Consider the following 57,671-nt stretch of genomic DNA (forward strand, 5'->3'; position numbering starts at 1 on the left):
CAAATATACAAGAAGGGCGTTCTCTTTTTTGTGGAGACTATGAATTATTCAGGATAGAAAAAGTGCAGTACACCACGAAGATGCACTGCACTTTTCTCCACATATTGTGCGGGCTTTAACATTTACAGTTTGTATCCTTTGTTTTCCCGGTTTATGGCTTACCCAGTCGGTTGGCTTCCTTTTTCAACCGCTCGGCTTGTTCATTGAGCAGCCTTGCACGTTCCAACGCTTCCGCCTGCTTCCTGCTGCGGAATTCAAAATCCGTCACCGAATCAGTCAGGTTTTGGATGAAAGCGTTATCCCGTTCCCTACTAAAATTCGTTTCCAGCAAATCAAGGCAGCCCCCGTCCGCTTCCCCTTTCATCAGAATGTAGCGGTATTTCATATCGTTGTCCTGCAACTGCTGCATTCGTCCAGCCAAACGGACATTCAGGAACAAAGAAACGAAACAGACAACCAGCCCTGCCAAAAAAACAAAAAGTTTCGGGCGTAACAAACCGCTTATCCTCCGGGACAACGATGCAGGTTCGGTTTCCGCTTTTTCTGTTGTGTGTTCCTTATGGTAAGAATCCAACACATCCAGCATTTCTTTCAGACAACGATAGGTAGCCGTTACAAATTTTCTCACTTCTCCTATGGATTGCTGCTGCTCCTGTTCCGTATTCTTTATGTCGGCAAGTTGGCTTTGGATAGCCTGCAATTCCTTTTCGGGAACAGCCGGATTATTGTGCAGTTCCGACAATGCCTGTTCGATTGCGTTCAGCCTTTCGATAGTTTCTTCCCGACTGGCTGGCGTTACCTGTGCTTCCTGCTTCTCTTTCAATTCCGTAACCATTGAGAGAAGCCCCTCTAAAATCAAATTTTCCTCCATGTATTTACAATTTAAGTTGTTTTTTCTTTTTCTTCTTCTTTCTCAAATTAAAATTAGGTTCTTCATCCACTGGGGGAGAAGAAGCGGAAAATAGACCGGGCGAACCAGTTATCAACGGACTGTCAGCCTTTCCCTGCGTTGGCAATGGCTCCCGAACGGATGTAAAAGCTGCCTGCCGCTGATTTCCGATTGTATTCAGTCCTGCATCCCCGAAACACTTATCCAGTTTGGAGAAACTGAAATTACGGTCTATCTCCGAACCCTTGAACGTGTATTCGCCTTTGGAAAAGGAAACACCTTGTATCTCGCTTGTCTGCCCCTTGTACTTGAACCGGACAGTAATACCCTTTTCCGCTAACCGCTCCTGTAACTGCCGCCAGTTCTTGGACTTCCCGATTTCGTTCTTTACAGCCGTGTAAATCTCGTATTTCGACTTGTCCGGCTCTTTCAATCGGTGCTGCTTCACCTGCTCTTTTCCACCAGCAAAATAAAGCCCGTGTTTGGTTTTCAGCTTCTTGCAGACCTGCTCGTTACGGTACATGTCGTTCCTGTCCGAAATGGTCTTGCCGTTGTTGCCTATACGGTTGAATACGATATGTACATGTGGGTGTTCCCGGTCTTTATGGCGCACGATGATATACTGCGTATCGGTGATTTTCATTTCACGCATATACTCCTGCGCAAGCCGTACCATCTTCTCGTCTGTCAATTTGGGTGCATCCACTGCCGAATAACTTAACGCAATATGTCCGACAGGCTTCTTCAAATCGGGATTCATCCCGGTCTGCATACAGAAGCTGCGGATTATATCGCCCCGGCTTTCAGTCAGAACCCCGTCCGCATGAAGCAAAACCGCCTGCTCCTTACCAAGCACATAGTTCACACAGCCCTTAAAACCGCTTCCCTTTTTTATTTTTCCAATCATCCGACAAGTGGTTTATGATTTCAATAATCCTGTTTTTGAGCTTCACCAGTTCCACCGCCACCAGTGCGAAACCTCCGGCATTCGCCCGATGCGCCAACTGGTTGATGTTGTTGGCTTCCCCTGCCAGTTTGCGGATGGTGTCCGCATCCTGCCTGTTCAACCGGGGTATGACCTCTGCCGAAACAACCGCCTGCCTTACATACTCACTGACACGCAACCCGGCTTCCCCGGCTCGCTTCCTGATGGCGTAATACTGCAACTCGGTCAGTTTTGTACTGACAACCCGTTGCTGCTTCTCTATCCGTTTCTTTGCCGGACGTCCCCCCGGCTTGTCCTTTATATTCGTCATGGTTTTTTACGTTTGAATGGTGTCTTAAAAATTGCGACCAACGGGAGAAATTTTCTTTGCGGTGAGCAAAGAAAGGTGGTTTCGGTTTACCGAAACATAACCTTGCTCTCCAAATAAACCGCCAGCCGTTGATAGTCCTGCCGGATTAAATGCCCCTGCCTCTCTTTTGTCTTGGGGCGGCACGTTGTCCGGTTTCCTGCTTCGTTTCCTGCACTTGGCTGGCTTCGTTTTTCTGTTCCTGCTTCCTGCCGCACAGATAATCGTTCAAGTCCGAATATCCCCTGTAATTGTGCGAGAAGTCACGCACACGGTAGGAGTATTCCAATTCGATAGCCCGTGTCGCTTCATATCCAGCCTTGTCATTGTCAAGCATACAGTGGATGCGTTCATACGGGTACAGCACGTCAATGGCTTTCGGCACGTTGACAGTCGAATTAAGAATGACATAGTCCTGTCTGTCAAGGTCGGGCATGGTCGGGCAGTTCTTCATCCGGAGCGTGAGGAAAGAAAGATAGTCCATAAACCCCTCGAATACCAGACACTTCTCTCTCGGCTCTCCCTGCTGCCGTATATGGGTGATGTCTTTCGGGGCAATGCAGCCTTTGAAAAAGGAATTGCGAACATCGTAACCTCCTGCCATGTTCGGGAAACCGATAGCAAAGAACGGTCTGCCGTTATTGGTAAAATGGAGTTCCTTACATTCTCTTTTTGCCAGTTCGACATTGATACCCCGTCCCTGCAAATAACGGAGCAATGCCGGATGGGTAAGGTCACGGACTTCCAAATGCTGGAAGCTCGGTTCTGTCCTACGCTGGGGAAAAGAAAAACTGACCGGACGGACGTGCGGTGTCTGTTCCGCTATCCGGTTTAAAAGGTATGGCAAGCTGTCTGAACAATAGAGTTCCTTTGCCAGTGCGATGATGTTGCCGCCCTTGCCTGCGCCAAAGTCATACCAAAGGTTGCGGTCAGTGTTCACCTTGAAAGACGGTTCGTGTTCCTCCCTTAACGGTGATTTGTACCATAAACCGTTACCCTGCTGCTTGACAGGAGAGTAACCTAAACTGTGCAGATAGTCTGCGATGGGTATTTGTTTCACATCTTCGATGTTCATAACATTTTCTTTTTGGGGATTAAAAAATAGTTGAAAAGTGCGCCAGTCCTGTTTAGTCCGTTATATATACACCCGTACCATACTAAACCTGCCTGTTCCGATACTGGGAAATAGTAAGTCCGTTCCTCTTGTATATACACCCGGACTAAACCAAACTGACTTTTAATAATGGAAATCGGGATTATAGCGGTAGCCCTTGCCCTCTTTCACAATCATGCGCTTGTTCACAAGAAACTTGTTAAGCGACACAAGAACATTGCGTCCACGCTCGTAACCGATACTCGCATAACCCTGTTTCAATGCCGCTATGACATTGGAATAGCCTTGTACCACCTGCTTGCCGAAACCGTTCTCCAACGCTTCCCGGTGTTGCTGTTCAGTCAGTTCCGTAAGCGAAAAGTTCCTGTCCTGCTTAGGTTGTTGGAATACATAATCATCCACGATTTCGGGTAAAGCGTTGTCATTGATACGGAATGCGAACGGGTCAAATTCCCGGTCACGTATGTGCATCGCCTTTACCTCGCTTATGTTGCCGTCCTGCTGGCTTTTCGTGATTTGCAGGACGGTTTCAGCCTTGTTGTTCAGTTCCGTACCGATATGCCCCCTTGTGTTGTCATCCCCCTTGTTCAAATGCAGCACGGTGTGGATATGCAGGTTATACCCACTTGACCAGCGCATCAAGAGGTTGATTAGGTCGGTTGATTCGCTGGGGCTGTTGATGTCGTACATCAAGTCACGGATTCCGTCAATGATGAGCAACCCCACATCGGGCATATTTTCAAGCATATAGCCGATAATCTGTTTCCGCTTGTCGGGGGTCTGCTCTCTTAGCACGATGAAAACAAAATCGTCCCTGTCCTTGTCGGTAGGCAGTCCGGCAAGTCGCAAAATACGCTCCATGACCTTATGGCAATGGTATTTGCTCTGCTCGGTATCTACATAGAGGATTTTCCGTTTGTTCGGTGGCAGGTATGCCGAATACTTCAGTACCTCGTCATTCTTCAACGCTGCCGCAACAATGGCGGAAATATTGAATGTCTTTTTGCTCTTGGCTTTACCCGTGGATGCGCTGAAATTACCCAGCGTGCCAATGGTAGAGCCGTTCACCCAGAGTATTTCGGGCGGCACTTCGTAAGTGTCCGTCACCTTTAAATGAATGGTTTTCCAAAGGGCTGCGAAATCCTCTTTCTGCATGGTAACACCCTGCCCGGCTTCTTCTTTCCTCTTATTTTCCATAGTTACGGATTTTCCGGTTTGCGCTCTTGGCGATGGCGAGTGCCGCCTCGTCCTTGTCGTTCACCCTTTTTGCAAGGTTTTCCGCCCACGTGAGAAGCTCTTTCCGTGAGAAAAGTAATTTGTTCCCGTATTTGCGGAACGGCACTTCCTTTTTTGCGGTCAGCTTGTAGAGCCGTGCCTTTGAAATCAGAAAACCGTGTCGTTCCAGCACCTCTACCGCCACATCGGGCGTGAGGTTGTCGGGTTCGTTCCTCGGCTGGGTGAATCCTGCCAATGACTGGGAAACGGTTTCGCTCACGATAGCCCGGAGTTCTTCGGGCGTTGTCAGAATAATGTTCGTCATATTTTCTTCCTTTTTTAGTTATTACTTGGCTACCGTCATAGCCGTTGCAACCGGTTGATGCCGCAAAGGAAGAATAAAAGAAACCGATTATTCAATTACTAATCACTTGACACAGACCGGACAACTTGGGACAATGCAGGACATCCGGCAAGATTGGAGCGGGATAAAAAAAGGGACAAACGATGTATTGGTGATTTTGTCCTTCCAACACACCGTTTGTCCTATGTATGTTAAGTGATTATGCGAATGCCGCTATTTCACATCCTTTAACCTTTCAAGTTGGGAAACGACTTCTTTTATTACGAAATATTTGTTTCCCGACAGCCCTATGTCCGAACGGGATATGAAACCGAGTTCCTCCCACCGGGCTACGGTCTGCCTGCTCACGCCCGCCATTTTCGCCAATGTCTTTTGGTCTATCAGTTCCCTGCCCTCGAATACGGGGTACTTGTATTTACGGGTGGCATGGCTGAACCTTATTTTCTCTATCGCCTTGTCCACGTCTTTAACAGTAGGGGGAATATATGATTTCACTTGCAGTACGGCTTCTTCTATTTCGTAGCCTGCGTATTCGGGATTCTGCGCCAGTTCCTCGTAAATGGCACTGAAACATTCAAGGTGTCTAATCTTCACCGTCTTGGTTTTCTTGTTCGGCATGGCTCAATCGAATTTGGTTAATAACTGCGCATTCCTTATCCGCTCCTCCTGCTCGAAACTGGCGAGGTAGTTCTCCGTGATGGCAAGGCTTGAATGCCCCAAACTCTCGGATATGTAAGCGATGTTCGTTCCGCTGCGTTTTAAGACAGTCGCATAGGAATGCCGGGCGGAATAGGTCGTGAAACGGGGGACACCGACAGCTTGGGCTATTTTAGCCAAAGCGATGTTGCAACGGTGCGTTACCCGTCTGACAATATTGGAAATGACAAATTCGTCCTCCGTTTCTCTGGCGTACTTGAACAGGAAAGTATCGGGTTTCCCATCGTCAGGGTTTCCCCACCGTTTTATAATATCCCGCATTTCGGGAGTGAGTACCGCCCTTATTTCCCGTATATGGTTGGACGTGTGCGATGTCTTGGAGCGTACAAAGCAGATTTCACCGTCCACGATGTTCCCATACCGCAAGAAAAGCATATCCCTGAAATTGATACCGTTGCACAGGTAGGAGAAAAACCAAAAATCCCGGTACTTCTCAACGGTCTTGCTGCCCTTGTATGTCACGACTTTTTTTATCTGTTCCATCGTCAAGGCTAACTTTCGGCTGTTGCCGCTCGGAATCTCGTACTTCCCCCTGCCGAACGGGTATTGGGCTTCTTTTAAAATCCCGTTGCGTCTTGCGTCATTCACCACGCATTTAAGGGCTTTCATATAGAAATTTATGGTGGTGACGGTCTTGCCCTCGTTCCGCAGGAACTTGTCAAGGCGTGACAGCCAGTCCGCAGAAACCGCAGAGAACGGCACGCTGCCGCCTGCGAACCGTTCTATGCTTTTCAACGTGCTGCGGTAGTTATAATAGGAATTTACCTGCCCGTTGAGTTTGAATGCGTCTATTTTCCCCTGTATGGCTGTGTTAAGGGTTGTACCCGTACACCTGCCCAACCTCATGCTGAGCGCATCGAAACAGAAGTCCCCACGTTCCGCAAGGGCTTCCACTTGGCTTTTTATGATGGAGAAACTGTTTTCCACGCTTGCCCGTATCTCAATCAGTCTGCGGCTCTTGCTTTCGGCAAGGATTTCCCAGTCCTCTTTGGACAATTCCTTTCCGGTGGAATAATATTTCTGCTTGCGGTTGTGTATCACTTGTATCTTGACAGGGAACAGACCGCTTTTCTTCGCCCTACGTGCATCCAGTACCGATAGTACGGATATGCCATCTTTTGAATACTTGAACATAGGCTGCCTTGTTTATTGTTATACGTCTATTTTGTACATACGATTTGCATACAAAAATAGAGATTATCGGAAAAAACAGCAAATCAAAAGCCAAATCATTTTCCTAATAATCTCTAAATATCAGTTATTTATATACAAACTCAAACAATATAAAAATGGTAAAAATATAGGGTATTATTACGTTTGGTAATGACGTCAATGGTAAGTTCCGTCATTTGGCCAATCTTCTCTTCAAGGGTCATCCTCTTAAGCAGTGCCTCCACCTTTTTCTCAATATTCTCGTCTCTTGAAATAGCGGGCACTACCGTGGTTTGCGCCATAGCAGTTGACACCAGCCCGGAGAGGGCTACAGATAAGATCAATTTTGGACTCATGGTTTTGTTTTTTATTTAAATAATATCGGGACAAATTCCGTCAGATAAATACGCCATTTCTTATCGTAAGATAGTTTTATCTTACTTATTTCTGGCCTGCCATGCTTCGGCAATAGTCACGGATATAGTTTATAATCAGGAAACAAGCCGGTTCAAGCATTGTGCCGTGATTGAATCCCTGCAGTTCGTACAAAGCAGCCTTCTTGTTTCCGATATTCTTTAGCACCGAAGCAAGCAATGCATTTTCTTCCCAACGATCCGCCATTTCCAAGTTACGATCACCGGTAATCAGTATTACAGGAGGGGTATCTTTGCGTACACGGTTCACAGGAGCATACTCATCAATAACAGGAATACCATTCGGCAATCCCCGTTCTTTGCGAATAGTGAAATGAGTTACAGTCTGCCCGCTAAGAGGAAGATAAGCGGCTACTTTATCGGCATCCGCACCATAAGCTTCCATATACTTTTTATCCATAGCCAGCATTAATGAAAGATAACCTCCTGCCGAATGACCGGAAACAAATATCTTATCTCTACTACCACCGAATTTTTCTATATGGCTGAATGTCCACGCCACAGCCGCTGCAGCATCTTCAATATAAGCAGGATTTTTGGCTTTGGGACTCAAACGATAATTCACCGCTACTACAGCAAAGCCTCTATCCATCAATTCTTGTGGAATATGCTTACCGCCACCTTCCAACCCGCCACCATGAAACCATACAATGGTAGGGAAGTCTTTCTTGTCCACCGGATAGTAGACATCCAGTTTACAACGTTCTTTTCGATAAGCATCCGTTTCCTCACCGGAAACATAAGAAAGGTCTTTATCCGTTTTATACACTCCCTGCGCATGCAGGGCAAATATACAGAATAATAGCAACAGGAGAGTCACTTTCCTTTTCATGGTATCTTCATTTAAAGTTTTGCAACTGCAATATTAGGCAAATTATCTCAGAAAGTTACTCTTCAGATACTGAAATATAGCATTTATTCGTTACATTTGTACCTTTCTTAAAACTTCAAACTTTATGGCACATCGTCTGAATACTAACAAACAGTTTATGGTAGGCAACGGCATCCTGGCTTTTGCTGTTATTTTCGTAGTCGTCATCTTCGTTTACATGAGTCTGCGTCTGGATAAAAAGAAAGATGAAGACCGGAATTTCATTGAAACATATACCATTACATTAACGAAAGGATTTGTAGGAGATTCCTTATCACTAATGATTAATGACAGCGTACTGGTGAACAAAAAAATAACAGAAGAACCATTCAGCATTGATGTGAAACGTTTTGCTGAACAGAGCGCACTGTTTATTGTGGATAATAAAACCGAAAAACTTTCCTTGTTCGAACTAAGCGAAAGAGGGGGAACCTATCGTTTTGAGAAAGAAAATGAGGAAGTAAAACAGTTGTCACAGAAATAGGAAAACTATACCCACTGTATTACTAAGTCTCACCGGCCTCTCATCCACTCCCCACCTTCTCCCTGTTCTATAGCAAGGAGGAGGTAAGGAGTAAGTAAGGAGTAGGTAGGGAGTAGGTAAGACGATCCTATATTTCTGTGCGGTATTGTTTCAGCTCTTTCCGCAATGCCTGGGCTTTTCCTTCCGTCAGTTCGTCGAGAAGTGCCCAGAAACACTCTCCATGGTTCATTTCGCGAGTATGAGACAATTCATGTAAGAGCACATAGTCTATCAAGTGCTTCGGAAGTAAGACCAGATAGAAAGAAAGATTTATGTTACGCCGCGCCGAGCAGCTGCCCCAACGTCCACTGCTGGAATTGATCTTCACACTTTGATAAGGCAGGTTATGCTTTTGCGAAAGCATATACAGACGGGGTGGAAGAATAATCTTCGCATTACGCCGCAAGGCTTCTTCAATGACTTTACGCAACCATGCCTGTAATCCTTCATCCGAGAAATCGGCTCCCGGAGGACAAATGATCTGCATCTCGCCCAGTTCGGAACGCGAAAGAAAACGTTCACGCTGTCCGCTTACAAGATTTAGCTTGAAGAACTCCGTATCTATCCGGAAGTTCAAGTCTATCAAAGGACGGGTACGCTTTTTACGGGCTATCCGCAAACGGGGACGCAACTGTTCTATTGCACTCTTCACCTCTTTCATCGTAGTTCCGGGCGGAACGGTTACATAGACGGCATCTTCCCGCGTACGGAAAGTCAGGCGCCGGGCACGGGTATTCACCTTAATAAGGAAACGCCCAAGTTCATTATCTTCCAATACATTTTCCAAAACAATAAAATCTCCCAATGAATAAACAGACAAATGAACGAAATATCATCCGAATATACAAGTGATCGGGCAACCAAAAACGGACAAGTGTCCGAAAATGAACACATGCTTCAAAAGAATACACTCTATGTATCAGCACTTTATAGGTTTGGCATGAATATTGACTTATATAACATGACTGGACGTTCACTAAAAAGTTTCTGAAAAAAGAGAAAGAAACATGCAACTTTTTTTAAGTAACTCACGTCTAATAGGTAAACAGAAATAATATATATGAATAATTATAAAACTAAAAAAGTTATGAGAAAGTTAGCAAGTCTTATCACATGTATCTGTTTAATCTTCAGTACAACAGCGTGTTCACAAAGCAAGAACTACAGTTCCGGTAACTGGAGCAATAAGAAAGTAGTAGCCAGCAATAATTATGTAACCAAGGACATCAAGGTAGACAACTTCAAGAAAATCAGTGTAGCCGGCAGTCCGGATGTTACGTTTACCCAAAAATCGGGACGTCCTGGAGTAGAAGTCTACACTTCGGACAACATTATAGACTTACTGGATATCAAGGTAAAGGATAACACCTTATATATCGGTTTCAAGAAGAACGTCAATGTATCTTATAAAAAATTGGATGTACGCGTATCCGCTGAAATGTTGAATGGCATTTCGGTTGCAGGTTCAGGTGATATTTTCCTAAAGAATGGTCTTCAGACCGATGATAACCTGACAATCAATGTTGCAGGTTCGGGAGACATCAAAGGTAGTGGCATTAAATGTAATGATATGAAGGTATCCGTAGCCGGTTCAGGCGATATCAATGTAAATAACATCACTTGCAACAATCTGAAAGTTTCTGTTGCCGGATCGGGTGACATGGTATTGAAGAATGTAACTGCCGCAGGCACGGAAGCAAGCATTGCCGGATCAGGTTCGGCTACCATTACCGGAACTACTCAAACCGCTTCTTACAGTGTAGCAGGTTCGGGTGACCTCTTCACAGAAAGCTATGAAGCCCAGCGCGTTTCCGCCAGTGTATCAGGTTCGGGCAATATTAAATGTTTTGCTACCGAATTCCTGAAAGTACGCACCAGCGGTAGCGGCAAGGTAGGTTACAAAGGCAATCCTGAATTGGATTACCCGAAGAAGAGCTTGTACAAACTTTAAAATTCTCTCTTACAACTACTATAGGAAAAAGTTTTTTCTAACACACTAAACGCAAGGGTTTCCGTGAGGAAGCCCTTCGTTGTTTTTGTACGACCGTGATGAGCTTGCAAATAAAAGGGACGCTGCATCTCGCGGCGTCCCATCTATCTTAGTTAGTTTTTATAAGAATTTGAGAGAATTGAAACTTCACAGCCTCAATTTGTTGTTTTAATAAAGCACACTAACTATATTTATGTTTAAAGCAAATGAAAATGTTATTTTAAAAGCAAATGAAAACGTTACTTTTTCAGTTCCACCTTCTTGTCTACCCGTTGCAGACTATCCAGAATCTGTTGTTCATGGGTAATCGTCACGTCTCCCGAGAGAGCTACCGAAGGTGCGGTAATTTGTTTGCCTATCGTATCGACTGCGGCCACTTCTTTTATATCACTATAGAATGAATGTTGCATCACATTCCCTAATGAAAGTACCACTGCCACTACTGCGGCGGCCTTGAACAGTGGAACGAAACGTGCGGTAAGCGTCAGGCGTTTCGCCTTTACCACCGGAGTCTCCACTTCTGCAAGCACACGGGCATCGAAATCTGCTCCCAATCCCACTTCCTGTTGCAGTTGCTGATATACGAACAAGTCTTTGTAACGAAGCAAATGCTCTGGAACGTCGCTTCCATTAAAAAAAGCACGCAACTGCGCTTCTTCCTCAAGGGAAGTCTCACACTGCCAGTAACGTTCCAAAAGTTGTTCTATATATTTACAGTCCATAACCATCTATATCTAAATACCGTTGTTTCACTTTTTGCCTCGCCCTGAAGAGGTTCACTTTTACCTGTTCCTCCGTCAAATGCAGGACGACCGCAATTTCTTTATAACTCTTACCCTCTATATCCCGAAGCTGCATAATCAGCCTTTGTTTATCGGGAAGCTCATTGACCAGACGATGGATAAGGGTCATTTGCTCTTTATCCACCAGATGATCATAAGGGTTGGATGCTCCGGAGGCCTGATCCATTTCAGGTGTCAGTTCCACGGTCTGAGCGTCTTTTCTTTCGCTACGGTCTATCGCCAGGTTCTTTGCCACTGTCAAGCAATAGGCCTCGATAGAACCGAATTGCGTCCACTCATCACGTTTGTTCCAGACTCTTATCAGTGTTTCCTGCACAACGTCTTCTGCCTCTGCTCTGTCGAAAGTAATCCGGAGAGCCAACCGAAAGAGCTTGTCTTTCAGAGGAAGAATGTCATTCCGAAAACTGATTTCTTGCATCTCTATTAATAATGACGGTTAAGTATATGGAAAGTTACAGCTGCTCACTACTTTTTTTGAATTATTTTTTGATGCGGGTTCCGCTATTCTCGTTAATTGCTGACACTAAGGTAATTACCACTTCTGTTACTCCCGCATTCAAAGCTTCAAAAGAATTCTCCAGCTTGGGTATCATGCCTCCTTGAATAACACCGTCCGCTACGTATTGTTTGAATTGAGCAGGAGTGATCTGGGGTATCACGCTATCGTCATCGTTCTCGTCACGAAGCACCCCCTTCTTCTCAAAACAGAACACCAATGTCACATCAAACAAAGCAGCAAGGGCTTTTGCAGTCTCTCCTGCAATCGTATCGGCATTCGTATTCAGCAGGTTGCCTGCACCGTCGTGCGTCAGCGGAGCCATTACGGGAACTACTCCTTTATGGATCAAATCACCCAAAAACTCTGCATTCACTTGCTTTACATCACCCACAAAGCCATAGTCAACGTCTTTCACCGGGCGTTTCACGGAACGGATAACATCCATATCCGCGCCTGTCAATCCCAGTGCATTGACACCACGCGCCTGAAGTCCGGCTACAATATTCTTGTTCACCAGTCCGCCGTACACCATCGTCACTACTTTCAGTGTTTCGGCATCCGTGATACGACGCCCGTTTACCATCTGGCTTTCAATGCCCAGTTGGGCAGCCAATTTTGTGGCCGAACGGCCACCTCCGTGTACCAAGACTTTGTAGCCCTCAATAGCTGCAAAGTCATCCAACAACTTATGGAGGGTAGCTTCTTCCTCCACGATTTTGCCACCCACCTTTATTACTGTTAGTTTTTCTCTCATATTCTTATTCCAAATAAGTATATCCGTACAGACCGGAACGATAATTGGAAAGGAATTCTTTACCTTCCTCCAATGAAATGCGTCCCTCTTTTACTGATTGAGTCACCCAAGTCTCCAGTGTACGCACCAGTTTCTTAGGACTATATTGAACATAGTCAAGCACTTCCGCTACAGTTTCGCCATCAATCACCTGTTCGATGGTATATCCTTTCTCATTAACAGATACATGCACAGCATTCGTATCACCGAAAAGATTATGCATATCACCCAGAATCTCCTGATAGGCACCTACCAGGAACACACCCATATAATAAGGTTCCTTACTCTTTAAAGAATGAGTGGGCAGATAGTGTGCCACATTCTTAGTCGAGATAAAGTTAGCGATCTTTCCATCCGAATCACAAGTGATGTCCTGCAAAGTTGCCGCACGGTCAGGACGTTCGTCCAGGCGCTGAATGGGCATAATTGGGAATATCTGGTCAATAGCCCAAGAATCCGGCAAGGACTGGAACAGTGAGAAGTTACAGAAATATTTATCCGCCAACAATTTCGGCAGTCCGCGAAGTTCATCGGGAGCATGCTTCAACCCGCCTGCAATCTGGTTCACCTCGCGCATAACAGACCAGTAAAGACGCTCAATCTGTGCACGTGTTTTCAAATCCACGATTCCATGACTGAACAAGTCGAGCGCTTCTTCACGGATTTGCTGTGCATCGTGCCAGGCTTCCAGCATTCTATTTTGATTCAATGTGTCCCAAATACCATAAAGTTCCTGCACCAATTCATGGTCTTCCTCAGTTACTTCCTCCTCATCATCCCATTCGGGCAAAGTGGTGGTTTCCAGCACTTCAAAAATAAGTACGGAATGATGGGCAGTCAGTGCACGCCCACTTTCCGTAATAATATTGGGATGGGGAATATCATTCTTATCACTGGCATCTACTAAAGTGGAAATAGAATCATTCACATATTCCTGAATGGAATAATTGACGCTGCTTTCGCTGCTGGACGAGCGTGTTCCATCGTAATCTACGCCCAAACCTCCACCGATATCAACGAATTCGACTTTGAACCCCATAGCGTGAAGCTGCACATAGAATTGGGATGCTTCGCGCAAGGCTGTCTTAATGCGACGAATTTTTGTAACCTGGCTTCCGATATGGAAATGTATCAATTTTAGACAATCTTTCAGTCCTTTTGACTCCAAAAAGTCGAGTGCTTCGAGCAGTTCACTGGAACTGAGTCCAAATTTGCTTGCATCACCGCCAGAATCTTCCCACTTGCCACTTCCTGAAGAAGCCAACTTAATACGAATGCCGATATTAGGCATAACATTCAACTGCTTCGCCATCTTGGCTATCAGCTTTAGCTCGTTCATTTTTTCTACTACAAGAAAGATACGCTTTCCCATCTTCTGGGCAAGCAAAGCCAACTCTATATAGCTCTCATCCTTATAGCCGTTGCAGATAATCAACGAGTCAGAATCTGAGTTTATCGCAATCACAGCATGAAGTTCAGGCTTCGACCCGGCTTCCAGCCCGAGATTGAATTTCTTTCCATGGCTGATAATCTCCTCAACCACAGGGCGCATCTGATTAACCTTAATAGGATAGATGATAAAGTTCTGCGCTTTATAGCCGTATTCCTCAGCGGCCTGTCTAAAACACGAAGAAGTCTTCTCAATCCGATTGTCCAGAATATCGGGAAAACGTATCAGCATAGGAGCCGCTACGTCTCGCAATTGCAACTCATCCACCAATTCTTTCAAATCGACGCCGACACCGTTTTTACGAGGTGTCACCACTACATGACCTTTGTCATTGATACCAAAGTACGAAGTGCCCCAACCTGTAATGTTATAAAGCTCTTCTGAATCTTCAATACGCCATTTTCTCATTTTTTGTAACTCAGATGTTTGTTTTTTGATTTTAATAGGGCGACAAAAATACGATAATTCTCGATATTTATTGCGTTTTCCTCCTAAAATTGCACATTTACAAGCGGTTAAATGCCCAGCAAGCTACGTAACTGCTGCACAGAATCCGCAATTTGCCGACGGCTTTCCAATTGTCCGGCATCGAAACGGTATTTTGCCTTACCATAGTGCGGCGCACGTTTTTCCAAAGCTTCTATAATGAAGGCCCGCAATTCTTCGTCCGTTTTTCCTTGCAGAATGGGACGTTGCTGCGTAGCCACTCGCAATCGACGGAACAGAACGTCAGGATGAACATCCAGAAAAACAGTCTGTCCGTTATCGTTCATGTACTCCATATTATCGAAGAAGCAAGGAGTACCGCCTCCGGTCGAGATAATGACGTTTTCAAACTCAGCCACTTCATGCAGCATGGTTCGCTCCAGTTCACGAAAAGAGGCCTCCCCCCGCTCTATGAACAATTCACGTATGGATTTGTGAAAACGTTCTTCGATATACCAGTCCAAATCGATGAACGGTATATTCAGTTCGCGGGCAAAAGCCTTTCCTAAAGTTGTTTTACCGGCTCCCATGTAACCGGTTAAAAAAATACGTATCATAAGCGCTTACCTTTGCGTACAAAGGTAAGCAATTCTATTCTGAGAGATTTACTATCAGATAAAAATTTTAATGCGTTCGCTCAAATCATTAAATTCTTTCTCGCCCGGTTCGGCAACAGGAGTACCGAAAGGCATCTGTGCAATCAGTTGCCAAGTCTCGGGAAGATGCCATGTGCTGCGTACATCTTCGTCAATCAACGGGTTATAGTGTTGCAGGGAAGCACCCAAGCCTTTGTCTTCAAGCATAGTCCAGATGGCCAACTGGTGCATGGCAGAAGTCTGTTGGGACCACGTCGGGAAATTATCTTGATAGGTAGGGAATTGTTTTTGCAGTCCTTCCACAATGGAACGGTCTTCAAAGAAGAGTATCGTGCCATATCCGCAAGAAAACGAAGTATCAATCTTCTTTTCCGACTGGCGATACTGTTCTTCGGACAAGCGTTCTTCCAACTGATCCTTCACAATTCTCCATAATTTCTGGTGTTCATCACCCAGTAGCAGCACAACTCGTGTGGTCTGCGAATTAAATGCCGAAGGCACATATTTTACTGCTGTACGGATGATATGTACAATTTCCTCGTCCAGAACTGGAGAGTCGTTACTGATAGAATAATAACTGCGCCGATGCTCCAATGCTTCGGCAAATGTCCGTTCTCTGATCATATTTAATCCTTTCTTTTGATATTTATCATTTTTATCTTATATAAGGAAACAAATGAAAGGAGCAAGTTGTTCAAGACTTTCGTAAATAGAATGATAACTTGTAATCAGTATTTATTTAATCAGGTATTTCCTATCTCATTTGATAGTCTCCTTTGTTAAAACTAACAATTTTCTTTATCCTATACTCATTACTATATTCATTTAAAGAATATAGCCAACTCAGATACATCTCTTGAGGCATTTTTCGATACCCTAACTCATGTATCTTTGTATAGAGTTTGTCCATCTCTTGTTTAAGTTCTAGTTTTCCTTCTTTTTGATAAAATCGGCTCAAAACATGCGCTTTCAACAACCAGGCATTTATATAATTAGGGTAGTAAGCCAATGCTGTATCACAACATTGCATTACAAAGCTTCCATTCCGCATGCCATATTTATGTAAATAGCCCTGTGCCAAATCTGTGAGACACAACGCTACAGACTGCCTAACAGAAAGAGTATCCATATAAATACCATTTCTTATGGCATCCAGATGAATATATCCGGAAGCCGTCAACCATGCATCTGTTGGAAAATCAGCACAAGTCAGTTCTATGTTATACCAACCGGCACGCTGATTTCTGGCCTTTATATACATGTGATTCGGTGCTAAAGCCAACCAACATTCTTCACCCAACCTATCCATTATCATTTTATAAAGCAAAGGCATCGAATGGCAATTACCTCTTTTTGTTTGCATCATACGGGACACAAACATATTGCTCCAATCTTCCCTTCCACTATAATCATCAAAATTATATTCAAAAGGTAAATGACCAACAACAGTATCTCCCATTTGCATAGGAATGGTATCCGTCATAAAAACAAAAACCGCACATTGAGCCATAGCAGAACGCTCATCCCCCTTTCCATCATAACGGACATCACCAGAGAGAAGAATTCTCTTACAAAACTCAGCATACATGTCAATCTGTCTATCAAAAGCTTCTTTATTCAGATTTCCATTATAATAAGCATTTTCCACTGCATACACTGCTTTCTGCAGATCAAGAGAATCCCTACCATTCAGCATATTTGCAAGCCTTAATTGTTCTCTGTAATAAGCGGCTTGCGAATAAGCAGACAAAGAAATCATTGTAATAAACAAAAAAGAGATAATACTTCTAATTACTCCCATAGGTACACTTTATATATGAGTATATTACATTCACTTCACTACAACATCCCCTTTCTGACAATCAACAAACTATCGGAACTCACAATTTGAAACTCTATACCATAAGAATCATAATGGCCTATCGGAAATTTATCATAATCTAAGAAACCTGGCAAGGTATCACGATAGTCCAATAACATGTTCTTATTAACATATTTATTCCCAATATTTTCTTCTCCATAATAAACGAAGATGTAATCATTGACATAGGTATAGCCTTTAATCTTTTCTTTCAGATAATAAGGAACAACGAACATTGTTACATAAGTTTTTCCATCTTTATTATAAAAGTAAAGAGTAAAAGCCTCTTTTGTTAAGGGAATACCTAAATCCATCCCTTCAACATACTGTATAAATTTATCAACACCCCGTCCTATTTCTCCTATAAAAGGAGAAGTAGCAGTATTAACAATTGTATCCATGTTTATGTTTCTGATTTAGGTTCTCCCTATTAGCACAGCTATATAATATCAATATTATTGCTGTGAAAAGCATATATTTATAACTCATACTTTTAGCGCTTGGGTACTATAAAACGAAGTTCATAATTTATGTATGGTTTTCAACCAATCAATAGCAACCTTTTTCTTTGACTTCTATATCGCCAGTCTGACTATTGTACATCAAAAACCAAAATGGGGGATCAATAATAAGAAAAGGTGGATGTTCTTTATATGAGAATCGCTTTTTTGATTTCACTGCTAATATTATATTTGGAGGAATATCACCCTCCAACCAATAAAAGTATTCATTGTATTTATAAAAGCCTATTGATTCTTTCGCAGGAATATTCCAAAACATCATTTGAATAGAATAATTCAAGCTATCTATTTTTTCAAAGTCAAGATGAAAATTTCGCCATTTATTATCACAATTCATCCAACAAGCACCCTCTTCATCAAATAAGATGCCGTTCAAGTTTCTAATAAAAACACTATCGACACGTAACTCAGATGACAAAAAAGTATGAGTTTTTTGCGTCATATCAGGAGGAGGAATCACCTTACGGTCTTGCGCTTGGCCTATACTTACAGCAAAAACAAGTATTAAGCCAAAAATAATTTCCTTACTTACCATAATTACTTCTTATTGATTTTGGTCCATAATTTATATATGATTTACTACCAATCAATAGCAATCTTTTTCATTGACTTCAATATTACCAGTCTGACTATTGTATATCAAAAATCCAAAAGGTGGATCTATAACTTCGTACATATATTCTTTATATGAAAATCGTTTTTTCGATTTCGTTTTTAATATAATATTGGGAGGAACATCACCATAAAACCAATAAAAGTATTCATTGCGTTTTAAAAAGCCTATTGAGTTTCTAGCCGGAGTATCCCCCAAGCTTACAGTAATAAAATTATCTGAACCAGCTTTCTTTTCAAAAGAGATATAAAAATGTCTCCATGATTTACTACTATTTGGGCTAGAGAGTATTGAATTCATACGCTCCCATTTTTTATCAAATAACATACTATCCAAACGTTCAATAAAAGCACTATCAATCTGCAATTCAAGCGACATAAAGGTACGGGTAATCGGTTCCCAATCGGGAGGAGCAATCACTTTATTTTCTTGTGCACGGCTTGTGCTTATGCTTACTGAAAAAACAAGAATAAATCCTAAAATAGCTACTTTACTTCCCATAGTCACTTCTTATTGAGTTTGGTCCATAATTTATATATGACTTACTGCGCGGTAAATAAATCCTAAATGTCGGATTACTTAATCCCCTCTTTTGACGATCACCTACAACCCAAGCAGAAGCACCGACATCTCCCCACTCTCCAGCTTTACCATATTGGGGATGATTAAAAGAGCCTGACGGATATGGCGTGTTATCAGGATGGATGTGATTTTGCTCTCTGATGGTGTATCCTGCATATAACTGCCCAGAATATAAACGATTTATTCCATGTTCCTTTCCCTCATAATGGGACGTTGTAAGAAAATTCAATCCTTTATCTCCCACAATACCTGTTTTGGCTTGAGACCATTCTACCGTTGTATTAGCAGCCATAAACTCAAATAAACCAGTTCCGTTCTTATCCCCTCTGACTTTATAAACATCATACGATTCAACACTATTACCGTCAGAGGAAAAAGAAATGCTCCTTTGTGACTCAATAGTCCCATACCCAAAACTAATACTGTTATAAGCCATATTCCCATCAGCATCTGTTGTATAAGTTCGCTGATAATTTCCATCCGCATCCTTAGCAACCATATAAAAAGCGTCTTGTGTCGTATCTTTTATTCTTTTGACAATTTCTCCCTGTTGATTGATTTCCCATACATCTCTCCCATTAGGATCTACAAACCTCACCGGATTATTCATACAATACGCATACGGCGTTATCGAATAATATTTCTCAGCATGCGGATCTATCGATATACTTTGCAACTCAGGCCTCAACTCTATCAAAGTATCCCTTTCCATCACAAAGCCGACAACCTCCTTAGTCTTTGTATCATAAAGAACATCCCCTATCTCCACAACCACCTCCTGATCATGAAACTCCTTATTCTCGCTAAATGTAAACACATCAGCCTGATACCCCAAACGGGCAAAAGGATTGCCTTCCGATTTCTGAGCCTGTAAAGACAAAGTCACCAGTCCTGCCCCCATTGCAACAAGTAATACCTTCTTCATAGCATTTATTGTTTTTACATGATTATTTCACCATCTTCCGGAGTCTCAGTTGAGAATCCGACTTTTCCTTTTCTTTCAGACCTGCTACATGCTTCAACCAGTTCCGATAGATTTCAATTGGCATTTCTTCATACCCACTATCGTCTATCTCTTTATATAACTGATGCATACGAACATAATGCCGATAAGCATCAGGAGACATTTCCTTCAACATCTCAGGAGTACGAGCATTCATCAGGCGAGCTATTTCCATTGTTAATTTCGTCTGATAATCAGCTTCAATAATTTTTGCATCTATATTATTCGGAGCATATCGTTCACTTTGTTCTGCACATTTTATAATAAAAGAATCATAACCATATTTTACACGATAATACCTCCCCAACTGCGCCATCAACATCGCCACCGTTTCTTTCTTGCTAACAGGTGCCAAGTATAGTTCGTTACGAATTGCCTCGCTCTTGATATAGCTACCGTTCATATAATGGTAATCACTTAATACAGAACGACAAGTCAGTTCCAGATTATGCCATGCCCCCTTATCATTTTTTATTTTAATGAACATGTGCTTGGGGGCATACGAAAGATAAGCCTCTGCACCCATTCTCTCAGCCATCACTAGATAAAGCAAAGGCATAGAATAACATTGCCCCATATTGCTGTGAAGCATAGATGATACAAAATGACTGGTATAATCCCTTTGAGAATCATAATCATCCAGATTATACTTCAAAGGATAATGCACAATTGTTTTCTCACTACCGGGTTGATTAATAGACAAAGTATCAGTCAACAAACTAAAAATAGCCATATTCTTAGCTAGCTCATCATCAGAGTCTAGTTTCAAGTCATTCAATCTCCACTGACAATACTGCACCCTTTCGCCAATCTCGTTTTGAAAGTCAGAATACTTCATCGTGTTGCCCAAATAGGCATTCTCTATCAGAAACACGGCACGTTCAAGATTCAACGGAATGGAGTCAGAAAGCATGGCAGACAATTCTTTATATGCTTCAAAAAAACATTCAGTTCCGGGCTCTCCCTCCCAAGAAGGAAATCCCTTATAAATAAGGTGACTGAGAGTAAGCCTTCTTCGCTCCGCCTCTTCAAAGTAAGCAATGTCTTCACTAATCATCTGCATTACAGACTGATTTTGAACATTTACAGAAGGTAATGAAATACTTCGGGGTGGAGAAGTGTTTTTCGGAGCAGAAGAATCTCCCCCTACTGCAACACGGGGAAACGTCCACGGCTGAGGTGTAGACACTACGGGAGATTGCGCCTGTAGACGAAGACAGCAGTTGCTAAAAACGAACAGCAACAGAATAAGCTCTTTCATAGGCACAACAGATTAATACTTAGATTTTGGGAAAGATAAGAATAATTCAGTCAAAAACAAAGTATTTATCCTTTTTTCTATATGCAATTTTCTTTCTCCACTTCCCTAATGAGCCAAGCTACATCTTAACATTAAAAATTAAGCAAGCTTATTTTGTACTGCCTCCAGTTTGCATTACCTTTGCCCCCAATTATGGGAAAGGAGAAATTTTACGTTGTATGGTCAGGCGTCAATCCGGGCGTTTATACTTCCTGGACGGACTGCCAGTTACAAACCAAAGGCTACGAAGGAGCGAAATACAAGTCGTTCGAGACACGCGAAGAAGCGGAAAAAGCCTTTGCATCTTCTCCGTATGAGTATATCAAACGCTCCTCTCCGGCTGCTCCCGCCCAGAAGAAAGATATGAATGCCCCTCTCCCTTCATCTGTCGTAGAGAATAGCCTTGCCGTAGATGCCGCCTGTAGCGGCAATCCCGGAGCGATGGAATACCGGGGCGTACACGTGGCAAGTCGGCAGGAAGTATTCCACTTCGGCCCGGTGTATGGTACGAACAACATCGGCGAGTTCCTCGCCATCGTCCACGGACTTGCTTTACTGAAACAGAAAGGGTTCGATATGCCCATCTACAGCGACAGCGTGAATGCCATCAACTGGATAAGACAAAAAAAATGCAAGACAAAACTGCCACGTGAACCCAAAACGGAAGAACTCTTCAAATTGATAGAGCGCGCCGAAAAGTGGCTGCGCGAAAACACCTACACCACCCGCATCCTGAAATGGGAAACCAAACAGTGGGGAGAAATACCTGCTGACTTCGGACGAAAATAATCCGATTCCGCCCGTGAAACGCACGAACTACCCAAACAGTATTTTCAAACTTTCTACTACACCCTACACCCGGTGCGCAATTCTCTTATTTACTGCCCATTACGGGTGTATAAAAAACGGTACGGGTGTACAAGGGTTATTTACTCCTTATACACCCGCACTGTAAAAACAAGCATAATCCGCTTATTGCCAGTCGTTAAGTTGCGATTGTCTGATTATGTTAAAATCGGCTCAATCCACCTTACCTTTATACTCCGTTCCGTTTACCGTAACCTTTCCGGTGGTTTCGCGGATGTCAAGACCGGTCCCGACACTACCAAACGTATCACTACTATACTTGAATACAACGCCTTGGTTCGGCTTATTCTTTTCCGCATCAATATAGATAGCGGGATAGTCTTGAGAATCTGTATCATCTACCTTAACACTAAAGACACAACTATTCTTCAACTCAAAAGTAGTCTTATAGTCATAAGCGCTCTTACTTCTGTTACCGGCAGTAATGGCTGCGGAAGGGGCTTGGTTTCCTTCACTCCAAGTAATAGCGCCTGCCTCCATTGTATTTTTATCATACTGAGAGTTGACGGCCAGATTGAACGTGCAACCATCAAATGTCGACGTGCCGCCGCGCAGGAAAACGCCTTGCCAGCCTCCGGTGAAGGTGCATTGCGTAGCCGTTACCGTAACAGGAATATTCACCAGCAAGGCTGTTTCATCAGCTGTGAAGGTAGAATTGCTAAGAGTAATCATATTATTGGAACCAACCTCTGTCGTAGCATTGGTATTCACACAGAAGTATTTGCCCACCATTGTGGAATTTTCAATATCAATGAGCGCAGAACTGCATCTTTTATCAATGAATACACCTCTTCCTCCTGTCTTGGCCGCTTTATAGTCGACGTTTTTCATTGTAAATTTAGCACCATCACCGTATAGAGATATTCCTGAGGTTTTATCGGTCACTTTCCCTTTATAGGTTTCATCACCGGTCAGTACGAGTTCGCCACCCCCATAAATGCGAGTGTAATAGTCTCCACCCAACGTAAACTCATGCGTGCCTAAGATTACCTCCATTTTTGCCCCAACCGGAATGTACAATCTGCTGTTGATAGTTACATCTGCTTCCAGCGTAAGTTTATTGACTACAGCATCCGTTGCTATTTCGATATTACCTTTAGTAACGACCAACTCTTTTATTACAGCACCCGCTTTTACTACAAAGGTGTTTTCGCCTGTGCTGGCAGTTACTTTCTCCCAGTCTCCGCTGATTTCTACATGGTCAATGTCCTCAACGGTCAGGGTTCCTTTGGAGCCTGTCGGTACATTGATTTTCACTGCTTCTGCACCGCCTGACACTCCTTTCACAGTGAAGCTGGTGGTGCTTACACTGCTGATGTTAATGGTAACAGGAGCGCTGCTGGTGCTGCTGGCCGGAATCTCAATATTGTCATTTGCTTTCACTGTATTAACCGTGATGCTCTTAGCACCATCTTTCATCGCCTGGACGGCATCTTCCGCGTTCTCCACTACCTTGCTGAACGTGATACCACCGGTGCTGGCATCAATCTTGATGTCGTTGATGTCGGGCATTTCCTTTATCGTACCGGCTGTCACTACAAAGCCACTCGTTGTTTTAAATGCTTGGATAGAACCTGTGCCAATCTGCAGCGTAGCGGTAATACCGTCTGCGTAAGTGGCGGCGGGTACGGGAATATCCAGCACCAGCGGGTCGGTGTTCACGGTGGTGAACGACACTGTCACCTCGTTTGCTGTGCTCGACAAAGTTCCCAGCGAGGCATTGCCCGAATCATCTATCGTCAGTTCAGCCGAACCGGCGATGCCTGTGGCAGCCAGCGCCAGTGAGCCGGATACTCCAGTTTCCAATCCGGTCAGCTTGATACGCATCATTCCACTCAGCAGCTGAACGAAGTCCACGCTCGTTTTGCCGGAGTTCAGCTTGCCGAACATCGGCGCGTTGCTATTAGGATAGGTGTACGTCGCAGGGAAGGTTAGGGTCATTGTACCGGAAGCGTATTTATCAGCCGGATAAACTGCATACTGCAAATTAGATACCGCACCCGTCACCATGCCGGCAAAGGTTCCTGTCGTGCCGGTTCCGCTTTTCAGGGTAAACGTTCCCTTGCTGGAGTAAACTTTGTCCACTGAAGTAGTGCCGCCAAAAGCATAAAAGGCATCACTGGTTGTCCAGTTCACATGGTAGTTGCCGTCTACGGACGTTCGTGTGTTTGCCCCCGTCGTTGCAGTCAGTGTAAGGCCGTCGGCAGACGTTCCGCTCTCCATCATTTCCTCGTTGGAGCAAGCTGTTATCAGGGCCGCCGCGCACAGCAGGGCACTGATGTTAAATAAATTTCTCATGATTAGTTTCTTTTTAATAGTTTGTAATTACTAAAGAGGATTATTCCCAATAGCCATCCTCATGCCCCCACCCTGGTAATGTCGTATCGGCATTGTCACCGCCGCTACCTGCAAAGCCATACTCCACTGCCACCGTCAATACTTCGACTGCCGGTGATTCGTACTTTTCTCGTTTTTGATTATCCATGTTGTGAATAAAATTGTTTTGTGGTCCTCCTCAGTTCCATGCAGGGCCCATTACAAACACGAAGCGCAGAACTGATCGTTTCACTTCGTTTGCTGAGAGGCCCTGAGAAGCCCTGATAACACGAAATGACATATCAGCCCCACGCTATAGCGCGGAAGCCGTCTGAATGCCATTCTTGTGTTATGCGAAAAATTTCTCAGGTTTCTCAGCAAACAAGAATGAAGCAAGACGCTTCTAATAAATTTTAACAACTATTATGGTAGGCACTCCTACACGCTGTCAAAGGTAGAAGTTGTTTTTGAAAGAAGCAAGCGAAAAGTGAAAAAAGATGAAGAGCCTCTCTCCAGAGAGTGTGTCTCCCCCCGGCGTCCAGGAGGAAACGAGCGTTCCCACGAAAAGAAACGATAGTTCCCATTAAGGGAAACAAGCGTTTCCATAAGGAGAAACGACAGTTCCCATTAAAGGAAACGCTCGTTCCCAAGTGCAGGAAACTCCAGTTTCCAAGTGCAGGAACGCAAGTTCCCCAGCACCAGATAGCAGCAAAACACTGTATTCCAATAAGATGTTAGTTTATATTATAAAGAGAAAGAAGCAGTCCTAATGCCGGTGCAAGCAAACCAATTGCCTACACCTGCCTACACCGTTACCTACACCACATAACATACTATGAATAAAATCCTTACCCCCTTAAGTGTAGGTAGTGTAGGTAAAACTGGCAAAAACTCATTGTTGTTCTCAACTTTCTGTTTAAGACAGAGACTGCATATCATTCAAGCGTTTATAATATCCGTCTTTTTCCAGCAGTTCTTCATGCTTACCTCTTTCCACGATTTCTCCTTCATAGAGCACACAAATTTCATCTGCATTCTTAATTGTAGAAAGACGGTGGGCAATAGCAATTGTGGTACGCGTTTTCATCAGACGTTCCAAAGCCTCCTGCACCAGACGTTCAGATTCTGTATCAAGAGCAGAAGTAGCTTCATCAAGAATAAGGATAGGCGGATTCTTCAAGATGGCACGGGCTATGCTGACACGTTGGCGTTGTCCTCCGGAAAGTTTGCCACCACGGTCACCGATACTTGTATCGTACCCGTGTTCTGTTTCCATGATGAAGTCGTGAGCATTTGCAATCTTCGCTGCCTCAACAACCTGCTCCATGGTAGCATTTTCTACACCGAAAGCGATATTATTGAAGAATGTATCATTAAACAGGATAGCCTCCTGATTTACATTCCCTATCAAACCACGCAAATCATGAATTCGGAAATCTTTAATATTAACGCCATCAATCCTGATTTCACCGAAGTGTATATCGTGATAACGTGGCAACAAATCAACTAAGGTAGACTTACCTGAACCAGACTGACCTACCAATGCAATGGTCTGTCCCTTAGGCACAACCAGATTTATATGTTTCAGAACTTCCCTCTTTCCATCATAGCTGAAAGAAACATCTTTAAACTCAATCTCATGATTCATTCCATGCAAAGGCTTCGGGTTTGCAGGTTCTTTAATAGGATTCTCTGCTTTCAGAATCTTATCCACACGCTCCATAGAAGCCAAACCTTTCGGGATGTTATATCCTGCTTTCGCAAATTCTTTCAACGGGTTGATGATACTATAAAGGATAACCATGTAGAAGATGAATGTAGGAGCTTCCAGCGAAGAGTGATCATTACCCAAAATTAATATACCACCAAACCACAGTACCAATACGATAAGAAGTGTTCCCAAGAACTCACTCATCGGGTGAGCCAAAGCCTGACGGATAGCTACCCTATTAGTCGCATCACGCAACTCATTACTGCACTTGGTAAAACGGTCCACCATCTTATCCTCAGCAATAAAGGCTTTGATGATTCGTAAACCTCCCAGAGTCTCTTCCAGTTGCGACATTGTATCACTCCATTTGCCCTGAGCTTCCAAAGACTGACGTTTCAGTTTTTTGCCGACTTTCCCCATCAACCAACCCATTCCGGGAAGCACCACTACAGTAAACAAGGTCAGCTGCCAACTGGTGATAATAAGTGTCGAGAAATAAAGTAGAATCAGAATAGGATTCTTCAGCAACAGGTCCAGCGAACTGGTAATAGAGTTTTCAATCTCACCCACGTCACCACTCATACGGGCAATGATATCTCCTTTCCGCTCCTGCGAGAAAAAGCCAAGCGGCAAATGCATTACTTTGGAATAAACCATGATACGGATATCGCGAACAACTCCTGTACGCAAAGGAATCATGATGGCGGAAGAACCGAAGTAACAAGAGGTTTTCAGCATAGTCATAAAGGCTAGGAAAAGCCCCATGAACAGAAGCGTCATTGTTGGTCCGTGCGTTTCAATCAATCGGGTGACAAAGTAATAGAAGTTATTAATCGCCACATCTTTCAAGCTGTCACTTCCCCACTCCATATAGTGGTAAACCTGTGAACCATCACCCGTCTTAAACAGGATATTCAGAATTGGAATCAATAACGTAAATGAAAAAACGTTGAAAACAGCCGATAAAACATTGAGCAGGACTGCCCATCCTATATACTTTTTATAAGGCGACACAAAACGTCGCATCAGTTGCAGAAATTCCCTCATTGCTTGGTATTAATGAATTAGGGGCACAAAGATACAAGAAATATCTTTAAGAAGAAGAAGATAAAATTAATATTAACGAGATTTATCTATGCAACCCTCAATTAATGGACACTGTGAGTCATTTATATGAATTACAGAATGATTTCGAAAAAATATATTGTACCTTTGCGCCCAGATATCAATATACGCTTTATTATGACAAAGATTGATAAGTCCATACTGACATTTGGAGTTACTATTTTTCTTAAATTCATATTATTCGACATTCTGTGGTGTATTCCCACAACGTTTGCCTCTCTTTCTACAGTTGAATGTTATACAACCAAACTGATAGCCACGTTTATATTACTTATCCCCTATGCCTTTTTCCGAATGTGGAAAACGGAAACTTTCATCATGCTTTTACTAGACTTTCTGTTGATAGCTAACCTTATGTATTTCAGGACCTACTATACAGCTATACCATTGAACAGTTATGGACTATCAGGAAACTTAGCCGATTTCACAGGTAGCGTGATTGACTCTCTCCGGTGGTATGATTCACTTTTCCCATTATCCACCCTTATAGCAGCTATAATTCACCTACGCACCAAAACATCACATCTGAAACGCCCGGTTCGGGCTCTTCCTTATGTAGGAATACTTGTAGTTATTATCTGTATTTTTGGAACAGTAACCCTTATGAAAGGCGGATTCTCAAAGGCTTACGGAAAGTATCGTGATAAAGCCTATTTATGTTCAAGCGGCCCTTCTATTTATACGATTTTCGGTAGTCTATGTTATGACTTGATAGGACCACAACAACAGTTGACTCCCGAATTGGAAGCCAAAATACAAGAATGGTTAAGTGCAAAGCCGAAACATGAAGCCGCATTAATCAGCGATAGTACCAATCGTCGCACCAATTGTATCGTTATTTTCGCAGAATCATTAGAAAGCTGGGTGTTAGAAAAAGAAGTGGAGGGACAGGAGATCACCCCCTATATGAATAAACTATTGAAAGACTCTACCACTCTCTATGCTCCACACGTACTGACTCAGGTAAAAGGCGGACGTTCCATTGATGCACAGCTCATGCTTTGCACCGGATTACTGCCCATCAATAGCGGTACTTACAGCAGCCAATATCCCAATCATATTTATCCGTCATTACAGAAAGCCATGCGCGAAAAGAATCATTCACGCAACTACCTGTTAACCATTGATAAATTGTCAACCTGGAATCAAGGCCCCATAGCCCAAAGTTTCGGCATAGATACCATCATCGCTTATCATGACTTTAAATTGACTGAAGCTTTCGGCACACACAAACGCACCGGAGACGGTTCGTTCTTTGCACAATGCCAAGAAAAAATAGAAAAGGGGGAGATATGGAAAAAAGGAGAAAATGCATATATGCAACTCATTACTTATTCCGGCCATGCTCCATTCATATTACCGAAACAATTGAGAGAAGTTTCATTCTCTTCCGGCATTCCGGAAAAAATGGGTGACTATATGACGACTGCCCGTTATACAGATAAAGCAATCGGCAAATTCGTAGAATATCTGAAAACTCTTCCGCAATATAAAGAAACACTGATTGTAATAACGGGCGACCACGAAGGTCTGGCATATTATCGAACGGAATTATGCGAAAGCCCCGGCGGCAAAGATATTGTATCCGACAAACCTTTTACTCCTTTCATCGTTGTCAATTCTCCTGTAAGCATGCGCTATGATAAGGTCATGGGACAAATAGACATGTATCCCACCCTGCTGAACCTGCTCCAGCTTGACGATTACTACTGGACCGGACTTGGAGAAAGCATTCTCAATCCCAACAAGAAAGGTTTTGCCATAGGTTCACAGATGAATGTGGAAGGAGAAGGCTATACACCGGAGGAGGTGGACTTAGCAAAAGAAGCTTATGATATATCGGATGAGATGATACGATTCAACTACTTCAAAAAATAAATATCTGTATTTAAATATCTTTTTTAAGCCATATTCATCAACTATACCCACAAATACCTTACCTTTGTACACGTGACTAATATATGATTTGGATTATTCATAAAGCAACTATGCAAATATCTTATTTCCAAACTTATAAATTCTGTCACCAACTAAGAACCATCGCATTAAGACAAGTATTTTCACATAAAAAATATGATTCGAAGCTTAAAACATTATTTCGAAAAGAAAAATGAGTTCTATACTGAAAATTTGGAACCCAGTTATACAAATTGGAACATCTTAAAATGTAAAGATCTATATCTGAGTAAAGTATCAGATCTCCAAAGAGAACAATCATCTCAGTTACTTACTGAGAAAACAATTTTCCACGCTTACTGGCATGGAACCTTTGGCCTCAAGCAAGCTTTCTCAATTAAGAGTCTGTTGTGTACACAAAATATGGAAAGTATAGAAATATGGCTATGGTTAGACTCTGAAAATGGGTATGCACAAATAGAAAGTAATCCACACCTACAAGAACTAAAAGGCCATATAAAAATATTGTCCTGGAACGTTGAAAATGAAATTAGCAATACTCCCTTTTGCAAAATTAAGACATATATCAATGCACCCAAGAATCTTGCAGCCAAAGGTGACGATTTCCGGATTATCTCTCTCTACAAATATGGAGGTCTATATTTCGATCTTGATGTTATGTTTTTAAAAGACTTTACCCCTCTACTAAAAGGTCATGAGTTTGTCTATGCATGGGAATACCAATCATATGCCAACAGTGCCATTCTATATTTACGTAAGAATAGCTATATAACTAATTACTTAGCAAAGAAATTACAAAGAAGAAAGGCAGCAATGCCTTGGGTACTATTCGATTACAAAGATAAGAAATTAGAAAATTTGAGAAATTACCCTTGTACTTTCTTTGATCCTCTCTGGGGAGGATATTGTGATGGAATGCCTTTTAAAGAATTTGCTGACTTTTTCAAGGAATTCGGCGAAGGTTATGATAAAGACCCCAATATCAATAGTTATAAAAACTTCTTTCCGGGGGCATTCGCATATCATTGGCACAATAAGTGGGATGCTGAAGAGGTTGAGAACTCATATTTTGGCCTATTTAATCATGAATTTAACAATATATTGAGTAGCAATGAAGTTCAATCTATTCAAAAAAAATAAAGATCAATACACTCTCTATTCGCTACTAAACAGGAAATGGGCATATATTTCATATATACCTGAAGTATATTACCATAAAAAAGACAAAGTTTATATGCGTACTCATCAAAACAAGAGAGAGGCATTAATCATTGGAGAAATATTTTATTCTTTGGGTTATAATGTTAAAGTCGCACGCTGCAATGCCCCCAAAGAGTGTGACGACCGTCACTATGATATTATTTTTGGTTTAGATCCCAACTTTGTAACAATGAGTCAGAAAAATCCTCAAGCCCTAAAAATATATTATGCAACAGGCGCTTACTGGAAACACCAATACTCAATAGTAAAAAACAGAATCGATTCATTCAACAAAAAGCATGGAACACACTTGCCATACTCCCGTTCAGTAGATGCACACAATAGCTGTGAAATAGCAGATATTATTTTCCAGATAGGAAGTTCGTTTACCATCCAGACATACCCCCCGGAATTACAAAATAAAATCAAGATAATTAACCAATCCAGCAACTTTAGTCAGGAATGCAATTTGCAACATAAACTTCAAAGTGTTTCCATAAAAGACTTCCTATGGTTTGGCTCCAGCGGTAGTATATTAAAAGGATTAGATTTAGTTTTAGGTTTTTTTATCAGCCATCCACAATACAACTTACACGTAATCGGCTCTCTTGACGAAGGGTTTATAGACATCTATCAAAAACAAATAGACGAGTGCCGGAACATCACATTATATGGTTTTCTTGACACCAATTCTGAGTTGTTCATGAACTTAGCCTATCTCTGTGCATTCAATATCTTTCCATCCGGCAGCGAAGGATGTCCCGGTTCCGTTATAACTATGATGCAAATGGGAGTTATTCCCATTACTTCTCGATGGGGAGCAATAGACAACATCGAGCATTATGGCTATCTGTTACCGGAATTATCTGTTGAAGCAATAGGTAAGGGAGTAGAATGGGCCAGCATGTTACCCCAGGACAAATTTCACAAATTAATAAGGGAAAATATATATTATTCAACTCAAACGTGGAATCTTGAACAATTTGAAAATGAATTTCGCTCTACACTGAAAGAAACAATAAAAACAAAAGAAAGAAAGAACAAATAGAAAGCGATATATGCCATATCACTACAAGGAAAGATACATTAATACATCTTTTAACACATAGACAAGGGATCGTATCCTATAAAATTCGTATCATTGTATAAATATTACTATACTCTTTCTTAATTCAATGCAGAAGAAATTTATAAAGCTATTAAAAAAGCTACGTCGACGTTATATTGAACGCCACGATTTGCCACAACCTCGTCCCCTTAACAAAGAGATGGACCCTGATATTATATCAAGCCATATTAGGGAAAAATTATTATCACCAGAACCTTGCATGCTCTCAAGATTTGGTGCTGTAGAAATAGGATGTGTAGTCAATTACTTAGGCATCTATCATCAAAAAAGAAAAATTATCAAATACATCAAAGGGGAGGCATTTCCCTGGTGGTGGGAAGAAGAAACAATGTACCCGATGAGGAATAATGCCGGATTCTTTTCAGCAACCCCTGAACTATTAAAGCGTTTTTCGGAAATGATGATTGAAGATATGCCTCTCATTGACATACTTGCTTCCTGGAGATTTGAAGAAGAATATTTCTCTAAAGAATTACAGAATGCGTATAAAATAGATTTTGAGCCTTATAACCCTTTTTGGAGTGATGTACCATGGACTGCTGCCTTAGAAAATAAAAAGGTATTGGTAGTACATCCTTTTGCAGAAACGATACAAAAGCAATACCTTCGAAAAGAACTAATTCACAAAGACCCGAGAGTTCTGCCTACTTTCGACTTGCAAACAATCAAAGCCATTCAAACTATTGGCAATCAAGGCGACGGTAGATTCGAAACATGGTTTGACGCTCTCGAATTCATGAAAAACGAAATTGACAAAATGGATTATGATGTCTGTTTGTTGGGATGTGGAGCGTATGGAATGCCGTTGGCCGCACACGTGAAGCGTTCCGGGAAAAAGGCTGTACACTTAGGAGGCAGTTTGCAACTATTATTCGGGATTAGAGGTGCCAGATGGGAAAACAGTAATTATAACGCAACTTATAATTATTCAAAACTAATGAATGAATTTTGGGTAAAGCCCTCCGCAACAGAAACTCCCTCTAAAGCCCAACAGGTAGAAGAAGGATGTTATTGGTAATGCGACAATGACAAATATGGAACAACCTCATATTTTATATGATTCTCAAATCTTCGATCTACAAAAATTCGGTGGAATCTCACGATATTTTTGTGAAATCATATCCAAACTGGGTATGGCATATGACATTTCTGTTCGCTTTACCGAAAATCATTATTTAGCGCAAGCCAAACTTGCCAGGCACCGTATCCATGCTCCACATTTCTTTTTCAAACATTATAAAAAGCGGCTTTTGCTTGAAAACCAAAAGTTAACAAACAGGTTACTTCAAACGTCATCTCCTTATCTTTTTCACCCGACCTACTACAATCCTTCTTTCCTTGAGCATATTGGTGACCACCCCTATGTAATAACAGTGCATGACATGATTCATGAACTGTTTCCCGAATATTTCCATGATGCTAAAGAGGTCATGGCGCAGAAAAAAGAAGTGATTACAAAAGCCAGCCGGATTATTGCAATTAGTGAAAATACAAAGAAAGATATCGTTAATATATTAAATATTGATCCTCAAAAAATTGACGTTATCTATCATGGAACAAGTATAAAGTCCCATCATGGGAAAGATGAATTGTCACTCCCTAATCGCTATATTTTATTTGTAGGAGACCGAACTCTTTACAAAAATTTCCAACGTTTATTAGAAGCTCTTGCAATCATCCACAAAACAGACCAAGATTTATATTTGCTTTGTACAGGGCATCCATTCAACTGGGAAGAAAAGAAGTTGATAGATAAATTGAATATCACAGACAAGATCATACAAATTTCAATAAACGATAGAAACCTGAATGAATTATACGGCAGGGCACTCCTCTTTGTATTTCCATCACTATACGAAGGCTTTGGCATCCCAGTCCTGGAAGCTTATGCCTGTAAATGTCCTGTAGTCTTAAGTAACACCAGCTGTTTCCCCGAAATAGCCGGCAATGCCGGTGCCTACTTTGATCCTTACTCTATAGAATCAATGGTTCAAACACTGACAGAAATCATAGGTGATAGCGAAAAACGTGCTTCTTTAGTAGCAGCAGGAATAGAGCGGTTACAATTATACTCCTGGGAAAAAGCAACCCGAGAAACAGAGAAAGTATATCAAAAAGTCTTAAATGAAACTCTAAATCCAAAAACGTCCATTAAATGAGAACTCCGACTATCAGTATCATCACAGTCAACTTCAATAACAATGAAGGACTTAAGAAAACATTGCGCAGCATCGAAGTGCAATCATACACCAGCTATGAACATATCATCATAGATGCTGATTCCAATGATGGAAGCCAGGAAACCATCAAGAAATATTCAGAAAAAAATACCCACCTGACTTACTGGGTTTCTGAGAAAGACAAAGGAATCTATGATGGAATGAATAAAGGAATCAGGCAAGCCAAAGGAGAATATCTTTATTTCCTAAATTCAGGAGACTGCTTACAAGGAAACATTCTCAAAGATATTCCATTTGATGGGACAAAATATATCTATGGAGACATGGTCTTAGTAAACGATCATGAACAGAGAAAAGAAGCGGGACCTGATTATCCCGACTTAGTTTTCTTTTTTTATAATGCGTTAGCACATCAAGCGTGCTTTATTCATCATTCTCTTTTTATCAATAAATTATATGACACCCAATATAAAATAATTGCAGATTGGGGACATAGTTTCCAGTCTATCATCATGGAAAGGTGCAGCTACAAACACATCCCCCTAACTATCGCTGAGTGTGATGCTACAGGAATCAGTTCCAACTACATCGATGTACAAACTGAACGATTAAAGTGGCTCCAGGAAAACCTCTCACCGCAGCTTTATTCTACATACATTGATATATTGGAATATAAAAAGTCGGATTTCAAGACCATTATTCCAACCATGAACCATACAAAGAAATTTCAAAAAAGAGCATATAGGTTAGTTCGCTATTTATTGAAACTAAATACTCTTTTTTCCTCCCGGCACGATCATACAGAAGATGTATACAACAGTATATTATATCGTCCTTTTTTAAACAAATAATAATAAGAGCCATGAAGATTTCTATCATTATTCCTGCATACAATGCGGAAAAGCAAATCAGAAAATGTGTGTTATCAGCATTACAACAAGATATCTCGCACAATGAATACGAAATCATCGTAATCAATGATGGCTCCACAGACCAGACAGCTGGTATTATACAAGAATTATCTAGGGAGTACCCTACTATAAAAAGTATCACGACTACCAACCAAGGGGTAAGTGCGGCAAGAAATCTCGGCATGGATATCGCTCAAGGAGAAATTATATTATTTGCCGATGCTGACGATTATTTCTGCACAAACTCAATAGCAAAAATCTATGAAGCAATATTAAAGAACGACTTAGACATTCTTCTATTCGACTATAATCATTGGGGGAATCAAAATAAACTTTTGAAAGGTTTTGATTATGAAGCACGTAAGTTTTGCCCACGGGGCATCGTCTCTGGCAAGTCATTCATAAAAACCGGTTATATGCCCGCTGCAGTCTGGATGCTTGCCTATCGTAGAGAATATATGCTGAAAATGAATTTCAAATTCATCAATATACGACATGAAGATGAAGAATTTATTCCCCGCGTATTCTACTTTGCAGAAAAAATCATGCATCTGCCATTGATCTGCTATAATTATGTACAAAATGAATCTTCATTCATGCAAAACTATAAAGAGTATGGTCTTTTCGATAAAATAAAGGCAATGGACAATCTCAATCAGTTCACCCAAAAATACGTGAAAGAAGAAGACGTAGCCTTTACCTTGAGCGAGCATATATCTTTAAGGCTAATGGAAAATCTAAATAATAGTTTTGCCATCAAAAGCAAAGCTCAGGGAAAAATGGTAAAGCAAATGAAAAAGGCAGGATTAACCCCACTCGTACATACGAAGAGAGAAGGTCGTTATGCCTTCTTATATAAGTATTTTCCAGTATTATTTATCGCTTATTATCGCCACAAATATTTAAAGCGCCATCATTCCAAGTAGCAATATGAAGAAGATAATCCTCGTCGCATGAAAAAAAATATATCTATAATCTACATTTTTTCTGCTATAATACGTACCTTTGCATACTTATATAGACTATAATAACCTAAAGAACTATGATAGATATTGTTTGTAGCATAGACGAAAACTACATTGAATATTGTGGTGTAATGTTAGCAAGCCTGTTCGTACATACTCCAGATGAGAAATTCCGCGTACACATCATTTGTAGCAGTAAGGTCGAAAAGGCTGGAAAAAAAAGGCTGAAAGTTTTTTGCGAAAAACATCAAGCTGAAGTTTATTTTTATGACGTAGACTATTCACTCATTAAGGATTTCCCTATTAGGAAACAGGATCACCTGTCTCTCGCCGCCTACTTAAGGCTTTTCATGTCAGAGCTTATACCCAGTAATATAAACAAAATTCTATATCTGGATTGTGACTTGATCGTTGTCGACTCTATTAAAGAATTATGGGAGAAAAATATCGATAATATTGCCGTAGCTGCCGTTGAAGAAAGGTCACCATTCGATACCGAATCACCTGTCACACTGAAATATCCCGTTGAGTACTCTTACTTCAACTCGGGAGTAATGTTGATAAATCTTCAGAAATGGAGAGAGAAAAAATTTGTAGAGGCATGCAAAAGCTATATCGCATCCAATTATGAAAATATAAAATTGCACGACCAGGATGTTTTGAACGCATTGCTTTATAAAGAAAAACAATTTATTTCTATTCGCTGGAATCTGATGGATTTCTTTTTATATGCAAGCCCTGAGGTACAACCGGAGAGGAAAAAAGATTGGGATGATGCTTTAAAATCTCCTGCTATTATCCATTTCACAGGAAAACGCAAACCATGGATGTACAACTGCGACAGTCCTTTCCGTGATCAATACATCCGGTTTGCCAAACAACAAGGATGGCATGTTATTAATAATAAGAATGCCATTCACTATTTCTTCCGTAAGATTCTATATAAAGTAATCAACAAGAAGAAAACTATAAAAATCAAATAACTGAACTAACAACATTCTAAAAGTGTTCATTGATTTATTCACCAAGAATAAATCATTGTATCAAAATATAGTATATCTTTGTAAAATCGCAACCTAAACAATGATTTTAAGTTAATGCTAATGCCTCTTTTAAACAAAATAGCTAATGTTCTCGAAGAAGTCCCGCAGACCTTCAGACGTACATCCAATCCAAAGCTCATTATGACATTATTGGTCAAAAATGAAGAAGATATATTGGAAGAAAATCTGTGTTTCCATAAGGCTATGGGAGTAGACGGGTTTATCATTACTGATAATAACTCCACAGACGGTACAATTGAAATCATCCAAAAATATCAGAAGGAAGGATGGATAAAAGAAGCTATCATAGAAAAAGCAACTAATTATAATCAAAAAGTATGGGTAGACCGCATGATCAAGATTGCCAAAAAGCAACTTCATGCAGACTGGGTCATCAATGCTGATGCCGATGAGTTATGGTACTCTCCTACCGGCAGTCTAAAGACTGAATTAGCCACCACCAGAGCTAATGTACTAAAATGTTCCATGAGATATATGTATCCGGAAGCAGGTAAACAGTTTTGGAAATGGAATCAAGCTATCATTCCAATTATTAACCCGCTAAAGTACAATTTTTATAATCTTTCGCGCTATTCTCTTTATATACCACAAAGAGGAAAAGTTCTTCATCGCACCACCTCGTACCTTCAGATTTCCACAGGAAATCACAAGGTGCTCATGTTCCCTAAACGCCTTAGAAAAAGTAATATTTGCATTTACCACTATTCCATTCGTGGTAAAGAACGTTTTCTTGAGAAAATGATTAACGGTGGCAAACAACTGGAACAAAATCCCCACAGACATATAGGCATGCATTGGCGCTATTTCTATCAGTTGTATAAGAATCAGCAATTAGAAATAGAATATGATAAGATCATCGGAGCAAACTCTTATGATCAGTTGCAACGCGACGGATATATCAAAACTGACAATACTATTCCCGATTTCTTCAAACAACACTTCAACAAATAGTGTAATGAAACATGCTTATCTAATCATCGTCCACAACGAATATCCGGTGTTAGAAACGCTTTTATCCATGATTGATGACGAGCGAAATGATATTTATCTACATATCGACCGCCGCTCAACAGAACTGTATAAAAGAGCCTGTCTTCTATGTACACAGAAAGCCCGATTATTTCTATTACCTACCCGCAATAAAGTATACTGGGGAGACATCAGCCAAGTAGAAACAGAATATCTGTTACTTGAAACTGCCGCCAAGCATAGCACTTATGACTACTACCACTTGCTTTCAGGTGTAGACCTGCCTATACAAACACAAGATTATATCCATTCTTTCTTTCAAGCCAATTCTGGTAAGGAATTTGTCAGTTATTGGTTGGGAGATAAACACCAGAAAGATTTGAATCGTAAAATCTCCCGATACTACTTTTTCACAAAGAGCCTCAAGCGTAGCAACAGTAAATGGCACATCATAACTGCACCATGCCACAACCTTGCACTCATTGTACAAAAACTTATTCGATTTCACAGAAAACAAGAAGTCGAATTTAAAAAGGGTCCCAATTGGTTCAGTATTACTCAAGGCTTCTGTCAGCATCTGATAGAAAAGAAATCCTTTGTACTTCAACGCTTCAAATACACGTTGTGTCCCGATGAAATTTTTCTTCAAACCATATTATGGAATTCTCCTTTTAAAGAGAACATATACAAAGCTAATGAAGATGATGCAGGAAACATGCGACTGATTGACTGGAACAGAGGAAACCCTTATACATGGCAATCTCAGGACTATAATGAACTAATCGCTTCAGACAGATTATTTGCCCGTAAATTCAGTTCCAAAGAAAAAGAACTGATTGAGCAAATAAAAACCACATATGCTAACAAATAAAAAGAAATAGATTTTTCAAAAAAGGAAGTGACATTCCCTCTAAACCTATATCTTTGTACCAGTAATCAGTTATAATACAGAAGCATGAACTCTACAAATCCAGATATCAACCCCGTTAAATCCTTTTTCAAATCAGTGGAGAAGAAGCTTTTGAAGCACAGTAAACACTTATACTTCAAAACTGTAATTTCTCAGAAGTCCGGTGCAAAAAATATTATAAAGAAATACAAAGAAGCAAGTACCGGAAAAAGTCCGATTGACAAGACATGCCCCATCTGGACATGCTGGTGGCAAGGAGAAGCGAACATGCCTGATATCGTTAAAGTCTGTTACGCCTCTGCAAAACATCATGCAGGTCAACATCCTGTCATATTAATCACAGAGCAAAACTATCAGGAATACGCTACAATGCCGGATTATATCTTGCAAAAAGTGAAAAACCACGAAATAAGTCTCACCCATTTCAGTGACATGCTAAGGATTAATCTGCTTAAAGAACATGGAGGAATATGGGCTGACAGCACCCTACTTTTTACCAGAGATGTAGACTCAATAATGAATCCCGATACCGATTTCTACACTTGCCATCATACGGCAAAAAACACCAATGTGGCAAACGGCAAGTGGACAGTCTTTTTTATAGCATGTGGTAAAGACAATATTCTACCCGCTTTCCTACTGGACATGTTCTATAGTTATTGGAAGAATCATCAACAAATCGTCACTTACTTATTCTTCGATTATCTCGTTAGCATAGCCTATGAAAATATCCCAGCTATTACGGAAATGGTCGACAGCGTCCCTCTGCAAAGAATCAGCAACCTGTCCAAATGCCTCAACATGCCATTTAATGAAAAATCTATGGAGGAATTTAGTGCAAACTATGGTTTCCACAAATTAACCTATAAGAAGCAATTCAATATGCTCACCCCCGAAGGGAAAGAAACAATCTATGCCCACCTACTACATAATTCTACCCATGGGATAGATGCAGACCAAACATAGAAACTACCTTCAAAAGTCAGACATCAAGAAGCCTTAGAAGAAAAAGACGAAGAAGATTTATGAGCTTTCTCTATCAACTGCAAACACTTTTTCTTGTCAAAGCCACGAGATTTGGCATATTCATCCGCTAACACAGCAAACATCTCATCAGTACCAGGTAGTCTTTCAAAATTCTTGCACCCTTCTTCCAAAGATACCTTACCAAAGCGCATCCGGTTCAAATCAATGATCTCTACGGAGACGCCCTCCGGCTTTTCTGCAAATAAGATATTCCCTGCCGAATAATCCTTATGCAAAATTCCATGTTCATGCAAAACAGCAGTGGTACGGGCTATGGCGCGAAGTATTTTTTCCTGTTCCTCAAAAGGACGTTGTGGAAGATCCCGGTAAGTATAAGGGCATTCCGACCTTAACGATACAAAATAACTCTTTCCGAACAAGAACCAACTGGAAACCGAGCAGAAACCAATGGGTGCGGGCGATCCTATATTAAACTGCCGCAACATGGCCGCATAGCGAAATGAACGCCGTGCCTTAGATTCCCGGAAAAAATTATAAATAATCCGATTCAGCAGGTGAGGTATCTGGAAAGATTTAACCACCACTTTCTGCCCTGCTATATCAAACTCCCTCAATTCATTTCTTCCTTTATAAATAACAGTACCCCGATCTTCAAAAATAACCGGAAGCACTTTCACAAAGTCACTCATATTTGAATAATCAGGAGCTACAGCCATGCACCGTGGACGAAAAAAACGCTCAATACGATTGATCCACCTGGACCAGGAACGTACAGAACGCAACTTTCCTCCTAACTCCCGTTCAAAAAATTCAGCATGACGCTTGTTAAGCACTTTCGTAACATGTGGCTTCAACGAACGGTCTACAATTCTTTTGGACCCGGCACGTACGCGATAATACAATTCTATCTGAGGCAAACGGACCACTTTGCCACCATCTTTCAGTACAGATATCCAGAATTCCCAATCCTCACGTGCAATGATCTCTTCGCAGTACCCACCTACTCTTTCCCATTCTGTTTTTCTGTAGAGTGCACAGGTATCAATCATATTCTTACGTGCCAACAGCTTCAAAGAGAAGGGTGGTAACTTCCATTCACCACTACGGTCGCCTATAAATTCGGCTCGCGGACAGACCACTTTAACATCCGGGTCTCGTTCCAATTCTACTACAGCATGGCTTATGAATGTCGGACTGATCCGGTTATCCGCGTCTACCGGCAATATGTATTCGCCATGAGACAATGATATAGCATTATTACGGGCAACACACGGACCACTATTCGACTGGGTATGTACACTTACCCGTGTATCTTTTTCCGCATACTCTTTGGCAATGTCCAAAGAATTATCTGTCGAGCCGTCATCCATCAGTATTACTTCAAAATTAGGATAATCTGAAGCAAGCACCGAATCCAAAGTCTCGTGCAGATACTTTGCCATATTATAAATAGGTATAATAATAGAAACCAATCGATACTCCATAATATTTTCAAATTTTATCCAGTCCTTTGGTATACTTTAACCAGTAATACTTCAATGGATTTTTATACTTTAATTGCTTCCACGGACGGCTACCATGCGGACGATGCCACACCGGAAGCGTAGTAAACAGATAGTTTTTGAATCCCTCTTTCAATGATTGATGGGAAATTGTTACATCGTGCCAATTCTTTTCAAGACTCAGCTGATGAAAATCAAACGAACGGAGGAAATTCAACGTCAGTAACGAGCAACAGAAGCTGCAATGTTTCTTTTCGGGAAACACCTGATTCTCTCGCCCTTTTGCAAACAAATAAGGATAGTTTATATCACCTTTCTCATCTACGGTGACAGCAGCAGCAATTCCACAATCTTTTCTTTCCAAAGCGCCATCGAACAAAGATTGCAAAGTATCTTTCTTTACCACCACATCAGATTCCACAATTACCAATCCGGCTTCTTCCGCAATAGCACGTTCTTGTGACATTTGCAGAATCAGAAGATAGTTAGGCGAAGGGTGGCTTGTGACATCCGCAAGGTTTACCAATTCGAAACCCAGTCTCCCGGATGCTTCCCGCAACCTGGCCGTATTCTCCTCCGTACTGAAATCATTGTAAACGGTATATGTAAAAGGAGTCTTCACGTCAGATGCCATAATAGCATCTACCGTCTGTAAAGTCAACTCAATGGAATCCTTTACAGGCGTAATGATATGGATACACTTCATTCCTTATAACTGTTTTATCTTTATTCTACAAATCCTAATATTTGTACAAGTTGACAAAGTTATGTATTATTTAGCACACAGCCAAACAGTTTACCGCTTTTATGACTAACTTTGCCTGCAACAAATATAGAAAAAAAATACAGAAATGAAAGTCATTGTCGACAATAAAATACCTTTTATAAAGGAAGCTATCGAAAAGATAGCGGATGAAGTAATATATGTCCCCGGAAAGGACTTCACAGCTTCCTTAGTGAAAGATGCAGACGCGTTGATCATTCGCACACGCACCCATTGCAACCGGAAATTATTAGAAGGGAGTCGGGTTCGGTTCATTGCCACAGCCACAATCGGCTTCGATCATATAGACACAGAATATTGTCATCAGGCAGGCATCGTATGGAAGAATGCACCAGGCTGTAACTCCGCATCCGTAGCCCAATACCTGCAATCCACACTTTTGCTAACAGAACTCCTGAAAGGAAAGAAGCTATCCGAAATGGCTATAGGCATTGTCGGAGTAGGTAACGTAGGCAGTAAAGTAGCGGAGGTGGCTCGTGAACTGGGCATGCGAGTATTACTGAATGACTTGCCACGAGAAGATGAAGAAGGAAGTGCCGGCTTCAGTTCCCTACAATTCCTTGCCGAAAAGTGCGACGTCCTCACATTCCACGTACCTTTATATAAGGAAGGGAAATATAAGACTCTCCATCTGGCAGACCAGTCATTCTTCCGCTCACTGAAGCGCTCCCCCATCATCATCAACACTTCCCGAGGGGAAGTTATTGAAACGAATGCTTTATTGGAGGCTCTCAAAAACGGATTAATCTCAGATGCCGTCATTGATGTATGGGAAAACGAACCGGATATTAATCTCACCTTATTAAATAAGGTATTCATCGGGACGCCGCATATTGCCGGATATTCAGCAGATGGAAAAGCAAACGCCACCCGCATGTCGTTGGATTCTCTTTGCCAGCACTTTGACATACAGGCCGATTACCGAATTGTTCCACCTGAACCGGAGAACCCGATGATCACTGCAACTACCGAAACAGAAGCCTACCTACAGATGTATGATCCAAGAAGGGACAGTGAAGCCTTAAAACAGCATCCGGAATTATTTGAGAAATTAAGAGGAGATTATCCGCTGAGAAGAGAGAAAACAGCCTTCCGCGTAGTGATTTCATAGCAACTTCATACCAAGTCCGTGTCAAGTCCGTACCAAGTCCGTACCAACTCCAAGCGTATAGATACGGAGATGATACGGACTTGATACAGTTCAGGTAAGTCCTTGAACAAAGTCTTAGACCTCGGATTCCAGTAATTTTTCTATTACTTTGGGATAAGTATCATATTCCAGCACATGAATACGTTGTGCCAGTTCATCGGGAGTATCTTCCGGCAACACCGGACATTTCACCTGGCAAATAATGGCACCTTCATCATAATGCTCATTCGTATAGTGTATAGTAATACCACTCTCTTTTTCACCCGCAGCAATCACAGCTTCGTGTACGCGGTCGCCATACATTCCCTTTCCACCGAACTTTGGCAACAATGAAGGATGTATATTTATCATTTTATTGGGATAAGCATGCAAAATAGAGTCTGGTATACGAGCCAGAAATCCGGCCAGCACTACAAAATCAATATTGTGCTCCTGCAACACCGATAAAACCGGCTCTCCGTTCTCCCAATCACCCTTGGAAAAATAAAAGCAAGGCACTCCAAGCCCGCGTGAGCGCTCTAAAACAAACGCACTCTGACGATTAGTCAAAACCAGGGCTACACAAGCCAAACTTTTTTCCTGGAAATAACGAATGATATTTTCGGCATTCGTTCCGTTTCCCGATGCTAAAACAGCGATCTTTTTCCTCATAAATCTTCCTTTTAGTGCACAAAACCGTGAAAAATGTGCAAAACATTGCATTTAATTCCCCAAATATTTGCGAGTGACGATAAATATTTATTCCTTTGCCCCGCAAATTTAAAGAAATAAAACTAATTATTAATTAAAAACTTAAAGTTATGTCTGAAATTGCATCAAGAGTGAAAGCGATTATCGTCGACAAATTAGGCGTTGAAGAATCAGAAGTTACTAACGAAGCTAGCTTCACTAACGATTTAGGAGCTGATTCTCTTGACACTGTAGAACTTATCATGGAATTCGAAAAGGAATTCGGTATCTCAATTCCGGATGACCAAGCTGAAAAGATTGGTACTGTAGGCGACGCCGTTTCTTACATCGAAGAACACGCTAAGTAATTCTATCCATCAATTTAATATGGAATTAAAAAGAGTTGTAGTAACAGGTCTTGGCGCCATTACTCCCATTGGCAACAGCGTTCCCGAATTTTGGGAGAACCTTGTGAATGGGGTTAGTGGAGCTGGACCTATTACTCATTTCGATGCTTCCCTTTTCAAGACTCAATTTGCCTGCGAAGTGAAGAACTTCGATGCAACCAACTATATCGACCGCAAAGAAGCCCGCAAAATGGACTTGTATACACAATATGCCATTGCTGTAGCTAAAGAAGCGGTTAATGATTCTGGTCTTGACGTCGAAAATGAGGACTTAAACAGAATCGGTGTCATCTTTGGCGCCGGTATCGGTGGAATCCGTACATTCGAAGAAGAGGTAGGTAATTATGCCTTGACCGGTAAAGAAAACGGTCCTAAGTTCAATCCGTTCTTCATCCCCAAGATGATTTCGGATATTGCTGCAGGGCAGATTTCTATTATGTACGGTTTTCACGGGCCCAACTACGCAACTTGCTCTGCATGCGCTACTTCCACAAATGCTATCGCTGATGCCTTCAACCTGATTCGTTTAGGCAAGGCCAATGTTATTGTAAGTGGTGGTTCGGAAGCTGCAATCACCGTTGGCGGTGTAGGCGGTTTCAATGCCATGCATGCATTATCAACCCGCAATGAATCTCCCACAACAGCATCCCGTCCGTTCAGCGCAAGTCGCGACGGTTTCGTGATGGGTGAAGGTGGTGGCTGTCTGGTTCTTGAAGAACTGGAACATGCCAAAGCACGTGGTGCTAAGATTTATGCAGAAGTTGCCGGTGTAGGAATGTCTGCCGACGCTCACCATCTGACCGCTTCACATCCGGAAGGACTAGGAGCCAAGTTAGTGATGAGAAACGCGTTGGAAGATGCCGAAATGAAACCCGAAGAAGTAGATTATATCAATGTTCACGGTACTTCTACTCCTGTAGGTGATATATCGGAAGCTAAAGCTATTAAAGAGGTATTTGGTCAACATGCATTTGACTTGAACATCAGTTCAACAAAATCCATGACCGGTCACTTGCTGGGTGCCGCCGGTGCGGTAGAAGCCATCGCAAGTATTCTTGCGATCAAGAATGGCATTGTACCTCCGACTATCAACCACGAAGAGGGTGATAACGACGAAAACATCGACTATGACCTGAACCTTACGTTCAACAAGGCTCAAAAGCGCGAAGTGAACGTAGCTCTGTCCAATACATTTGGATTTGGTGGTCATAACGCATGTGTTATTTTCAAAAAATACGCAGAATAATCAGTCGTGTTACGTAATCAAATAGACAAGATAAGGCTCCTATTCCGTAAGGACAAAGAGTCTTATCTTTGTTTTTATAAGATACTGGGATTCTATCCCCGCAACATCCAGCTATATCAGCAGGCATTGCTGCACAAATCTACCTCCATCCGTTCGGAGAAAGGCCGCCCTTTAAATAATGAGCGACTGGAGTTCCTGGGTGACGCCATTCTTGACGCCATCGTGGGAGATATTGTCTACAAGCATTTTGAAGGCCGCCGCGAGGGCTTCCTCACAAATACACGTTCCAAAATCGTACAACGGGAGACACTCAATAAACTGGCGGTAGAAATCGGTTTGGACAAACTGGTAAAATACTCCACCCGTTCTTCCTCGCACAACAGCTATATGTACGGAAATGCTTTCGAAGCATTTATCGGCGCTATCTACTTGGACCAGGGGTACAAACGCTGTAAGCGGTTCATGGAAGAAAAGATATTCAAGAATTACATCGACCTTGATAAGATGTCACGCAAAGAGGTGAATTTTAAATCGAAGCTGATTGAATGGAGCCAAAAGAGCAAAGTTGAAGTTTCATTTGAACTTATCGAACAATTCCTTGACGAAGACTACAATCCTATGTTCCACACCGAAATACGCATCGAAGGCATACCAGCAGGAAAAGGAACAGGATATTCTAAAAAAGAGTCCCAACAAAATGCTGCGCAGGCTGCTTTAAAGAAAATAAAGAATGATGCCGCCTTCAAAGAACAGATTGAGGCAACTAAAGCGCAAAACCATCAGCAGGAAAATACGGAAGAAGCTGAAGAAATTATTGAGAGTGCCCTGATTGAAGAGAATCAGGAAGTTACTTCAGTAACCGAACACGAGGTGAGCGAATAATCATTCGCCCGTATTTCAACCAAAGCAGATTCCCATCCGTCGCCCTTGAACCACAAGGTCGTTATCTTCCGTTACCAACTTCAGCTTTCCGGCTATCTCATCCAGAGGTGCAGAAGAAATTTCATCCCCTTTCAATGTAATCATTCTACCGAATTGCTCTGTAGCTATTAGTTCTGTGGCATGTCCGCCCATGCGGGTAGACAGATTCCGGTCGAAAGGCGTAGGTGAACCTCCACGTTGAATATAACCAAGCACCGTTTCACGGGTTTCTATACCCGTCTCGTACTCTATCTCCTGAGCAATGTACTCGGCAGCACGTTTTCGTCCATCCGTCTGTATACCTTCGGCAACCACTACAATGGAATAAGGTTTCCCTTTCTTTAAACGGTTCAGGATCGTCTCTCCTATATTATGGATATTATAAGGGATTTCGGGTATCAGGATCACATCTCCACCACCTGCCATACCGGAATAAAGTGCAATCCAGCCAGCCTTATGTCCCATCACTTCAATCACCATCACCCGTTTGTGCGAACTGGCGGTAGAGTGCAACCGATCGATGGCATCCGTAGCAATGCTCACAGCAGAATCAAATCCGAAAGAGAAATCGGTTCCCCAAATATCATTATCAATCGTCTTGGGTACGGAAACAATATTCAGTCCCATGGCAGCCAGTTTCGCAGCAGTTTTCTGCGTACCATTACCACCGATACAGACCACGCAATCCAGCCCTAATTCTTTCACGTTCTGTTCAATAAGTGCCGGTTTATTCACATCGGACATCACACCATTCTTCTTGAAAGGCTTTTCACGGGAAGTGCCCAGCATCGTCCCGCCCTGATTCAATAAACCGGACAAAGATTTATCGGTAAACGACTCCACATCTTTAGTCAGCAATCCTTGAAAGCCGCTATGAATACCTATTACTTCCATTCCATAATGATTGATTGCAGTCTTGCATACTCCACGAATGGTGGCATTAATGCCGGGACAATCGCCTCCCGAAGTCAAAATTCCGATTCTCATAACTACCTTTTTTAGGGAACAAGTTGAAGGGTATCAGGTACAGGTAAACTTGTCTTTTTGTCTTGCTAACTGGTCAACTTGTTAACTTGTCAACTGAATACGTCCGTAAAGATAGAAAAAAAAGAGAAAAAAGATAGAGAAGCCAATAAATAAGATTATTTTTGCGCTACAAAATAGTTTTAGCTAAGAGAGATGAATATCACAACATTGCTGAATAAGGTGTATTTTACCCCTCGCCTGAAAAAAATCGATTTATATGCCAACCGTGCAGAAGAGCTGCAACACCAAGTGTTGAACCGTCTGGTGCGCATGGCCGAGAATACAGAATGGGGAAAGAAATATGATTATAAAAGCATTCATACTTATGAAGACTTTAGAAACAGACTGCCCATACAGACTTACGAAGAGGTAAAGCCGTATGTGGAACGCCTGCGTGCAGGAGAACAAAACCTGCTCTGGTCATCAGAGATACGCTGGTTTGCCAAATCTTCGGGTACCACAAACGATAAAAGCAAATTCCTGCCCGTCAGCAAAGAGTCCCTGAACGATACACACTACCAAGGTGGCAAAGATGCAGTTACTCTTTATCTGGCACAGAACCCCGACAGCCGTTTCTTCTCCGGACAAGGTCTCATTTTAGGTGGAAGCCATAGCCCCAACCTCAATTCCAGACATGGGCTCGTGGGCGACCTTTCTGCTATTCTGATTCAAAATATACATCCATTAGTAAACTGTGTTCGCGTTCCAAGCAAGAAGATCGCTCTCATGAGCGACTTTGAAAAGAAAATAGAAGCCATTGCCAACAGTGCTGTTTCGAAGAATGTAACCAGCCTCTCCGGCGTTCCTTCGTGGATGTTGGTACTCATCAAGCGTATTCTTGAAAAGACCGGCAAAGAATCTCTGGAGGAAATATGGCCCAATCTGGAAGTCTTCTTCCATGGGGGCGTTGCCTTTACACCTTACCGCGAACAATATAAAGAAGTAATCCGCTCGTCCAAGATGCATTACGTGGAAACGTACAATGCTTCTGAAGGATATTTCGGGACACAGAACGATCCGAATGATCCGGCTATGCTGCTGATGATTGACTATGGTATTTTCTACGAATTTATTCCATTGGAAGATGTGGGAAAAGAGAATCCCCGCATCTATTGTCTGGAGGAAGTCGAAGTAGACAAGAATTATGCACTGGTCATCTCTACATCTGCAGGATTGTGGCGCTATATGATTGGAGATACTGTAAAATTCACACAGAAAGACCCATATAAGTTCGTCATTACCGGACGTACCAAGCATTTCATCAATGCCTTCGGCGAAGAATTGATTGTGGATAACGCAGAAAGAGGGTTAGCTAAAGCTTGTGAAGCGACCGGAGCATTGATTTCCGATTATTCGGCTGCTCCTGTATTTATGGATGCTAAAGCCAAATGCCGCCATCAATGGTTGATCGAGTTTGCTCAGATGCCGGATAGCGTGGAGAACTTTGCCAAGATACTGGATGATACATTGAAAGAAGTCAACTCCGATTACGAAGCTAAACGCCAAAAGAACATTGCCCTGCAACCCCTGGAAGTTATTATTGCCCGTAAAGACTTGTTCCATGATTGGTTGGCACAAAAAGGAAAGTTGGGCGGACAACATAAAGTACCGCGCCTCAGCAATACAAGAGTATATATTGAAGAGATGTTAGAACTGAACAAATAAAATTATAAAGTAATACTATAGTAGGAAAGGCCATACTAACTTTAATCAGTATGGCCTTTCCTATTTATTATTTCAGCAGGAAAAACAGACAATCGTCCCAGGCAATCAGAAATTATAAGCCAATCCAACACCCAGTATCTCTTTGAATTGTACCTTTGGACCTCTTTCAACGCCCTCATCAGTAAAGGTTTTCACATCATTGTCATACTTCAAAGTCATATTCAGAGTTGCCGAAAGCACTTTATTAATCTTCATGCTGATAAGTACATCCCAGTTTACATCTACATTGCCAAAGTCTTTATTATAAGGAGTAAAGAAGTCAGCCGTAGTAATCAGGTTCACATTCTCCATGACTGGTAATTCTGCACGGGCTTTCAGGAAAGCACCCGCTTCAATCTTAAAGTGATCACCCGGATCAACTCCAAAGGAACCTAAATCAGAGAGATAATCATCGCACACAAAGGTCATCTTGGTAGAAGCCGGTGAAAGGAAAATAGAATAGTTACTTTTCGGTCTATATTCCATACCTAAAGCAACATTGGAATAAGCGGGAGCGAAGAAATTGGAGATATAGTGACTCTTGTCCGGATAATTATAACCTTTGGCAAACTGAGTATTCAGGTCAGCCATAAGCGTATAGTACCAAACTTTGGTAGCTGCATATCCCAACTGGGTAGATAATCCAATCTTATCGGTACTCTTTCTCATCCCCTGAGATTTGGTCTTCGACAAACCATAATCCAGCACCAAGTTCGTTACCCACAGCCAGTCTCCGTTCTTATGCGTCAGCGAACCATTCAGGTAAGCATTCCCGGCCACAGAGTTTTCACCACCAGCTGACCAGTTTGTCATAGCAGTTTGGGACATGTTCACACCCGTCACACCTTTCAGTACCCATGCTCCTTCTTTGTATCCTTTATCGTCCGTTTGGGCAGAGACGATCATTGCCAAGGTGGCAAATAGCATCATCAAATATATACGTTTCATACTGTTATTCGTTTTAATTGTTTCGTAAAAAATAGACGTCTTTCTATTTCAAACAGAGTAAACTATTTTTTTGTTCAAGAACAAATAAAAGAATGATTATATAATAATGCCTCCTCCCAACAGTAGGCCATCCTCATCATAAAAAGCGGCAGCCTGACCGGAAGCTATAGACTCCAACAGTTCGTGAAGTTGTACATGGAGAAGATTCTCCGCTGTAATGCCGACTGTACAATAATTGGCTTGTTTACGATAGCGAATCTTGACGATAACATTTGGGGAGTTTAGTAAGCGGGAAGTATCCACAATGTTCCAATCCTTCAGCAACATTTCTTTTTTATAAAGGGAAGCAAGGGGAGCAAGTATTACCTCATTCGATGCTTTATGTATCTCTTTCACGAAGACAGCCCGGTTCATATAAATACCCAACCCTCGACGCTGACCAATTGTGTAGAAAGGATATCCTTCATGCCAGCCTAAAAAAGTACCGCTTTCATCGAGAAATCTGCCTTTCCCCGGCAAAAGCTCCTGCGGAACTTCACGTTGTAGAAAAGAGCGGTAATCCATTGGGCAAAAGCAAACGCCGAGACTATCCTTCTTTGTTGCCGCTCGTTCAAAGCCTCGTCCGGCAGCATAGGTACGGACTTCATCTTTAGTCCAATCCCCCATCGGAAGGATCATACGTTCCAGAATATCTTGTTTAAGCCCCCAAAGAAAGAAAGTCTGATCCTTGTCCCGATCGGCAGCAGGAGCTATAAAATAATGGTTATCTTGAAAGACCTTGCGAACATAGTGTCCGGTTGAAATCCAATAAATACCCATTTCATCGGCTATCTTTGCCAGTAACGGCCATTTCAGTTCATTATTACAAAGCGTACAAGGAACAGGAGTACGGGCAGAAAGATATTCACCTATAAAGTAACGGATTATACGTTCACGGAATAATTCGCGGGCATCATAAATGATATGCGGGATATTCAGGCGGGAAGCAAGAGTACGAGCATCATCCAGAGACTCCTCAAAGCCTTCCGAATCATAGAAACGAAACGTCACACCAGTAACTTCATAACCGGCTTCCTGCAATAACATGGCGGCAACGGAACTGTCCGTACCTCCACTCATACCCAATAATACACGTTTCTTTGATTTCATGGGTGCAAAAATAACAAAGGAAAAAGAAAATCACTACATTTGTGATCTTTAAAAAGATAACAACGCCAATGAGCTACTACATCTGTGATGATATCAAGAAAAAGAATGAAAGAACTTATTATCTTATGAAATTGTTGTAACTTTGTGCTTTAAAAAAAACTAAAAATCAAACGTTATGGAACATCAACTGACAATTTACAACACCTTAGATAGGAAAAAGGAGCTATTCGTGCCATTGCACGCTCCACATGTAGGTATGTATGTCTGCGGTCCTACCGTTTACGGTGACGCGCATTTGGGACATGCACGTCCTGCCATTACTTTCGATTTGCTTTTCCGCTACCTTACCCATCTGGGATATAAGGTACGCTATGTACGCAACATCACCGATGTAGGCCATCTGGAACATGATGCTGACGACGGAGAAGACAAAATAGCCAAGAAAGCACGACTGGAGCAACTGGAGCCAATGGAAGTAGCGCAATACTATATCAACCGCTACCATAAGGCTATGGAAGCGTTAAACGTACTTTCTCCCAGCATTGAGCCACATGCTTCAGGACATATCATCGAGCAAATAGAATTGGTGAAAGAAATCCTGAAGAACGGATATGCATACGTCAGTGAGGGTTCCGTTTACTTCGACGTAGAGAAATATAACAAGGATTATCATTACGGAAAGCTTTCCGGTCGCAACCTAGATGATGTACTGAACACCACCCGCGAACTGGACGGACAAGCTGAGAAGCATAACCCCGCCGACTTTGCCTTATGGAAATGCGCCCAACCGGAGCATATCATGCGGTGGCCTTCTCCATGGAGCGACGGTTTCCCGGGATGGCATGCCGAATGTACAGCCATGGGTAAGAAATACCTCGGTGAGCATTTCGACATTCACGGCGGTGGTATGGACTTGATTTTCCCCCATCATGAATGTGAGATTGCACAATCAGTAGCATCACAGGGTAATGATATGGTACACTACTGGATGCACAACAATATGATTACTATCAACGGACAGAAGATGGGTAAGTCATATGGCAACTTCATCAATCTGGATGAGTTCTTCAACGGCACACACAAATTGCTGACACAGGCTTATAGTCCGATGACCATCCGCTTCTTCATTCTGCAAGCTCACTACCGCAGTACGGTAGACTTCAGCAACGAAGCTCTGCAAGCTGCAGAAAAGGGATTGGGCCGAATGATGGATGCCGTAAACGGGCTGGAAAAAATCACCCCGTCTGCTACATCCAGCGTAGATGTGAAAGCAGTGCGTGAAAAGTGTTATGAAGCCATGAATGATGACCTGAATACTCCGATAGTCATTGCTCACCTTTTCGATGGAGCCAGAATGATTAACAATATCATTGCAGGTAATGATACCATTACTGCCGAAGATTTGAAAGACCTGAAAGAAACATTCCATCTCTTCTGTTTCGACATTCTGGGATTGAAGGAAGAAAACGATTCCAATGAAGAACGTGAAGTTGCTTTCGGAAAAGTAGTAGACATATTGCTGGAACAGCGCATGATGGCGAAAGCCAATAAGGACTGGGCTACCTCTGACAAGATTCGTAATGAACTTACAGCCCTCGGCTTTGAAATTAAAGACGGTAAAGAAGGTTCTGAGTGGAAACTGAATAAGTAAATTCCACTGTCCTATAAAAAAAGCTGCCTCCCTCTGATTCTGTAAAATCGAGGGAGGCAGTTCCATTTAAAAAAGAGAGTTTTAGTAAGGTATCATGTCGGAAAGAATACGTTCCTTATACCAGGGATCGTCTATTGCTTTCAATTCCTTGCCCATTTCACGGCAAAGCTCTGCAACGATCTCTTTATTTTCTTCCAATGGAAGATTATTCATCTGGTAAGGATCTTTTTCATCATCAAACAGCAGGCTCTTCTGCAACTTACGATCTTTCTTATCGATATAGAAAGCCAAAGTATAACGTGCTGTCTTATATCCTCTTGAAGAAGGGAAGTAAGTTTGTACTTTACCGTCCGCATCTTTATCTCCATCCAAATTCTGGATATATAAAGCACCACCGGGGCGTTCAATTTCGGCCTTTTCATCGAAGAAAAGTGGTGCCCAGTTGCGTCCTTGCACATTGGCTGGAATGGAATCACCCAAACCACACAACCCCAGGATAGTCGGCATGATATCCGGTGCAGACATCAGAAGATTATCTACACGCGGCTGTACATGACCGGGATAACGTACCAGGAACGGTATGTTCATAGATTCGGAATAAGGAGAGTTCTTCGGATCATCCGTAAACTGGCTACACATGGTTTCACCATGATCGGAAGCAAAGATTACAATCGTATTCTTATCCAGTCCCTGCTCTTTCAGCGTTTCCAATATTTGACCAAAGGCACGGTCTACACCGGTAACGGAAGCAAAGTAATAGCGAACGCTCTCTGCCTTCTCACGTTTCTTGTCTGCATTGGGGCGGATCAGAAGACTATCCAAAGGTTGATCTTTGTACAGGTTGAAATCTTCTTCCATGCAATCGTCCAATGAACGGTACGGGCTGTGGGGTGGATTCATACCTACCATTATAAAGAATGGTTTCTTCGGATCGCGCACATTCCCCTCGTTCTTCAGATAAGAAACTACCACCTTGGACTCGTGCAGCGGTGACCATTCTTTCGGATCGTGACGATTTCCATCCGTATCCCAGTAACGGGGATTCTTATGTTCATCGAAAGTACCATAAGAATACCAGTAATTGAAACCATGGCGCCGTTCTTTCGGTGTATAAGCATCCCAAGCCGGAATACGGTCTTCTACGTAATGACCAGGACGTTGCGGATCGTTTGGAGTAGGAAAATCAGCATGTAACTTACCAAAGTAAGCACAGTCGTACCCAGACTTATTGAACACATCGCTTATGCAATCCACATCAGTACGCAAGGAACTGATAGGACGGTTTGAATTACAATTTAAAGGAATCCCACTCTTATTGGGATACATACCCGTCAGCAACATACCACGGTGAGGACTACTCAACGGACAGTTACTCTGGGCGGAACTTAACACCAACGCTTCACGGGCAAAGCCATTCAGGTTAGGTGTATGCACCGGGTCATTGCGGAAATTTACCTTGTCGCGGAACCCGTCTTGTCCCCAAAACTCCATTGCCTGATTGCGGTACTGGTCGGGGAAGACATAAATAACATTTGGAAGTTGCGCCTGCTCTTCTTGCTGGGTTTTGCAGCCTTGCAAGGCAAACAGGCCCAAACCTCCCAAAAACAAACTAAACCGATTGATTATCATTTTTCCAAGTCTCTTTTACGCATGATTCCTTCCAGGAAATAATAGTCTGCATAGTTCAATGGAACATCAATTTCAGCACCATGAGGAATACTACCTACAGAGTGCATCAGGATGAAATTGCCATTAGTACCCACTTCAGCACGATAAGCCGGAGAACCAAGGCTTTCCATAATTTTATCTGCGGTTTCCTTATAGTTCTTGCCGGGAATGTACGTACTCAGTTCATACAAAGCAGATGCCGTACAAGCCGCCGCAGAAGCGTCACGCGGTTCATTCGGAATATTCGGAGCATCGAAATCCCAATAAGGAACAAGATCTTCCGGCAAGTTCGGATTATTAAAGATAAAGTTATAAATCTTCTCAGCCATATCCAGATACTTCTGATCGTGAGTATAGCGGTAACACATGGTATATCCGTAGATGGCCCAAGCTTGTCCGCGCGCCCAAGCTGACTCATCAGCATAGCCTTGTGCAGTTTGTCTCTTACGCACCTCACCGGTTACAGGATCATAATCCACTACATGGTAGCAACTATTATCGTCACGGAAGTGATTCTTCATGGTTGTATCAGCATGTTTCACGGCAATGTTATAGTAAGTAGAATCCCCTGAAAGTTTGGAAGCTTCAAATAATAGTTCCAGATTCATCATATTATCTATGATAACCGGACATTTCCAACCACGCTGTGCCTGCCAACCTTTATCTGCATCCCAGGATTGAAGTACTCCTGCTGCCGGACGGAAACGAGTGGAAAGGGATTTTGCAGTCTGGATTATTACAGGCTTATATTCCTCTTTATTAGCAAAACGGTATCCGTTCAAGTAACTGCTACCAATCATAAAGCCTACATCATGATGCCAGGTCAGGTATTGTACAGAGTCTAATGCTTCAGTATACTTTTCGGCCAATGGCAACCATTTTTTGTCACCTGTCAGTTCATAGGTATACCAAATATTACCGGGAAAGAAACCGGAACACCAGTCATCAATGGGTACATACACAATGCTACCGTCTTTGTTAATGGTTCTTGGATTCAGAATTTTTCCTGATTTCTCAATAATGTCGGTCTGGATGGTCTCCTGTGCCACCGCATTATCAATATTCTCTTGGATAAAGTTGCTTTCGGCCTGCTTCTGACCTGTGCAACCCGCCAGAACAAGGAGAGATACTCCCAATGTCGTGAGGATTGTTTTCATAATAATGATTTGTTTATTAAAGTTTCGTATTCTTTCGTCAGCAAATGTAGCGCAGGTTTACAGAAAAGACCCTCCTAAATTATACAGGAAAAGGGTAAAATTGTTACATTTGCGCATAAATCATACAGATTGAACTTTTTAAACCTATCAAAAACATGACTCCACAAGAATTCTTCAAAAAAGATCTCTTTGCAGAACAAACCGGTGTAGAATTGCTGGAAGTGCGCAAAGGATATAGTAAAGCATGCCTTGTTATCACAGAAAATCACCTCAATGCAGGACATCGTACACAAGGAGGCGCTATTTTTACCCTTGCCGACCTGGCACTGGCTGCCGCAGCCAATTCGCATGGTTCATTAGCGTTCTCCCTTTCTTCCAATATCACCTTTTTGCGTGCCAGTGGTCCGGGCGACACGTTGTATGCCGAAGCACGCGAACGCTACATCGGACGTACTACCGGATATTATCAGATAGACATCACCAACCAAGATGGGAAACTGATTGCTACGTTTGAGTCCAGCGTATTCCGAAAAGGCGATCCGCTACCGTTCAGCATATAGAGCTACGGGCTACAAGCTACAAGTGCTGCGCTATGTTCCGAAAGGCACCTGTAGCTCGTAACTCGTAGCTGTCTCACTTCTTCCTTACAGCCGAAGTCATCGGATAGCGGTTCCCCTGTACACTCTTAAAGAATGCCTTTGCCGAACCGAAGTTAAGATACATATCCAGACGGATGGGAAGATGATTCTTATCATCTGAGATAAAGAAAGTAATCACCTCTTTCTCTTTTCCCTTCTTATATTCCACAAAAGAGAATACAAGGCAACGGTAAATCGTATCATTATTGGCCTTCACCTCCTCTTTTCCACGATAAATCAATGTTTGTTCTTCTACCTTGCGCCCAGTAGCCATAGGGAACTGAATTCGGTCGCCTATTTTATAATCTGCCGGATCGTAAGAACGCGCCTGTGCCAGGATACTCAACATATCGAAGATACAACGGCTGTCACTGTATTCCATCTCTTGCGGATCGCGAACCGGATTGTGCCAGATACGCCTCTGCTTCACATTAGATACACCATCCTTATAAGAGAACCACGCCTCATCCACTGTATAGCGGTCTCCCTCTTCGGCCGCCTTACGGAAATAAAGCGGTTCCAGTTTCTCACTGACATAGCATGTCAGCGTATCACGCATCTTAAAAAAGAAGTCCGTCTTTTTGCTACCCACCGAAAGCAGATTGAAACGGTAAGCAGGTTTCGACTGATAAGTCGTGGAGAAGGTTGTCAGACTTGCCAGCCCTACCTTCTTCCAGATAAACTTCCAGTTAAAATATAAATCATACATCACATGCTCACCGGATTGGAATGCGGTGTTTTCTGCCGTACATTGTGCTTTGGCAGGTGTAGCAATAGCAAGTAACAGAGCCCCCAACAGGCAGAATACCCATCCGCGTTTACCGGCGATTGCCGGAGCTGCGGTTATTCTGATTTTTCTTTTTCTTGTCTTCATCTGGTTTTTGTTTTTTGAGTTCTCCCGGTTTCTGTTGATCCAGCGGCCTATCATGTATATTCCAACTCTGTGTCAAGTCAAAATTAGCTTTCAATTCTAACACCTGATAGTAATAATACACTTCTTCCGGTTGCCGTTTATCTTCATATTTTCCGGTGTCCCATACACCGTTTCCATTCCTGTCATTAATGAGGCGTGCACTATATTTACCTGGATTCAGGAAGTAAAAATCCGCCCTGCCATTGACGACTGGCACCGTACGCACTACCTTGTCCTGTGCATCCAGCAAATCAACAAATGCCAGTGAGTCCGCACCGCTCACATCAAAGAATATCTGTCCATATTCTTCAGGCTTCTTCACCTTGAATTCTTTCTTTACCTTATCGGTGAAAAGGCCGTATATTCCTTGGAAAGCCGTAGAATCCACCTCAAAGGTATAACTTTCACCGGGTTCCCAATCCGCATATACATTGTAACGCATCAAATTCAATGAGTCCGGAATAAAGTCGAAAGGAACATCACGCCACAAGCTGTCTATCTTCTGTTTCAGATGAACTGTGCTATCAGCAACACTTGCCAGCGGTTCAGTGAACGTAAGGGAAATATAATCATAAATATCCATCGTACCCGGCGCATATACATCGACAGGTAAGAATACCGTCGGCTCTACATACTCCTTGCCTTCTTTTTCAGCTTTCTTTTTGGCCTTTTCAAGCTCTTTCTCTTTCTTCTCGCGTTCTTTCTCCAGTTCCTTTTCCGATTTAGGTCTAAGTTTCGACACAAGTTTCAGTGTATCCGTACGGGGAACCAACTGATTTAGTGTATCTGTATAGAGATACGTAAGACTCATCTTCAAAG

General features: G+C 42.1%; 57 protein-coding genes and 1 pseudogene (1 of these 58 running past the window's edge). 22 read left to right on the top strand and 36 right to left on the bottom strand.

From position 1 onward, the window contains the following. Positions 1–151: 151 nt before the first annotated feature. From DW182_RS16785 to DW182_RS16830, 10 genes and pseudogenes are all read right to left on the bottom strand, one after another. Positions 152–871 (bottom strand): hypothetical protein, encoded by a 720-nt coding sequence (locus DW182_RS16785; protein ID WP_118296253.1) that lies wholly within the window; start codon positions 869–871, stop codon positions 152–154. 4 nt (positions 872–875) lie between these two features. Next, positions 876–1,796 carry a relaxase/mobilization nuclease domain-containing protein gene (locus tag DW182_RS16790; RefSeq protein ID WP_118296254.1) on the bottom strand — a complete coding sequence of 307 codons (921 nt, stop codon included), beginning with the start codon at positions 1,794–1,796 and terminating at the stop codon, positions 876–878. Next, positions 1,762–2,145 (bottom strand): MobC family plasmid mobilization relaxosome protein, encoded by a 384-nt coding sequence (locus DW182_RS16795; protein WP_024987964.1) that lies wholly within the window; start codon positions 2,143–2,145, stop codon positions 1,762–1,764. The genes DW182_RS16790 and DW182_RS16795 overlap by 35 nt, the downstream gene beginning before the upstream one ends. A 145-nt stretch (positions 2,146–2,290) precedes the next feature. Beyond that, positions 2,291–3,256, bottom strand: coding sequence for a toprim domain-containing protein (locus tag DW182_RS16800; RefSeq protein ID WP_118296255.1), 966 nt, complete (start codon positions 3,254–3,256; stop codon positions 2,291–2,293). Positions 3,257–3,418: 162 nt separating this feature from the next. Further along, positions 3,419–4,492: an AAA family ATPase gene (locus DW182_RS16805; RefSeq protein WP_007656440.1), complete on the bottom strand. Its 1,074-nt coding sequence runs from the start codon at positions 4,490–4,492 to the stop codon at positions 3,419–3,421. Further along, positions 4,482–4,835: a helix-turn-helix domain-containing protein gene (locus tag DW182_RS16810; protein ID WP_005856071.1), complete on the bottom strand. Its 354-nt coding sequence runs from the start codon at positions 4,833–4,835 to the stop codon at positions 4,482–4,484. The genes DW182_RS16805 and DW182_RS16810 overlap by 11 nt, the downstream gene beginning before the upstream one ends. A gap of 252 nt (positions 4,836–5,087) precedes the next feature. Beyond that, entirely contained in the window at positions 5,088–5,492 is a 405-nt protein-coding gene (locus DW182_RS16815) for a hypothetical protein (protein WP_007656427.1), read from the bottom strand. Between the two features lie 3 nt (positions 5,493–5,495). Beyond that, entirely contained in the window at positions 5,496–6,725 is a 1,230-nt protein-coding gene (locus tag DW182_RS16820) for a site-specific integrase (protein ID WP_007656426.1), read from the bottom strand. Positions 6,726–6,898: 173 nt separating this feature from the next. Then, positions 6,899–7,099, bottom strand: a pseudogene (locus DW182_RS16825) (hypothetical protein); the annotation flags it as partial. A gap of 85 nt (positions 7,100–7,184) precedes the next feature. Then, on the bottom strand, positions 7,185–8,009 hold the full coding sequence (locus DW182_RS16830; protein ID WP_118296256.1) for an alpha/beta hydrolase: 825 nt from the start codon (positions 8,007–8,009) through the stop codon (positions 7,185–7,187). A 124-nt stretch (positions 8,010–8,133) separates the two neighbouring features. Between DW182_RS16830 and DW182_RS16835 the strand changes: the two genes are divergently transcribed. Beyond that, on the top strand, positions 8,134–8,532 hold the full coding sequence (locus tag DW182_RS16835) for a hypothetical protein (protein ID WP_118296257.1): 399 nt from the start codon (positions 8,134–8,136) through the stop codon (positions 8,530–8,532). Positions 8,533–8,659: 127 nt separating this feature from the next. On the opposite strand, the gene DW182_RS16840 is transcribed toward DW182_RS16835, so the two are convergent. Beyond that, positions 8,660–9,364 (bottom strand): SprT family zinc-dependent metalloprotease, encoded by a 705-nt coding sequence (locus tag DW182_RS16840; RefSeq protein WP_118296315.1) that lies wholly within the window; start codon positions 9,362–9,364, stop codon positions 8,660–8,662. A gap of 27 nt (positions 9,365–9,391) precedes the next feature. On the opposite strand from DW182_RS16840, the gene DW182_RS22180 reads away from it, so the two are divergent. Then, a complete protein-coding gene (locus DW182_RS22180; RefSeq protein WP_158580814.1) occupies positions 9,392–9,562 on the top strand; it encodes a hypothetical protein in 171 nt (56 codons plus the stop codon). A 96-nt stretch (positions 9,563–9,658) separates the two neighbouring features. Next, positions 9,659–10,522, top strand: coding sequence for a head GIN domain-containing protein (locus DW182_RS16845; protein ID WP_199678607.1), 864 nt, complete (start codon positions 9,659–9,661; stop codon positions 10,520–10,522). Positions 10,523–10,800: 278 nt separating this feature from the next. Here DW182_RS16845 and DW182_RS16850 read toward each other — a convergent pair whose 3' ends face one another. From DW182_RS16850 to DW182_RS16905, 12 genes are all read right to left on the bottom strand, one after another. Further along, the gene (locus DW182_RS16850) at positions 10,801–11,283 is read right to left on the bottom strand and encodes a hypothetical protein (RefSeq protein ID WP_118296259.1); all 483 of its coding nucleotides are present in this window, start codon (positions 11,281–11,283) and stop codon (positions 10,801–10,803) included. Then, on the bottom strand, positions 11,273–11,782 hold the full coding sequence (locus DW182_RS16855; protein ID WP_118296260.1) for an RNA polymerase sigma factor: 510 nt from the start codon (positions 11,780–11,782) through the stop codon (positions 11,273–11,275). The genes DW182_RS16850 and DW182_RS16855 overlap by 11 nt, the downstream gene beginning before the upstream one ends. Positions 11,783–11,843: 61 nt before the next feature. Beyond that, positions 11,844–12,617 carry an acetylglutamate kinase gene (gene argB, locus DW182_RS16860; protein ID WP_118296261.1) on the bottom strand — a complete coding sequence of 258 codons (774 nt, stop codon included), beginning with the start codon at positions 12,615–12,617 and terminating at the stop codon, positions 11,844–11,846. Positions 12,618–12,621: 4 nt separating this feature from the next. After that, positions 12,622–14,514, bottom strand: a complete 1,893-nt coding sequence (speA, locus tag DW182_RS16865; RefSeq protein WP_118296262.1) for a biosynthetic arginine decarboxylase — start codon at positions 14,512–14,514, stop codon at positions 12,622–12,624. Between the two features lie 107 nt (positions 14,515–14,621). Further along, positions 14,622–15,149, bottom strand: coding sequence for a shikimate kinase (locus DW182_RS16870; RefSeq protein ID WP_118296263.1), 528 nt, complete (start codon positions 15,147–15,149; stop codon positions 14,622–14,624). A gap of 54 nt (positions 15,150–15,203) precedes the next feature. Next, entirely contained in the window at positions 15,204–15,812 is a 609-nt protein-coding gene (locus DW182_RS16875) for a nitroreductase family protein (RefSeq protein WP_115502392.1), read from the bottom strand. 130 nt (positions 15,813–15,942) lie between these two features. Next, positions 15,943–16,989, bottom strand: a complete 1,047-nt coding sequence (locus DW182_RS16880) for a hypothetical protein (RefSeq protein ID WP_118296264.1) — start codon at positions 16,987–16,989, stop codon at positions 15,943–15,945. Between the two features lie 38 nt (positions 16,990–17,027). Then, on the bottom strand, positions 17,028–17,450 hold the full coding sequence (locus tag DW182_RS16885; protein WP_118296265.1) for a hypothetical protein: 423 nt from the start codon (positions 17,448–17,450) through the stop codon (positions 17,028–17,030). A 148-nt stretch (positions 17,451–17,598) separates the two neighbouring features. Beyond that, the gene (locus DW182_RS16890) at positions 17,599–18,105 is read right to left on the bottom strand and encodes a hypothetical protein (RefSeq protein WP_118296266.1); all 507 of its coding nucleotides are present in this window, start codon (positions 18,103–18,105) and stop codon (positions 17,599–17,601) included. Positions 18,106–18,156: 51 nt separating this feature from the next. After that, positions 18,157–18,684 (bottom strand): hypothetical protein, encoded by a 528-nt coding sequence (locus DW182_RS16895; RefSeq protein WP_118296267.1) that lies wholly within the window; start codon positions 18,682–18,684, stop codon positions 18,157–18,159. Further along, complete coding sequence (locus DW182_RS16900; RefSeq protein ID WP_118296268.1) at positions 18,674–19,690, bottom strand: JAB-like toxin 1 domain-containing protein; 1,017 nt, start codon at positions 19,688–19,690, stop codon at positions 18,674–18,676. The genes DW182_RS16895 and DW182_RS16900 overlap by 11 nt, the downstream gene beginning before the upstream one ends. A 22-nt stretch (positions 19,691–19,712) precedes the next feature. After that, positions 19,713–21,029, bottom strand: coding sequence for a hypothetical protein (locus tag DW182_RS16905; RefSeq protein ID WP_147400134.1), 1,317 nt, complete (start codon positions 21,027–21,029; stop codon positions 19,713–19,715). 192 nt (positions 21,030–21,221) lie between these two features. Here DW182_RS16905 and DW182_RS16910 point away from each other — a divergent pair, with 192 nt between their 5' ends. Further along, positions 21,222–21,857, top strand: a complete 636-nt coding sequence (locus DW182_RS16910; protein ID WP_118296270.1) for a viroplasmin family protein — start codon at positions 21,222–21,224, stop codon at positions 21,855–21,857. 231 nt (positions 21,858–22,088) lie between these two features. On the opposite strand, the gene DW182_RS16915 is transcribed toward DW182_RS16910, so the two are convergent. From DW182_RS16915 to DW182_RS16920, 3 genes are all read right to left on the bottom strand, one after another. Further along, positions 22,089–24,233 carry a hypothetical protein gene (locus tag DW182_RS16915; RefSeq protein ID WP_118296271.1) on the bottom strand — a complete coding sequence of 715 codons (2,145 nt, stop codon included), beginning with the start codon at positions 24,231–24,233 and terminating at the stop codon, positions 22,089–22,091. Between the two features lie 40 nt (positions 24,234–24,273). Beyond that, positions 24,274–24,420, bottom strand: a complete 147-nt coding sequence (locus tag DW182_RS22325; protein WP_167507345.1) for a hypothetical protein — start codon at positions 24,418–24,420, stop codon at positions 24,274–24,276. A gap of 747 nt (positions 24,421–25,167) precedes the next feature. After that, positions 25,168–27,009 (bottom strand): ABC transporter ATP-binding protein, encoded by a 1,842-nt coding sequence (locus DW182_RS16920; RefSeq protein WP_007661557.1) that lies wholly within the window; start codon positions 27,007–27,009, stop codon positions 25,168–25,170. Positions 27,010–27,204: 195 nt separating this feature from the next. Between DW182_RS16920 and DW182_RS16925 the strand changes: the two genes are divergently transcribed. The 11 genes from DW182_RS16925 to DW182_RS16975 all read left to right on the top strand — a co-directional run bounded on the left by DW182_RS16925 (position 27,205) and on the right by DW182_RS16975 (position 39,298). Further along, entirely contained in the window at positions 27,205–28,965 is a 1,761-nt protein-coding gene (locus DW182_RS16925) for an LTA synthase family protein (protein WP_118296316.1), read from the top strand. 195 nt (positions 28,966–29,160) lie between these two features. Next, the gene (locus tag DW182_RS16930; protein WP_118296272.1) at positions 29,161–30,144 is read left to right on the top strand and encodes a glycosyltransferase; all 984 of its coding nucleotides are present in this window, start codon (positions 29,161–29,163) and stop codon (positions 30,142–30,144) included. Continuing rightward, positions 30,116–31,252, top strand: coding sequence for a glycosyltransferase (locus DW182_RS16935; RefSeq protein ID WP_118296273.1), 1,137 nt, complete (start codon positions 30,116–30,118; stop codon positions 31,250–31,252). Before DW182_RS16930 ends, DW182_RS16935 begins: the two co-directional genes overlap by 29 nt. Positions 31,253–31,379: 127 nt before the next feature. After that, positions 31,380–32,351 carry a hypothetical protein gene (locus tag DW182_RS16940; protein ID WP_007661548.1) on the top strand — a complete coding sequence of 324 codons (972 nt, stop codon included), beginning with the start codon at positions 31,380–31,382 and terminating at the stop codon, positions 32,349–32,351. 16 nt (positions 32,352–32,367) lie between these two features. Continuing rightward, a complete protein-coding gene (locus DW182_RS16945; RefSeq protein WP_044154912.1) occupies positions 32,368–33,492 on the top strand; it encodes a glycosyltransferase family 1 protein in 1,125 nt (374 codons plus the stop codon). Continuing rightward, a complete protein-coding gene (locus DW182_RS16950) occupies positions 33,489–34,364 on the top strand; it encodes a glycosyltransferase family 2 protein (protein ID WP_007661544.1) in 876 nt (291 codons plus the stop codon). Before DW182_RS16945 ends, DW182_RS16950 begins: the two co-directional genes overlap by 4 nt. An 11-nt stretch (positions 34,365–34,375) precedes the next feature. Continuing rightward, entirely contained in the window at positions 34,376–35,350 is a 975-nt protein-coding gene (locus DW182_RS16955; protein ID WP_118296274.1) for a glycosyltransferase, read from the top strand. Positions 35,351–35,466: 116 nt separating this feature from the next. Continuing rightward, positions 35,467–36,372 (top strand): glycosyltransferase family 8 protein, encoded by a 906-nt coding sequence (locus DW182_RS16960; protein ID WP_007661540.1) that lies wholly within the window; start codon positions 35,467–35,469, stop codon positions 36,370–36,372. 114 nt (positions 36,373–36,486) lie between these two features. Next, complete coding sequence (locus tag DW182_RS16965; RefSeq protein WP_007661538.1) at positions 36,487–37,404, top strand: glycosyltransferase family 2 protein; 918 nt, start codon at positions 36,487–36,489, stop codon at positions 37,402–37,404. A gap of 4 nt (positions 37,405–37,408) precedes the next feature. Further along, positions 37,409–38,293: a beta-1,6-N-acetylglucosaminyltransferase gene (locus DW182_RS16970; RefSeq protein ID WP_115502382.1), complete on the top strand. Its 885-nt coding sequence runs from the start codon at positions 37,409–37,411 to the stop codon at positions 38,291–38,293. A gap of 135 nt (positions 38,294–38,428) precedes the next feature. Further along, on the top strand, positions 38,429–39,298 hold the full coding sequence (locus DW182_RS16975; RefSeq protein WP_232288747.1) for a capsular polysaccharide synthesis protein: 870 nt from the start codon (positions 38,429–38,431) through the stop codon (positions 39,296–39,298). 23 nt (positions 39,299–39,321) lie between these two features. Here DW182_RS16975 and DW182_RS16980 read toward each other — a convergent pair whose 3' ends face one another. Together DW182_RS16980 and DW182_RS16985 are read right to left on the bottom strand one after the other, a co-directional pair. After that, the gene (locus DW182_RS16980; RefSeq protein ID WP_007661535.1) at positions 39,322–40,803 is read right to left on the bottom strand and encodes a glycosyltransferase; all 1,482 of its coding nucleotides are present in this window, start codon (positions 40,801–40,803) and stop codon (positions 39,322–39,324) included. A gap of 7 nt (positions 40,804–40,810) precedes the next feature. Further along, complete coding sequence (locus tag DW182_RS16985) at positions 40,811–41,527, bottom strand: hypothetical protein (RefSeq protein WP_007661534.1); 717 nt, start codon at positions 41,525–41,527, stop codon at positions 40,811–40,813. Between the two features lie 145 nt (positions 41,528–41,672). On the opposite strand from DW182_RS16985, the gene pdxB reads away from it, so the two are divergent. Then, positions 41,673–42,716 (top strand): 4-phosphoerythronate dehydrogenase PdxB, encoded by a 1,044-nt coding sequence (gene pdxB / locus DW182_RS16990; protein WP_118296275.1) that lies wholly within the window; start codon positions 41,673–41,675, stop codon positions 42,714–42,716. A gap of 114 nt (positions 42,717–42,830) precedes the next feature. Here the strand turns inward: pdxB and purN are convergent, their stop codons facing one another. After that, the gene (gene purN, locus DW182_RS16995) at positions 42,831–43,406 is read right to left on the bottom strand and encodes a phosphoribosylglycinamide formyltransferase (RefSeq protein ID WP_007661531.1); all 576 of its coding nucleotides are present in this window, start codon (positions 43,404–43,406) and stop codon (positions 42,831–42,833) included. Positions 43,407–43,555: 149 nt separating this feature from the next. On the opposite strand from purN, the gene DW182_RS17000 reads away from it, so the two are divergent. From DW182_RS17000 to rnc, 3 genes are read left to right on the top strand one after another with little or no spacing between them, the layout of a single operon-like run. Next, a complete protein-coding gene (locus DW182_RS17000; protein WP_004291965.1) occupies positions 43,556–43,792 on the top strand; it encodes an acyl carrier protein in 237 nt (78 codons plus the stop codon). Between the two features lie 19 nt (positions 43,793–43,811). After that, the gene (gene fabF, locus DW182_RS17005) at positions 43,812–45,077 is read left to right on the top strand and encodes a beta-ketoacyl-ACP synthase II (RefSeq protein WP_007661518.1); all 1,266 of its coding nucleotides are present in this window, start codon (positions 43,812–43,814) and stop codon (positions 45,075–45,077) included. Positions 45,078–45,083: 6 nt separating this feature from the next. Next, a complete protein-coding gene (gene rnc / locus DW182_RS17010; protein ID WP_044534109.1) occupies positions 45,084–45,959 on the top strand; it encodes a ribonuclease III in 876 nt (291 codons plus the stop codon). A 15-nt stretch (positions 45,960–45,974) separates the two neighbouring features. Here the strand turns inward: rnc and DW182_RS17015 are convergent, their stop codons facing one another. Continuing rightward, a complete protein-coding gene (locus DW182_RS17015) occupies positions 45,975–46,985 on the bottom strand; it encodes an ATP-dependent 6-phosphofructokinase (RefSeq protein WP_007661514.1) in 1,011 nt (336 codons plus the stop codon). 192 nt (positions 46,986–47,177) lie between these two features. Here DW182_RS17015 and DW182_RS17020 point away from each other — a divergent pair, with 192 nt between their 5' ends. Then, positions 47,178–48,689 carry a GH3 auxin-responsive promoter family protein gene (locus DW182_RS17020; RefSeq protein WP_007661512.1) on the top strand — a complete coding sequence of 504 codons (1,512 nt, stop codon included), beginning with the start codon at positions 47,178–47,180 and terminating at the stop codon, positions 48,687–48,689. 105 nt (positions 48,690–48,794) lie between these two features. On the opposite strand, the gene DW182_RS17025 is transcribed toward DW182_RS17020, so the two are convergent. Together DW182_RS17025 and mnmA are read right to left on the bottom strand one after the other, a co-directional pair. Beyond that, complete coding sequence (locus DW182_RS17025; protein WP_007661510.1) at positions 48,795–49,676, bottom strand: DUF3078 domain-containing protein; 882 nt, start codon at positions 49,674–49,676, stop codon at positions 48,795–48,797. 96 nt (positions 49,677–49,772) lie between these two features. Further along, positions 49,773–50,825, bottom strand: a complete 1,053-nt coding sequence (gene mnmA / locus DW182_RS17030) for a tRNA 2-thiouridine(34) synthase MnmA (protein ID WP_115502379.1) — start codon at positions 50,823–50,825, stop codon at positions 49,773–49,775. A 175-nt stretch (positions 50,826–51,000) separates the two neighbouring features. Here mnmA and cysS point away from each other — a divergent pair, with 175 nt between their 5' ends. Next, positions 51,001–52,476 (top strand): cysteine--tRNA ligase, encoded by a 1,476-nt coding sequence (gene cysS / locus DW182_RS17035; protein WP_118296276.1) that lies wholly within the window; start codon positions 51,001–51,003, stop codon positions 52,474–52,476. Positions 52,477–52,557: 81 nt separating this feature from the next. Here the strand turns inward: cysS and DW182_RS17040 are convergent, their stop codons facing one another. After that, positions 52,558–54,105 (bottom strand): sulfatase, encoded by a 1,548-nt coding sequence (locus tag DW182_RS17040; protein WP_370449827.1) that lies wholly within the window; start codon positions 54,103–54,105, stop codon positions 52,558–52,560. Further along, positions 54,102–55,301: a glycoside hydrolase family 88 protein gene (locus DW182_RS17045; protein WP_007661503.1), complete on the bottom strand. Its 1,200-nt coding sequence runs from the start codon at positions 55,299–55,301 to the stop codon at positions 54,102–54,104. The genes DW182_RS17040 and DW182_RS17045 overlap by 4 nt, the downstream gene beginning before the upstream one ends. A gap of 155 nt (positions 55,302–55,456) precedes the next feature. On the opposite strand from DW182_RS17045, the gene DW182_RS17050 reads away from it, so the two are divergent. Next, positions 55,457–55,861 (top strand): PaaI family thioesterase, encoded by a 405-nt coding sequence (locus DW182_RS17050; protein ID WP_118296277.1) that lies wholly within the window; start codon positions 55,457–55,459, stop codon positions 55,859–55,861. Between the two features lie 73 nt (positions 55,862–55,934). On the opposite strand, the gene DW182_RS17055 is transcribed toward DW182_RS17050, so the two are convergent. Together DW182_RS17055 and DW182_RS17060 are read right to left on the bottom strand one after the other, a co-directional pair. Beyond that, positions 55,935–56,813 (bottom strand): DUF3108 domain-containing protein, encoded by an 879-nt coding sequence (locus DW182_RS17055; RefSeq protein WP_118296278.1) that lies wholly within the window; start codon positions 56,811–56,813, stop codon positions 55,935–55,937. Then, on the bottom strand, positions 56,758–57,671 hold the 3' portion of the coding sequence (locus DW182_RS17060; RefSeq protein ID WP_118296279.1) for an Ig-like domain-containing domain. 1,009 nt of this gene lie beyond the right edge of the window; 914 of the gene's 1,923 nt are visible here — the last part of the coding sequence; the start codon falls outside the window, past its right edge; the stop codon is at positions 56,758–56,760. Before DW182_RS17060 ends, DW182_RS17055 begins: the two co-directional genes overlap by 56 nt.

This window comes from Bacteroides sp. AM16-24, assembly GCF_003471885.1.
In the GTDB taxonomy this organism is placed as follows: Bacteria; Bacteroidota; Bacteroidia; order Bacteroidales; family Bacteroidaceae; genus Bacteroides.

Excerpts from the sequence above, each read along its gene's own strand:
- DW182_RS16785 (WP_118296253.1), bottom strand. The coding sequence starts at position 871 with ATGGAGGAAAATTTGATTTTAGAGGGGCTTCTCTCAATGGTTACGGAA.
- DW182_RS16790 (WP_118296254.1), bottom strand. The coding sequence starts at position 1,796 with ATGATTGGAAAAATAAAAAAGGGAAGCGGTTTTAAGGGCTGTGTGAAC.
- DW182_RS16795 (WP_024987964.1), bottom strand. The coding sequence starts at position 2,145 with ATGACGAATATAAAGGACAAGCCGGGGGGACGTCCGGCAAAGAAACGG.
- DW182_RS16800 (WP_118296255.1), bottom strand. The coding sequence starts at position 3,256 with ATGAACATCGAAGATGTGAAACAAATACCCATCGCAGACTATCTGCAC.
- DW182_RS16805 (WP_007656440.1), bottom strand. The coding sequence starts at position 4,492 with ATGGAAAATAAGAGGAAAGAAGAAGCCGGGCAGGGTGTTACCATGCAG.
- DW182_RS16810 (WP_005856071.1), bottom strand. The coding sequence starts at position 4,835 with ATGACGAACATTATTCTGACAACGCCCGAAGAACTCCGGGCTATCGTG.
- DW182_RS16815 (WP_007656427.1), bottom strand. The coding sequence starts at position 5,492 with ATGCCGAACAAGAAAACCAAGACGGTGAAGATTAGACACCTTGAATGT.
- DW182_RS16820 (WP_007656426.1), bottom strand. The coding sequence starts at position 6,725 with ATGTTCAAGTATTCAAAAGATGGCATATCCGTACTATCGGTACTGGAT.
- DW182_RS16830 (WP_118296256.1), bottom strand. The coding sequence starts at position 8,009 with ATGAAAAGGAAAGTGACTCTCCTGTTGCTATTATTCTGTATATTTGCC.
- DW182_RS16835 (WP_118296257.1), top strand. The coding sequence starts at position 8,134 with ATGGCACATCGTCTGAATACTAACAAACAGTTTATGGTAGGCAACGGC.
- DW182_RS22180 (WP_158580814.1), top strand. The coding sequence starts at position 9,392 with ATGAACGAAATATCATCCGAATATACAAGTGATCGGGCAACCAAAAAC.
- DW182_RS16845 (WP_199678607.1), top strand. The coding sequence starts at position 9,659 with ATGAGAAAGTTAGCAAGTCTTATCACATGTATCTGTTTAATCTTCAGT.
- DW182_RS16850 (WP_118296259.1), bottom strand. The coding sequence starts at position 11,283 with ATGGACTGTAAATATATAGAACAACTTTTGGAACGTTACTGGCAGTGT.
- DW182_RS16855 (WP_118296260.1), bottom strand. The coding sequence starts at position 11,782 with ATGCAAGAAATCAGTTTTCGGAATGACATTCTTCCTCTGAAAGACAAG.
- argB (WP_118296261.1), bottom strand. The coding sequence starts at position 12,617 with ATGAGAGAAAAACTAACAGTAATAAAGGTGGGTGGCAAAATCGTGGAG.
- speA (WP_118296262.1), bottom strand. The coding sequence starts at position 14,514 with ATGAGAAAATGGCGTATTGAAGATTCAGAAGAGCTTTATAACATTACA.
- DW182_RS16870 (WP_118296263.1), bottom strand. The coding sequence starts at position 15,149 with ATGATACGTATTTTTTTAACCGGTTACATGGGAGCCGGTAAAACAACT.
- DW182_RS16875 (WP_115502392.1), bottom strand. The coding sequence starts at position 15,812 with ATGATCAGAGAACGGACATTTGCCGAAGCATTGGAGCATCGGCGCAGT.
- DW182_RS16880 (WP_118296264.1), bottom strand. The coding sequence starts at position 16,989 with ATGGGAGTAATTAGAAGTATTATCTCTTTTTTGTTTATTACAATGATT.
- DW182_RS16885 (WP_118296265.1), bottom strand. The coding sequence starts at position 17,450 with ATGGATACAATTGTTAATACTGCTACTTCTCCTTTTATAGGAGAAATA.
- DW182_RS16890 (WP_118296266.1), bottom strand. The coding sequence starts at position 18,105 with ATGGTAAGTAAGGAAATTATTTTTGGCTTAATACTTGTTTTTGCTGTA.
- DW182_RS16895 (WP_118296267.1), bottom strand. The coding sequence starts at position 18,684 with ATGGGAAGTAAAGTAGCTATTTTAGGATTTATTCTTGTTTTTTCAGTA.
- DW182_RS16900 (WP_118296268.1), bottom strand. The coding sequence starts at position 19,690 with ATGAAGAAGGTATTACTTGTTGCAATGGGGGCAGGACTGGTGACTTTG.
- DW182_RS16905 (WP_147400134.1), bottom strand. The coding sequence starts at position 21,029 with ATGAAAGAGCTTATTCTGTTGCTGTTCGTTTTTAGCAACTGCTGTCTT.
- DW182_RS16910 (WP_118296270.1), top strand. The coding sequence starts at position 21,222 with ATGGGAAAGGAGAAATTTTACGTTGTATGGTCAGGCGTCAATCCGGGC.
- DW182_RS16915 (WP_118296271.1), bottom strand. The coding sequence starts at position 24,233 with ATGAGAAATTTATTTAACATCAGTGCCCTGCTGTGCGCGGCGGCCCTG.
- DW182_RS22325 (WP_167507345.1), bottom strand. The coding sequence starts at position 24,420 with ATGGATAATCAAAAACGAGAAAAGTACGAATCACCGGCAGTCGAAGTA.
- DW182_RS16920 (WP_007661557.1), bottom strand. The coding sequence starts at position 27,009 with ATGAGGGAATTTCTGCAACTGATGCGACGTTTTGTGTCGCCTTATAAA.
- DW182_RS16925 (WP_118296316.1), top strand. The coding sequence starts at position 27,205 with ATGACAAAGATTGATAAGTCCATACTGACATTTGGAGTTACTATTTTT.
- DW182_RS16930 (WP_118296272.1), top strand. The coding sequence starts at position 29,161 with ATGATTCGAAGCTTAAAACATTATTTCGAAAAGAAAAATGAGTTCTAT.
- DW182_RS16935 (WP_118296273.1), top strand. The coding sequence starts at position 30,116 with ATGAAGTTCAATCTATTCAAAAAAAATAAAGATCAATACACTCTCTAT.
- DW182_RS16940 (WP_007661548.1), top strand. The coding sequence starts at position 31,380 with ATGCAGAAGAAATTTATAAAGCTATTAAAAAAGCTACGTCGACGTTAT.
- DW182_RS16945 (WP_044154912.1), top strand. The coding sequence starts at position 32,368 with ATGGAACAACCTCATATTTTATATGATTCTCAAATCTTCGATCTACAA.
- DW182_RS16950 (WP_007661544.1), top strand. The coding sequence starts at position 33,489 with ATGAGAACTCCGACTATCAGTATCATCACAGTCAACTTCAATAACAAT.
- DW182_RS16955 (WP_118296274.1), top strand. The coding sequence starts at position 34,376 with ATGAAGATTTCTATCATTATTCCTGCATACAATGCGGAAAAGCAAATC.
- DW182_RS16960 (WP_007661540.1), top strand. The coding sequence starts at position 35,467 with ATGATAGATATTGTTTGTAGCATAGACGAAAACTACATTGAATATTGT.
- DW182_RS16965 (WP_007661538.1), top strand. The coding sequence starts at position 36,487 with ATGCTAATGCCTCTTTTAAACAAAATAGCTAATGTTCTCGAAGAAGTC.
- DW182_RS16970 (WP_115502382.1), top strand. The coding sequence starts at position 37,409 with ATGAAACATGCTTATCTAATCATCGTCCACAACGAATATCCGGTGTTA.
- DW182_RS16980 (WP_007661535.1), bottom strand. The coding sequence starts at position 40,803 with ATGGAGTATCGATTGGTTTCTATTATTATACCTATTTATAATATGGCA.
- DW182_RS16985 (WP_007661534.1), bottom strand. The coding sequence starts at position 41,527 with ATGAAGTGTATCCATATCATTACGCCTGTAAAGGATTCCATTGAGTTG.
- pdxB (WP_118296275.1), top strand. The coding sequence starts at position 41,673 with ATGAAAGTCATTGTCGACAATAAAATACCTTTTATAAAGGAAGCTATC.
- purN (WP_007661531.1), bottom strand. The coding sequence starts at position 43,406 with ATGAGGAAAAAGATCGCTGTTTTAGCATCGGGAAACGGAACGAATGCC.
- DW182_RS17000 (WP_004291965.1), top strand. The coding sequence starts at position 43,556 with ATGTCTGAAATTGCATCAAGAGTGAAAGCGATTATCGTCGACAAATTA.
- fabF (WP_007661518.1), top strand. The coding sequence starts at position 43,812 with ATGGAATTAAAAAGAGTTGTAGTAACAGGTCTTGGCGCCATTACTCCC.
- DW182_RS17015 (WP_007661514.1), bottom strand. The coding sequence starts at position 46,985 with ATGAGAATCGGAATTTTGACTTCGGGAGGCGATTGTCCCGGCATTAAT.
- DW182_RS17020 (WP_007661512.1), top strand. The coding sequence starts at position 47,178 with ATGAATATCACAACATTGCTGAATAAGGTGTATTTTACCCCTCGCCTG.
- DW182_RS17025 (WP_007661510.1), bottom strand. The coding sequence starts at position 49,676 with ATGAAACGTATATATTTGATGATGCTATTTGCCACCTTGGCAATGATC.
- mnmA (WP_115502379.1), bottom strand. The coding sequence starts at position 50,825 with ATGAAATCAAAGAAACGTGTATTATTGGGTATGAGTGGAGGTACGGAC.
- cysS (WP_118296276.1), top strand. The coding sequence starts at position 51,001 with ATGGAACATCAACTGACAATTTACAACACCTTAGATAGGAAAAAGGAG.
- DW182_RS17040 (WP_370449827.1), bottom strand. The coding sequence starts at position 54,105 with ATGATAATCAATCGGTTTAGTTTGTTTTTGGGAGGTTTGGGCCTGTTT.
- DW182_RS17045 (WP_007661503.1), bottom strand. The coding sequence starts at position 55,301 with ATGAAAACAATCCTCACGACATTGGGAGTATCTCTCCTTGTTCTGGCG.
- DW182_RS17050 (WP_118296277.1), top strand. The coding sequence starts at position 55,457 with ATGACTCCACAAGAATTCTTCAAAAAAGATCTCTTTGCAGAACAAACC.
- DW182_RS17055 (WP_118296278.1), bottom strand. The coding sequence starts at position 56,813 with ATGAAGACAAGAAAAAGAAAAATCAGAATAACCGCAGCTCCGGCAATC.